This is a genomic window from Pedobacter sp. AK017 (assembly GCF_014200825.1).
GTDB classification, from domain to species: domain Bacteria; phylum Bacteroidota; class Bacteroidia; order Sphingobacteriales; family Sphingobacteriaceae; genus Pedobacter; species Pedobacter heparinus.
In genome coordinates, this window is record NZ_JACHCW010000007.1 from 230686 (window position 1) to 288356 (window position 57671).

The 57671-nt window shown below is 44.3% G+C and carries 32 protein-coding genes (2 of these 32 only partly in view); 16 read left to right on the top strand and 16 right to left on the bottom strand.

Translation table 11 applies throughout. The annotated features are described in order from the left end of the window. From HDC92_RS12185 to HDC92_RS12230, 10 genes are all read left to right on the top strand, one after another. Positions 1 to 342, top strand: partial view of a hypothetical protein gene (locus tag HDC92_RS12185; RefSeq protein ID WP_183874785.1) — the final stretch only. The gene continues 705 nt to the left of window position 1, outside the view; the window shows 342 of its 1047 coding nt (coding positions 706–1047); its start codon lies off the left edge, out of view; the stop codon is at positions 340 to 342. Between the two features lie 12 nt (positions 343 to 354). Further along, on the top strand, positions 355 to 603 hold the full coding sequence (locus HDC92_RS12190; protein ID WP_183874786.1) for a hypothetical protein: 249 nt from the start codon (positions 355 to 357) through the stop codon (positions 601 to 603). Positions 604 to 793: 190 nt separating this feature from the next. After that, on the top strand, positions 794 to 1435 hold the full coding sequence (locus HDC92_RS12195) for a DUF6266 family protein (RefSeq protein WP_183874788.1): 642 nt from the start codon (positions 794 to 796) through the stop codon (positions 1433 to 1435). A gap of 47 nt (positions 1436 to 1482) precedes the next feature. Continuing rightward, complete coding sequence (locus HDC92_RS12200) at positions 1483 to 1857, top strand: hypothetical protein (protein WP_183874790.1); 375 nt, start codon at positions 1483 to 1485, stop codon at positions 1855 to 1857. After that, a complete protein-coding gene (locus HDC92_RS12205) occupies positions 1776 to 2303 on the top strand; it encodes a peptidoglycan-binding protein (RefSeq protein WP_183874792.1) in 528 nt (175 codons plus the stop codon). Before HDC92_RS12200 ends, HDC92_RS12205 begins: the two co-directional genes overlap by 82 nt. A 164-nt stretch (positions 2304 to 2467) precedes the next feature. Further along, positions 2468 to 3874, top strand: a complete 1407-nt coding sequence (locus tag HDC92_RS12210) for an arylsulfatase (RefSeq protein ID WP_183874794.1) — start codon at positions 2468 to 2470, stop codon at positions 3872 to 3874. A gap of 85 nt (positions 3875 to 3959) precedes the next feature. Then, a complete protein-coding gene (locus HDC92_RS12215) occupies positions 3960 to 4457 on the top strand; it encodes a DinB family protein (RefSeq protein WP_183874796.1) in 498 nt (165 codons plus the stop codon). A gap of 70 nt (positions 4458 to 4527) precedes the next feature. Next, positions 4528 to 5574: a 23S rRNA pseudouridine(2604) synthase RluF gene (gene rluF / locus HDC92_RS12220; protein WP_015809654.1), complete on the top strand. Its 1047-nt coding sequence runs from the start codon at positions 4528 to 4530 to the stop codon at positions 5572 to 5574. A gap of 32 nt (positions 5575 to 5606) precedes the next feature. Beyond that, complete coding sequence (rlmN, locus tag HDC92_RS12225) at positions 5607 to 6653, top strand: 23S rRNA (adenine(2503)-C(2))-methyltransferase RlmN (protein WP_183874798.1); 1047 nt, start codon at positions 5607 to 5609, stop codon at positions 6651 to 6653. A gap of 74 nt (positions 6654 to 6727) precedes the next feature. After that, the gene (locus tag HDC92_RS12230; protein ID WP_183874800.1) at positions 6728 to 7426 is read left to right on the top strand and encodes a ComF family protein; all 699 of its coding nucleotides are present in this window, start codon (positions 6728 to 6730) and stop codon (positions 7424 to 7426) included. Between the two features lie 324 nt (positions 7427 to 7750). Here the strand turns inward: HDC92_RS12230 and HDC92_RS12235 are convergent, their stop codons facing one another. Beyond that, positions 7751 to 10144 carry an ATP-binding protein gene (locus tag HDC92_RS12235; RefSeq protein WP_183874802.1) on the bottom strand — a complete coding sequence of 798 codons (2394 nt, stop codon included), beginning with the start codon at positions 10142 to 10144 and terminating at the stop codon, positions 7751 to 7753. Between the two features lie 18 nt (positions 10145 to 10162). Next, positions 10163 to 11434: a serine hydroxymethyltransferase gene (glyA, locus tag HDC92_RS12240; RefSeq protein WP_015809659.1), complete on the bottom strand. Its 1272-nt coding sequence runs from the start codon at positions 11432 to 11434 to the stop codon at positions 10163 to 10165. Positions 11435 to 11528: 94 nt separating this feature from the next. On the opposite strand from glyA, the gene dxs reads away from it, so the two are divergent. Next, complete coding sequence (gene dxs, locus HDC92_RS12245; RefSeq protein WP_183874804.1) at positions 11529 to 13457, top strand: 1-deoxy-D-xylulose-5-phosphate synthase; 1929 nt, start codon at positions 11529 to 11531, stop codon at positions 13455 to 13457. A gap of 14 nt (positions 13458 to 13471) precedes the next feature. Here the strand turns inward: dxs and HDC92_RS12250 are convergent, their stop codons facing one another. Further along, the gene (locus HDC92_RS12250; RefSeq protein WP_015809661.1) at positions 13472 to 14221 is read right to left on the bottom strand and encodes a DeoR/GlpR family DNA-binding transcription regulator; all 750 of its coding nucleotides are present in this window, start codon (positions 14219 to 14221) and stop codon (positions 13472 to 13474) included. An 89-nt stretch (positions 14222 to 14310) separates the two neighbouring features. Here HDC92_RS12250 and HDC92_RS12255 point away from each other — a divergent pair, with 89 nt between their 5' ends. After that, positions 14311 to 14865, top strand: coding sequence for a 5' nucleotidase, NT5C type (locus HDC92_RS12255; protein ID WP_183874806.1), 555 nt, complete (start codon positions 14311 to 14313; stop codon positions 14863 to 14865). On the opposite strand, the gene HDC92_RS12260 is transcribed toward HDC92_RS12255, so the two are convergent. The 6 genes from HDC92_RS12260 to HDC92_RS12285 all read right to left on the bottom strand — a co-directional run bounded on the left by HDC92_RS12260 (position 14824) and on the right by HDC92_RS12285 (position 26839). Further along, the gene (locus tag HDC92_RS12260; protein WP_183874808.1) at positions 14824 to 16794 is read right to left on the bottom strand and encodes a polysaccharide lyase family 8 super-sandwich domain-containing protein; all 1971 of its coding nucleotides are present in this window, start codon (positions 16792 to 16794) and stop codon (positions 14824 to 14826) included. The genes HDC92_RS12255 and HDC92_RS12260 overlap by 42 nt on opposite strands. 2 nt (positions 16795 to 16796) lie before the next feature. Then, entirely contained in the window at positions 16797 to 17999 is a 1203-nt protein-coding gene (locus HDC92_RS12265; RefSeq protein ID WP_183874810.1) for a glycoside hydrolase family 88 protein, read from the bottom strand. Positions 18000 to 18001: 2 nt separating this feature from the next. Then, a complete protein-coding gene (locus HDC92_RS12270; protein ID WP_183874812.1) occupies positions 18002 to 20758 on the bottom strand; it encodes a sugar-binding domain-containing protein in 2757 nt (918 codons plus the stop codon). Positions 20759 to 20824: 66 nt separating this feature from the next. Further along, on the bottom strand, positions 20825 to 22087 hold the full coding sequence (locus HDC92_RS12275; protein ID WP_015809666.1) for a glycoside hydrolase family 88 protein: 1263 nt from the start codon (positions 22085 to 22087) through the stop codon (positions 20825 to 20827). 6 nt (positions 22088 to 22093) lie between these two features. Further along, positions 22094 to 25444, bottom strand: a complete 3351-nt coding sequence (locus HDC92_RS12280; protein WP_183874814.1) for a DUF5107 domain-containing protein — start codon at positions 25442 to 25444, stop codon at positions 22094 to 22096. 42 nt (positions 25445 to 25486) lie between these two features. Beyond that, positions 25487 to 26839: a sugar porter family MFS transporter gene (locus HDC92_RS12285; protein WP_015809668.1), complete on the bottom strand. Its 1353-nt coding sequence runs from the start codon at positions 26837 to 26839 to the stop codon at positions 25487 to 25489. A 189-nt stretch (positions 26840 to 27028) separates the two neighbouring features. Between HDC92_RS12285 and HDC92_RS12290 the strand changes: the two genes are divergently transcribed. Next, positions 27029 to 27913 carry an AraC family transcriptional regulator gene (locus HDC92_RS12290; protein WP_238326513.1) on the top strand — a complete coding sequence of 295 codons (885 nt, stop codon included), beginning with the start codon at positions 27029 to 27031 and terminating at the stop codon, positions 27911 to 27913. A 9-nt stretch (positions 27914 to 27922) separates the two neighbouring features. Here HDC92_RS12290 and HDC92_RS12295 read toward each other — a convergent pair whose 3' ends face one another. From HDC92_RS12295 to HDC92_RS12325, 7 genes are read right to left on the bottom strand one after another with little or no spacing between them, the layout of a single operon-like run. Further along, positions 27923 to 28642 carry an SGNH/GDSL hydrolase family protein gene (locus HDC92_RS12295; RefSeq protein ID WP_183874817.1) on the bottom strand — a complete coding sequence of 240 codons (720 nt, stop codon included), beginning with the start codon at positions 28640 to 28642 and terminating at the stop codon, positions 27923 to 27925. Between the two features lie 52 nt (positions 28643 to 28694). Next, a complete protein-coding gene (locus tag HDC92_RS12300; protein WP_183874819.1) occupies positions 28695 to 30311 on the bottom strand; it encodes a glycoside hydrolase in 1617 nt (538 codons plus the stop codon). Further along, positions 30311 to 31903 (bottom strand): DUF4625 domain-containing protein, encoded by a 1593-nt coding sequence (locus tag HDC92_RS12305; RefSeq protein ID WP_255484518.1) that lies wholly within the window; start codon positions 31901 to 31903, stop codon positions 30311 to 30313. Before HDC92_RS12305 ends, HDC92_RS12300 begins: the two co-directional genes overlap by 1 nt. 30 nt (positions 31904 to 31933) lie before the next feature. Next, a complete protein-coding gene (locus HDC92_RS12310; RefSeq protein ID WP_015809674.1) occupies positions 31934 to 33640 on the bottom strand; it encodes a RagB/SusD family nutrient uptake outer membrane protein in 1707 nt (568 codons plus the stop codon). A 21-nt stretch (positions 33641 to 33661) separates the two neighbouring features. Continuing rightward, positions 33662 to 36475, bottom strand: a complete 2814-nt coding sequence (locus tag HDC92_RS12315) for a SusC/RagA family TonB-linked outer membrane protein (RefSeq protein WP_183874823.1) — start codon at positions 36473 to 36475, stop codon at positions 33662 to 33664. A gap of 37 nt (positions 36476 to 36512) precedes the next feature. Further along, the gene (locus tag HDC92_RS12320; protein ID WP_015809676.1) at positions 36513 to 38276 is read right to left on the bottom strand and encodes a RagB/SusD family nutrient uptake outer membrane protein; all 1764 of its coding nucleotides are present in this window, start codon (positions 38274 to 38276) and stop codon (positions 36513 to 36515) included. An 18-nt stretch (positions 38277 to 38294) separates the two neighbouring features. Beyond that, entirely contained in the window at positions 38295 to 41405 is a 3111-nt protein-coding gene (locus tag HDC92_RS12325) for a SusC/RagA family TonB-linked outer membrane protein (RefSeq protein ID WP_183874825.1), read from the bottom strand. Between the two features lie 501 nt (positions 41406 to 41906). Here HDC92_RS12325 and HDC92_RS12330 point away from each other — a divergent pair. The 3 genes from HDC92_RS12330 to HDC92_RS12340 all read left to right on the top strand — a co-directional run. Continuing rightward, on the top strand, positions 41907 to 42620 hold the full coding sequence (locus tag HDC92_RS12330; RefSeq protein WP_015809678.1) for a hypothetical protein: 714 nt from the start codon (positions 41907 to 41909) through the stop codon (positions 42618 to 42620). Between the two features lie 556 nt (positions 42621 to 43176). Further along, positions 43177 to 44190, top strand: a complete 1014-nt coding sequence (locus tag HDC92_RS12335; RefSeq protein WP_183874827.1) for a helix-turn-helix domain-containing protein — start codon at positions 43177 to 43179, stop codon at positions 44188 to 44190. A gap of 136 nt (positions 44191 to 44326) precedes the next feature. Continuing rightward, a protein-coding gene (locus HDC92_RS12340; protein WP_183874829.1) for a gliding motility-associated C-terminal domain-containing protein crosses the window boundary here: on the top strand, positions 44327 to 57671 show its 5' portion. It continues 1328 nt past the right edge of the window; the window shows 13345 of its 14673 coding nt (coding positions 1–13345); its start codon is at positions 44327 to 44329; its stop codon lies off the right edge, out of view.

The following is a 57671-nucleotide window of genomic DNA, read 5'->3' on the forward strand; positions in this document are numbered from 1 at the left end:
ATAGACCCGATTGATTCGGCCCGCTTTAAGGTAGACCAGGTACGTGCTGAAAAGTCTTTCACTTTTGCTTCGCCCAGCCTGATGGTAAATGCGAACTGTTCAAATTGGGGTAAATATTTGTTTGTGCAATCGAAACTGATGGGTACAGGTGAAGACCTGACCTTGTTCAGGAAAAGTGCGGCAATAGATGTGTACGATCTGGAGAAACAGGTATACTGTTATTCGTTTTACCTGCCCAAATATAAGGATGTACCCATAAGTAGTTTTAAGGTATTGGGGAACAGCTTGTATGCGGTAGCAGGGCAATACCTGACCAGGTATGCGCTGGAATTGCCGGAGTAAATGACAGCTGGTATGGAATGCTGTTGCGGTTGCATGGAGATGCTGCTACGACAGCAGCAGGAATTATTAGACCTGATGAAGGCCATAGATACTAAACTTGATTTGCCGGATCCGTTACCGGAAGAAGAGGTATGGCTAACCAAGGCTGCGGTTATGGATATGTTGTGTATTACCGTTAGTACTTTTTACAGAAGACAACAAAACTGGAAACGCAGGAAGAGTGGCGGCACCTGGTATTATTTAAAATCATCGCTCTTATAACCTCTAATTTTTACCAAAAAATCTCAATCTGTTCCAATTTTGTCTCAATCCGTTTCATAATGAGCTGGCAGCTAGGATGATGACTAAAGCCTTTTTATGTTTGTTTGAGCATCGGGCTAAATGTCTTGCCGGCCGGGAGATGATGAAGCTTTTAGGGATGCTTTTTTATTAACCTTTAAATTTTAAGAAAATGGGATTTTTAACAGGAGGTATCGATTACGATATGATCGGACGCGTGGGGAACCACGTGGGCCGCAAAAGAAAGGGAAGGAACGTGCTGGCTATGCGGCCTTCAAAATCAAACAAACCACCTACACAGGCACAGCTGGACCAAAGGCTTAAGTTTGGTCTGATGACCAGCTTTATAAGCAGGATAGCATCTGTAGTAGATGTGGGCTTTGCCGCCTACGATGCAAAGATGACAGCCAGAAATGCGGCAGTTGGCTATAACATGGAACATGCCATTACGGGTGTATCGCCAAACTACAGCATCAATTATGAAAAGTTGCTGTACAGTAAAGGAAAGCTGGAAATGCCGGAGTATCCTGAAATAGCTACTGTTGCTGCAGCAAGGCTAGACTATTCATGGCCTGCCCTTACAGGCATTACCTACGCCAAAGGAACAGACAAGGCTACCTTTTTGGTGTACAATGAGGTGAAAGACAAGTTTGTAGTTTTGCGGGGCGGAGCGCTTAGATCGGCCCTGTCTTATAACCTGCTGCTGCCCGGCAATTTTTCGGGCGACAGTGTGCAGTGTTACATCAGCTTTGTTTCTGCTGATGGTAAGCTGGTAAGTAAAAATTACTACGTAGGTGAGCACATAGTTGTATAAGTATATGGGGCCTTAACGGGCCCCATTTTTACATTAAACAGAAAAACATGAAAACAATAAATTTAAAAATGCCGGCCTGGCAGCCGGTTGTGAAAAATACGGAGCCTTATCTTGTAGCCTTGATCATGTTGCTGCTGTGGTTTACCGCACCAAAACTGATGGTGCTGGGTGATGGAGAAATGGGGCATATTGATCCAAGTATCTGGCTACTGGTATTACTGGCCATCATTAGCTTTTTGCTGATACTTGGCTTGTGCTGGTGGTTGCTAAAGCGCTTTTGGATGGTGATGGGTTTGCCCGGATTGGGCAGTATGGTTTTACAGTTTAATTCGCTACAGTTATGGCAGCAATTAGGTTTTTGGCTGGCTTCTTTTGCTTTGCTGTTATTGGCAGCAATTGGGGCTTTAGTAGCCATATTATAAAAAAAGAGGAATCAGGATATGAAAAAGTTATCGAAATTGCCCGCTCCCAAATCGGGATTAGGGAAACAAATTGTGAAAATTGTGGTATCGCTGTTAAAGGATATCTTGATCACTGTGGTATCAAATCGCCTGCGCCGTATTGTGCCGCGTTTGTGAGTTGGTGTTTTGGTAAAGCCGGGTATCCACAACCAAGAACGGCATGGTCGCCTGGCCTTTTTCCGGCTTCGCGGCTGGTTACTACAGCTAAACCGGGTATCGTGTATGGGCTTTACTTCCCTACCCTAAAACGAATTGCCCATTGTGGCCTGGTTGAATCCGTTAGAAACGACCTGATTTACGGCCTGGAAGGCAATACCAGTCTGGCCGGATCAAGGGAGGGCGATGGGGTGTACAGAAAAATCAGGCACAAGCGCAGTATATATCGCTATGCGGATTGGTTTAAATAGCGGAGTCTGATCTTCATCAGGATGATGATATAACCGGCCCTGGCAAAGAATTGTCAGGGCCTTTATTTATTACCAATAATTATTGCTTACACAGGCTTTGGATAATAAGTTTAAGGCAAACAAAACGGAAGCATTTAATATGGTTATTTTGCTATTTTTATAACATGAGAATATACCTTTTTACCGTTTTATTGGTTTTAGCGACAATCCATTTAAGTGCCCGCCAAAAGCCCAATGTGATCTTTATTTTAGCAGATGACATGGGCTATGGCGATTTAGGCTGTTACGGCCAACAACTCATAGAAACGCCTAACATTGACAAGCTGGCTGCAAATGGAATCCGATTTACTCAATTTTATGCTGGCACTTCGGTATGTGCTCCATCAAGGGCATCTTTAATGACCGGCTTACATACCGGCCATACGCCAATAAGGGGTAATCATGAAATTAAACCAGAAGGACAGCTACCCTTACCCAGGGACACCTATACCCTGGCCAGACTATTTAAAGCTGCTGGTTATAAGACCGGGGCATTTGGCAAATGGGGAATGGGCTATCCAGGTTCTGAAGGCGACCCGGTAAAACAGGGTATAGATCAGTTTTATGGCTACAATTGCCAGCGCCAGTCGCATAACTTCTTTCCTGACCATTTATGGGACAACGAAAAACGTGTTGAACTGGGCAATACTTTAAGCCAGCAAACACAATATGCCCCCGAACTGATCCAGAAACAGGCTATGTCTTTTATGAAAGCAAATCAATCCAACCCTTTCTTTCTGTACCTGGCCTATACCCTGCCCCATGCAGCACTGCAGTTACCCCAAAACGACCAGATATTTGAATACTATAAAAAGAAATTTAGGGAACAGCCCAAGCCTGTAAAAGAAAACTGGGACGGCATTGCTTATCAACCGCAGCCTTACCCACACGCAGCTTACGCAGCTATGGTAAGCAAACTGGACAATTATGTAGGTGAAGTAGTAAAACAGCTCAAGGCACTTGACCTGGAAAAACAAACGCTGATCGTTTTTACCAGTGACAATGGTCCGCACAATGAAGGTGGAAATGAACCTGCTTTTTTTAACAGCAGTGCTGGCTTTAGAGGAATAAAAAGACAGCTTACGGAAGGCGGGATTAGAGAACCAATGATTGTTAGCTGGCCAGGCAAGATCAAAGCCGGGCAGAGCTCGGCACATATTGGTGCATTCTGGGATTTTATGCCAACTTTTGCAGAACTGACGGCTCAACCCCTGCCTGTTAAAACAGATGGATTATCCATACTACCTGTATTGCTAAATAAAGGCACACAAAAACAACATGATTTTTTATACTGGGAGTTTCATGAACAGGGCGGAAGACAAGCCCTGAGAATGGGTAAATGGAAGGCCATCCGGGAAAAGGTTAAACAGGATGCAAATGGCCCAATCTTGTTATATGATCTGGATATTGATCCAAAAGAGCGTAATGACCTGGCTGCTGAACATCCGGAAGTGGTAAAAAAAATGGCAGGGCTTATGCAGCATGAACATGTAGAAAACAAGGACTTCCCACTAATTTCAAATAAATTTTAAACCGGAAAAACAGACTGCCATAGGGTTGTCAGTGTCTACTCTTTTCTTTGTATTGTTAATGTTAAACTATTTAAAAAACAATACGATGAACAGGATTAAAATGTTTTTGAAAGAACTGGACGAAGCCTCAGTAACTACCCGAAAAATGTTGGAAAGGGTGCCTGCAGATAAATTTGACTGGCAGCCACACCCAAAAAGTATGACCGTTAAAAGACTGGCCACACATATTGCTGAACTGCCTTCATGGATATCAATGGCCCTGACCACCGACGAACTGGATTTTGCCGACAATCCTTACGAACCGGTAGATGTAAAAAATACAGACGAGCTACTGGATTATTTTGAAAAGTCGTTACAGGACGGACGCAGCCACCTGGTTGATCGTTACGAAGATGTACTGGATAAAGACTGGACATTAAGAAACGGAGAACAGGTTTACAGTGTAGAGCCTAAGGCAGATGTGATCCGCATGAGCCTGAACCAGGTTGTGCATCACCGTGCACAACTGGGCGTATTTTTAAGGCTGCTGGACATCCCGATACCTGGAAGTTTTGGTCCGAGTGCAGATGAAACAGATTTTTAAAATGCATATTTTGATTTTTTATGGGTATAAATTGATTTCTTTGTAAATAATTTCAATTTATATCCATAACATGTCTGATTCTACCACCCGATTAAATAAATACATTAGTGAAAGCGGCCTATGCTCCAGAAGGGCAGCCGACAGGTACATAGAGCAGGGAAATGTATACATCAACGGCAAAAAAGCCAAGGTAGGTGATAAAGTGTTTTTTGGGGATATTGTAACGGTTAACGGACAAACTATAGACCCTAAGGAAGTTGAAAATTCTGTTTTAATTGCATATAACAAGCCTGTTGGCATTACCAGTACCACCGAAGCCGGGGTAAAAGGAAATATTGTAGATCATGTGAACCATAGCGAACGCGTGTTCCCCATTGGCCGTTTGGATAAAGATTCACAGGGACTGATATTTCTGACCAACAATGGCGACCTGGTAAATAAAATACTCCGGGCAGGTAACAACCACGAAAAGGAATACGTAGTAACCGTAAACAAACCCCTTACAGATCAGTTTATAACCGGAATGGCTAAAGGTGTTCCTGTTTTGGGTGTAATGACCAAAAAATGTAAGGTAGTTAAAGAAAGTCCGCTCATATTCAAAATCACATTGATCCAGGGCCTGAACAGGCAGATCAGGAGAATGTGTGAGTATTTTGGCTACGAAGTAACCAAGCTGGAGCGTGTAAGGATCATGAACATTCCATTAAAAGGCATTCCTTTAGGAGAATGGCGTGAGCTCACACCAGAAGAACTGACTGGAATATTTAATATGGTTGCCAAATCAAGTGCGGAAGCAGATGCAACACCCAAAAGAGTAAGCAAAAAACCTAAGACACCAAAAGAGGAGGATTTTTTAGAAAATGTGACCCCTGGGAGATCTTCAGGAAGAAATGCTAAACCCAAAAGTAAAGGAAAAGCTGCCCCAGCTTCAGTAAGACGGGAAGATCGACCAGCTGGAGGCAAGGGCAAATCCGGCCCTAAAACTTCCGCTGCTTTTAAAACAACAGGGGCGGCAGGCGACTGGAACAAAAGTGGCGGTCCGTCCAAAAGACCCGTCAAACCAACAAAGGGCCGCTCCGGGGCCCCTGCTGCCAAAACGAGAAGCCCTAAACGATAGAATTGTAAAAATTTAGGTAACTTTGCAGCGAAATGCCTGCTACAAATAAAATAGACATCCGTTCATTAGATCTTTCTCAACTGCAACAGCACTTTATTGCCATGCAGGAACCTGCCTACAGGGCCAAACAGGTTTACCAATGGCTTTGGGAAAAATCGGCCCGCAGCTTTGCGGAAATGAGCAATCTTTCAAAAGACCTTAGGGCTAAACTGGATGCGCAATATGCCATTAATGTGGTGGAGGTAAATAAATCGCAGATCAGTAATGATCATACCATCAAAAATGCCTTTCGTTTGTACGATGGCAATATTGTAGAAGGTGTACTGATCCCTATGGATGACCGAATGACTGCGTGTGTAAGTTCGCAGGTGGGCTGCAGTTTAACCTGCAAATTTTGTGCAACGGGTTATATGGACCGTAAGCGGAACCTGAATGCCGATGAAATTTATGATCAGGTGGTACTGATAGACCAGCAGGCCAAAAAAAATTACAATGCTCCATTAACAAACATTGTATATATGGGCATGGGCGAACCCCTTCTGAATTATGCCAATGTATTGAAATCTATTGAACGTATCACTGCTCCTGACGGATTGAACATGTCGTACAAACGCATTACGGTCTCTACTGCCGGCATTTCCAAAATGATAAAAAAACTTGGTGACGACGGGGTGAAATTTAACCTGGCTTTATCATTACATGCCGCTAATGATAAAAAGCGCAACGAGATCATGCCAATCAACGAGCACAATTCACTGAAGGCACTGGCCGAATCCTTAAAATACTATTTTGCTAAAACCAAAAACCCGGTAACCTACGAATACATCGTATTTAATCATTTTAACGACGAAATTGAGGATGCCATGGAACTGGCCAAATTCTGCAAACACGTACCCTGCAAGGTTAACCTGATTGAATACAACCCAATACAGTTTGCTGATTTCATCAATGCAGAAGGGGATAAAATCGATGCTTTCTCCAATTACCTGAAAAGCCAGGGCATTACCACCAATATCAGGCGCAGTCGTGGTAAAGACATTGATGCGGCATGCGGACAGCTTGCTGTTAAAGAAAGCTAAAGCAAGACAGGCTCCGAAAAATAAATCAGCCCATTTCTTACCATCGTATTGCTAAAACTCTGGAGATTGGCAACATGATGTTATTGAAACGGATTTTGGGCGACCTGTTCAGTCTTTTATTTCCCAGCCTTTGTTGCGGATGTGGTACGGATCTGTACACCGGCGAACAGTTACTCTGTACCGAATGTTTATATAACCTTCCTTATACCGATTACCACCTGCATACCGAAAATAGGGCGGCAAAACAATTATGGGGCAGGCTCCCCTGTAATGCAGTAATGTCTTTATTCTATTTTAAAAAAGGGGCAAGGACGCAAAACCTGATACATAACCTGAAATATAAGGGCAGGAAGGACTTGGGGCTAAAACTGGGGAATATGATTGCAGAAAAACTACTGACAGCACCTGCTTATACAGGGATTGATATTATTGTACCGGTACCACTGCACAAAAGCAGGGAAAGAGTAAGGGGTTACAACCAAAGTTGCAGCATCGCCGAAGGCATTGCTGCAGGATTAAATATTCCGCTAAGTACAGATGACCTGGTACGAATAAAAAAAACCAGCAGCCAGACGAAAAAAGGGCGCTATCAACGCTTTGAAAATATGCAAAGCGTATTTTCTGTTAAGGATGCATGGGCTTTTAAAGACAAACACGTATTGCTGGTGGATGATGTGTTGACCACCGGTGCCACCCTGGAAGCTTGTGGAATGGTACTGCTGGAAGCTAAAATTGCAAAACTGAGCATAGCAACCGTTGCCTATGCAGAATAAAAACGTGCTGATAAAACATTTTTCAAATAAATGCGTTATTATAGTTGAGAGCGTTAATTTAGATGGTAAGAGTCGATATTTTCTATTTAGAAATATCGGCTCTTTACTTTTTATAGTCGGTTTAAAATGCTTAAAAGCCCTGTTGATAAAAAAAACGATAATCTGACAGAAATAATTACTGATATTTTTGCCAATTCAAAAATAATTATCATCTTTGTGGTGAGAGCGTTAATTTAAGGGTCGATATTTTCATTCACATGAATTATCGGCCCTTTATCTTTGGAGCAGATTTTTACAAAAACCTACTTATTTTGAAAGTACAAATCAGGGCTGTAAATAGGCTGATAGCAAATCTCTGATCTCTTCAAGTTTAAATGGTTTTAAAATATGGCCATTCATTCCCGACTGCTTAAACCTCACAATTTCATTGTTTAATGTGGATGCTGTTAAAGCGATGATAGGCACCGTGCTAAAATAATTGCCACCAAGATTTCTGATACGCACCGTAGTTTCAAAACCATCTATGCCTGGCATTTTAATATCCATAAATACCAGGTCGTAAATATTCTTTTGTACCATTTCAAGGGCTTCTTCACCGCTAAGTGCAAAGTCTATCTCCAAACTATATTTTGTCAGGATTCTTTTAGCGATCAGCAGGTTAATCTCATTGTCATCTACGATCAGTATTTTTTTACCTGACAGTGCAAGTGGCTGCAGCGCAGGCTTAACTTCGCTCACAGCGGCAGATGCCTTTGCAAATCTGAGCGCAAACGAAAAAGTAGTACCCGCTCCTTCCCTGCTTTTTACTTGAATTTCCGAATTGTATAGTTCCAGCAGTTTTTTAGTAATGGCCAGGCCCAGACCTGTTCCACCATATTTCCTTGAAATATCCGTTTTAGCCTGCGTAAAGGTCTCAAAAATATAAGAAAGTTTATCCTCAGGTATGCCAATTCCTGTATCACTGATCTCAAAATACAGGTTTGCATTTACAGCATCCTGCTCAAGCAGTTTAACGCTCAGTATGATCTTTCCCTGATCAGTGAATTTAATCGCATTACCGAGTAAATTCATCAGTATCTGGTATAACCTTGTTTTATCTCCCGAAAGATGCGGGATCTGGTCATCGTACAAGAGCTCCAGAATATTCCCCTTTTTAGTTGCACCAACATATAAAGAGGTGATGATATCAGTGGTGAGCGCCTTCATGCTAAATGGAAGTGCCTCAAGTTGAAGGTTACCGGTTTCCATTTTAGTGAAATCCAGGATATCATTAATGATGTTCAGCAGGTTTTCACCCGAAAACTTAAGGATATTGAGGTCTTCGATCTGAGAGGCCCTCGGATCATTTTCTATCAGCAGATGAGTCATGCCAATCACAGCATTGAGTGGCGTTCTGATCTCATGGCTCATTACAGAGAGGAACATTTCTTTGGCTTCGCTCAATTGCAGGGCCTGTTCTTTGGCCTCCAGCATTTCACGTTCCACTCTCTTTTTGTCGGTAATGTCAATAATGATTTCTACTTCTATCTCCACATTTCCCAGATCATTAAATACTACCGTATTGTATATGGAAAGCCAGATGGGTTGACCATCTTTACGGTAAGCCAGGAGGTCGACCGTGAAGGACTGGTTCAGTTTGGTCTGTGCCCTTGCCCTTTCCATAAGTGCCATATCTGTTTCCGGACCAGCAATAAGATCGCCCAATCGCCTGCCCTTAAGATCATCCAGGTTAAAACCCGTAATCTTTTCAAAAGCTTCATTTACCCAGGTTACATGGTTGTTGGCATCATTAATGACGATGGCATTGTTCACCTTACTGGCCACAAAAGACAGCTTCATCAATTCGTGCTCTACCTTCTTATTTTCTGTAATGTCTCTTCCGTAAGCATACCAGCGTCCGTTTTTGGCCACCATGCTCCAGCCCAGCCAGCGGATTACCCCTGTTTTACTGACAATCCTGAAATCAATTACAAACTCCTTGATCTTATTCCTCAGCCCCTCTTCTATGATTTTTACAATACGGTTTATATCTTCCCTATGGCAAAAATTCCAGATATTTAAGCCAATAGCTTCCTCAACTGTATATTCAAGAATATTCGTTATAGCATTGTTAATAAACAACACTTTACCGGTATAATCCAGGATACAATGTATTTCGGGTGAAACTGCAGTGATGTTGAGCAGTTCCTCATAGCGGTGGTTATTCGCAATCAGTACTTCACTTTTCTTTTTTAAGGAAATATGGGCAACAACTGTTCTGGCCAGAATTTCCAGGCCTTCTTTTTGTGCATCGCTTAGTTTTCGGGGTGCTGTATCAAATACACAGAGCGCACCCAACTTAGAGCCATCCTCATCTATAAGAGCCGTACCTGCATAAAACCTTATATGAGGTTTGCCGACAACTGATGGATGCGCTTTAAATCTTTCATCAGACCTGGCATCATATACTTCAAAAGTCTGCTCGCCCGTAAGAGTATGTTCACAAAATGAAATGCCCTGGGGCATTTCATTATAGGTGATACCTATGGTAGATTTGAACCAAAGCAGGTCTTCATCAACCAACGCAATGAGTGCTATGGGTGTGCCACATAAAAACGAGGCCAGTTTAGCCATATGGCCAAACTGGTCCTCTTGTGGTTTATTTAATATACTATAGCCATGCAACGCATTGATGCGTTTACTTTCATGAGTTGATGAATCCTGCTGTGCTGTTGACATTGGCTTTTGATCAAGCCGTTATTTATACAATGGGAAACGGCTTACTAAACTTATCACTTTTTCTTTTACTTCTTTCAAATTATTTTCATCTTCTGCATTGGTCAGAACCTGATCAATCAGTTCAACGATCTGCTCCATTTCGGATTCTTTGAAACCTCTGGTAGTAATAGCGGCTGTACCTACCCTGATTCCAGAAGTTACAAATGGTGATTTGTCATCAAACGGAACCATATTTTTATTTACGGTAATATCTGCTTTTTCCAATGCACTTTCAGCGAGTTTACCGGTGATATTTTTATTACGCAGGTCGATCAGCATCAAATGGTTATCCGTACCACCTGAAATGATGCCATAGCCTTTAGCTACAAAAGCTTTGGCCATAGCCTGTGCATTTGCCTGTACCTGTTTTACATAAGCTAAATATTCATCGCTTAACGCTTCACCAAAGGCGATGGCCTTAGCAGCAATGATGTGTTCAAGCGGGCCACCCTGTGTTCCCGGGAAAACCGCCATATCCAAAACTGAAGACATCATACGGGTCTCACCTTTAGGGGTTTTTAATCCGAAAGGGTTTTCAAAATCTTTACCCATCATGATCATACCACCACGCGGACCACGTAAAGTTTTATGTGTGGTTGTGGTTACGATATGACAATGTGGAAGTGGATTTTGTAACAATCCACGGGCAATTAAGCCTGCAGGATGAGAGATATCTGCCATTACCAATGCGCCGATTTTATCTGCTACACTACGTACAAAAGCATAATCCCATTCCCTTGAATAAGCTGAAGCACCAACAATGATCAGTTTAGGACGCTCAGCCAAAGCAACCTCTTCCAGTTTGGCATAGTCTATTCTTCCATCTTCTTTCTTTACACCATAAAATAACGGATGATACAATTTTCCTGAAAAGTTAACCGGTGAACCATGTGTAAGGTGTCCGCCATGAGAGAGGTCAAAACCAAGGATCTTATCGCCTGGCTGGATCACTGCCAGCATTACTGCAGCATTTGCCTGCGCACCTGAATGCGGTTGTACGTTAACCCACTCTGCACCAAAAAGTTTTTTAGCACGCTCAATTGCAATGCTCTCTACCTGATCAACCACCTGGCATCCACCATAATACCTTTTACCCGGAAGGCCTTCGGCATATTTATTAGTTAAACAAGAACCTGCGGCTTCCATTACCTGTTTGCTTACAAAGTTTTCAGATGCAATCAGTTCAAGACCATTTTCCTGACGGTCCAATTCCCTGTCAATCAAATCAAAAATTAAAGTATCTCTAGTCATTTATCGAATTATTATTTTGTAAAATTAACGATTTTCCTTCTTAGTTTGATAACAAAATAGCTTACTTTGTACTTTCTATTCTATAAAAGCCTGCATGGAAGATATTAACGGCCTGTTTTTACCCAACATAAATTATCCTGCTGATTTAAAGCAGTATAAAGAACAAGATCTGGAACAAATTGCTCAGGAATTACGTCAGTACATCATTGACGTGGTGAGCGTAAACGGCGGACATTTTGCCGCCAGTTTAGGTGTTGTGGAATTAACGGTCGCTTTACACTATGTATTGAACACACCTTACGACAAGCTGGTCTGGGATGTTGGGCACCAGGCATATGGGCACAAAATACTAACCGGAAGAAAAGCCGTATTTCATACCAACCGTATTTTGAATGGCATCAGCGGCTTTCCAAAGATCAGCGAAAGTGAATACGATACTTTCGGCGTAGGCCACTCCTCCACTTCCATTTCTGCTGCTTTAGGTATGGCCGTAGCTTCACACTATAAGGGAGAAACAGACCGCCAGCACGTAGCTGTAATTGGCGATGGGGCAATGACCGCAGGTCTTGCTTTCGAAGGCTTAAACCATGCGGGCATCGAAAATTCGAACCTGCTGGTAATTTTGAATGACAACTGCATGTCGATAGACCCTAATGTTGGCGCTTTAAAAGAATATTTAACAAACATTACAACGTCCAAATCATATAACCGCTTTCGCGAGGACATCTCGCAGGTATTGTTCAAACTTTCTGAACTGGGGCCAAATGCACATAAGTTCGTAAAGAAAATAGAGAAGAGTATTAAAGGTACATTGCTGAAACAGAGCAATATGTTTGAGGCACTGAACTTCAGGTATTTTGGTCCGGTTGACGGACATGATGTACAACGGCTGGTACAGGTGATCAGAGATTTAAAAGACATTCCCGGCCCTAAGCTTCTACACTGTGTTACTTTGAAAGGCAAAGGTTTTGCCCTGGCCGAAAAAGACCAGACCAAATGGCATGCACCAGGTTTATTTGACAAGATCACCGGCGAGATCAAAAAATCTGTATCTGATAAACCCCAGCCTCCAAAGTATCAGGATGTTTTCGGACATACCCTTGTTGAACTAGCGGAAGCCAATAAAAAAATAGTAGGGATTACCCCTGCCATGCCCTCCGGCTCATCAATGAACATCATGATGAAGGCAATGCCGAACCGTGCTTTTGATGTGGGTATTGCGGAACAGCATGCGGTTACGTTTTCGGCAGGATTGGCAACACAAGGGCTTGTACCTTTTTGTAACATCTATTCGAGCTTTATGCAGCGGGCTTACGACCAGGTGATCCATGATGTAGCCATACAGAATTTAAATGTAATATTTTGCCTCGACCGTGCGGGCCTGGCCGGAGCAGACGGTGCCACACACCATGGGGCTTATGACTTGGCCTATATGCGCTGTATCCCTAACATGACTGTTGCAGCCCCCATGAACGAAGAAGAATTGCGCAACCTGATGTTTACAGCACAGCAGGAAAATGCTGGCCCTTTTTCTATCCGTTACCCCAGGGGAAATGGTGTAATGCCCGACTGGAAAAGGCCATTCAAAGCCCTTGAAATTGGTAAAGGCAGGAAAATATGTGATGGCGAGCAAGTTGCGATACTGACCATTGGGCATGTAGGAAATTTTGCTGTGGCAGCTTGCAAAGAACTGAACAGTGAAGGCATACATCCTGCCCATTATGATATGCGCTTTGTGAAGCCCATTGATGAGGCTCTGCTGCACGATGTATTTAAACGTTACAAAAACATTGTTACAGTTGAAGATGGTTGTTTACAAGGTGGAATGGGTACTGCGGTACTTGAATTCATGGCCGACCATCAATACAGCGCACAGGTAATCAGACTGGGCATACCTGACGAGTTTATTGAACATGGAGAGCAGGCTGAGCTATGGGCACTTTGTGGTTATGACACCCATTCGATCATCAGCACAATAAAAAAAATTGCAGTAGGCAGAACAACTGAAACAATGGCCTCTTAGTAGCCTGCAGGCTTTTAAACAATTTCGACTCCCGCAGCTGCATACCTAAGCAGTTCCGGATGCCCGGGATCTGTATCAGTGATGATCGTATCAATTGCCCTTATCGGGCAAATACCGTAATTTTCTGCACGGCCAATCTTTTCTAAGGTCGACAAGGCAATGACATGCTTGGCATTTTCAACCATCGTCTTCTTCACCTGCGCATCTTCATAATCTTTTCCCGTTACCCCCTCATCAATATCAATACTGCAGATCCCCAGGAAACATACGTCCGGACGGATATCATTAAGGACACGGATCACTTCATGCCCTGAAGTTGAAAAGGCTGTTTTGTTTAAACGTCCGCCAATAAAAATCACCTCAGCATTCGGATGGTCTTCCAGCACTGAAGCCACCGGGAAACTATTTGTAATCACAGTAATCCGACGTGCTCTAGGTAAATGGCTGGCTACAGCCAATGCAGATGTGCCCGAATCAAATAGCACCACCTGGTCGTCTTTAATGAACTGCAAGGCCTTTTCGGCAATAATCTCTTTATGGCTAACATCATAATGCTCCCTGTCCCGGAAATGCAGTGGAATCGGAGAATTAGAGATCGCCCCTCCACGCACTGCTTTAAGCAGCCCCTGGTCAGACAGTTCTTTGATATCCCTTCTGATGGTATCTTCAGATACGTTTAATAAAGTGCTCAGGTTACCCAGCAATACCTTTTGGTCTTTACTGACCTGTGAAATGATGAGCTGTAATCTTTCTGCTTTAATCATGGCTTAATTGCAATATTATGCAAATATAACAGAAATATTTGCAATATGATGCAATAATTATCTATATTTGTTGCAAAATAATTCGATATATGAAAAGAAAAACGATTGGTATAGATATGGACGGGGTTTTAGCGGATATTGAAGCCCACTGGTTAAACTGGTATGAAAGGGATTATGGTGTAAGGTTTGGACCAGAGATCTTTCTGGGTGTAAAGGAGTCAGAAGCATTTCCAGACAAAGAAGCGGTACTTAAATTTGTTCATTCACCGGGTTTCTTCAGGACTTTACCGGTGATGGAAGGAGCAGTGGCAGCCGTAAAAAAACTTTCAGAAGATTTTGAAATCTACATCGTTTCTGCTGCAATGGAATTCCCTTTGTCCTTATTTGAAAAAAGGGAGTGGCTTGCAGAGCATTTCCCTTTCATCAGCTGGAAAAACATCATTTTTTGTGGCAACAAAAGTATAATTGACACAGATTACCTCATTGATGACCATTGCAAAAATCTGGATCATTGTAAAGGCAGCCCTATTATGTTTACTGCCGGCCACAATACAAACCATACACACCATACCAGGGCGAACAACTGGCAGGAAGTGCTGACATTAATGGAAGCGGACAGGTGTGGAACTGCCATCTGCAGGTAGTTCAACCACTTTATATTGATCATTTATACCCAGCCTTACCTTAAGCGGCTTACATGCAGGATTGCTTAACCAGATCTTTTTGTTACTGATTAAAACCAGACAGGGCTGATCTACGCTAAGCTGCTGGTGACCTTGTCCGGTTTTAAGTACCCCAGGCTGATAAAAAGCAGCCATTATTGTACCGTCATTAAATGAAACCGCCTGTATCTCCTTATTATTGCAGAGCACTTTCCATTGCGGACCCGACACTAGCCTTGCTGCTTCTTTAGCGTTTTTACAAGCCGAAATGACATATCCGGAATTGCCATTTTCAAGCGTTTTGTGTTCCAGCACCGGCATAAATATTTTTTCTGTGAGCGGGGTATTACTTTCTGCGGCATTGATTTCCTTCCATGAGCCGGTGGCATCTGTTACATGCAGGCTTATCTTTGCAGCTCCCAGGGGGATGTAAGCAAATCCCGCATGGTAGATCCAGGAATCATTGACACTTTCGCCGCCACGCCACCTGCATTGGTCCAATGTAGTGTATGCTGCTGTTATTCCCGAACCTTCAAGACCCGCAATTAAACAGAGCACCTTCGAACCAGCCACAGCCCAAAACTTCTTTGCACGAAGTAATTTACTTTTATCTTTATTCTCTAACTGATAATCCATTACTGTGAGTCCGGCTTGCCCATTGCTTACACTCCCTGTAAAGGCTTGCCTGTTCACCTTATCTGCCCCAACAAAAGTAGTAACACCAGGCAGACAGGCCCAGTTCCATACCGGCATCAGGTTAAAATACTCCTTCCCATCCCTGATCAGATAGGCGTCACCGCTGTTAAGCAGGTTTCCTTTTAAGTTTTCGCTGTTGATGGATTCTGTTGCCAGGGTACGTGAGGAAATCGTTTTGAGGAAAAAGCTGAAGTCTTTTTGATGAAATGCAGCAAAATCGGAATAAGGGTAATAACGGTAGCCTGTAAGCGCGCCTTTCCCCTGCTGTATTTCATCCAGCTGACAGAAAGCGTTCTTATTCTCGGGACTAAGCGCAATGAAGTAGGGAATAAACTCACGAAGATCGGCATTGTTCAGCGCATTTACCCTGCTTGCAGACCTGTCCATAGTACCTGGCACAGTATGTATTCCCCTGGCCATCCACTGCCAGCCTTTCAAAGCAAAATCAGTAAGTATACGGATTTTCTCTTTAGGGAAAGCCATTGCCGTGCCCCTAAGCTCCCAGGCCAGCCTGATGTTCTCCTTTAAAAAAGCGGCTCCATACTGGTACATCTGTAAACGGGCGCCATGCTGATGGAAACTGAAATCAGGCTGTACACCCTCCTCTGTAGAAATCCTGATCTCTTTGATAATCAGGTTCCGGCAAAGCTCCATCATCCGGACATTACTGGTTAAGGTGCCGTAATGAAAGCCCAGATCGGCACTCCAGGTAAGGTTTGCGCCTACCCAGTTTTCCTGCACCCGGTGCTGGGCCATCACTTCCAATGCTGCTTTGAGCTGTTCAGGCCTCAATTCTTTTTTCATAAGAATAATGATATCGCGCATGTATTGAGGAACACCAATTTCGTTGTGCCACCAGTTGGAGTTCCTATAGCGCTTATCCAGCCAATGGTTTAACCCTAAGTTAATGGCCTTCTCTAATTGTATGTTATGATACAGGGCTGAACCCGGCTTTTCCCAAACAAGGGCCAGGTCGCGTACTCTTTTTAAATGGATCAGATTTTTCCAGTTCGCTTTTTCTGTATCTGTATAATTGATATCCGGCCATTGCCCTTCAGCATTCAATGAACCCAGCATAAGGTTTATATCACCTTCCGGTTTCACCGTGCCAAGCAGGTATTGCTTATAGCGGCTCAAAATGGTATCGGCCTGTGCCTTCACCTGATGACAAATGAATAGTAAGCTGATAAAAAAAAAGCAGGCCTTTTTCTTCATGGTTATAGTTTCTGATATCTTGACAGGGCCTCGATGTAATAATAATCTGCGTAAATCAGGGGCACATCTATATCTGCGTTACGGGGGTAATTACCAACGCCATGTTTTAGAATAAACCCGCCATTTTCCCCTGTTGCAGCACGATAGGCAGGAGAAGACAGCGCCCCAAGCATGGTCTCTGCCGCACTAAAATAAGTTTTCGCCATTTTTGGGTCGGCGTAGCCCGCCAGTTCGATCAGAGCTGAACAGATCACTGCACCTGCAGATGCATCTCTGGGTGCATTGGGAATACCTGCTGCATTAAAATCCCAGTAAGGGATCTTGTCTTTCGGCAGATTGGGGTGGTCAAGGAGAAACTGCGCAATGTGATTGGCAATATCCAGATATTTTTTATCCTTTGTTTCCCGGTACATTACAGTATAACCATATAATCCCCAGGCCTGCCCCCTCGCCCATGCTGAAGTATCAGCTGCCCCCTGAACTGTTTGTTTTTTGGAAACAGCACCGGTTTCAGGATTATAGATAACCAAATGGTAGGAACTGTAATCCGCACGGTAATGGTGCTTCATGGTGGTATTCGCATGTTTCACTGCGATGTGGTAATAGCTGGAATCTCCGGTTAATTTTGTTGCAGCAAACAGCAGTTCCAGATTGACCATATTGTCTATAATGACCATGAAACGTGCAGCATCAGAGTCCCATGAACGGATACAGCCCACTTTATCATTATAACGGCTGGAAAGTGATTTTGCACTGTTAATGATGATCTGATCGTATGCGCTTGTGTGCATCAGCCTCCGGGCATTTCCAAAAGAACAATACATCATAAAGCCAAGGTCGTGCGTAGTTTTGTTAAACTGCTCTTTTTCCAGCAATTTTAGTTTGCGTAAAGCTTCATTATATAGCGCTGTATCTCTAGTGGTTTCATACAGATAAAGTAACCCACCCGGATAAAAACCGCCTACCCAGGGCTCGGAGCCGCTGGTAATCATTTTTTGTTCTTTACTGTAATAGGTAACGGGGAAACGTCCGGCAGGTAGCTGTTCCATCAAAAAATGATATTGCAGAGCTGATTCGTTCAGACCCCTTTTTACCGCTTTTAATAAATTTCCATTCGGCTTAAAGCGTTTCTGGGCATTTACCGACACCGCGGCAAAAGCCATGAACAGCAATACAAAACAGCTTGTTTTTAATTTATAATGCATAATTACTCCTTTACCAGTTGCTCCAGATCGCCAGTACTCAGCGTTACTGCCGGGTTAAATTTATTACTGCCCATATATTGCTCCAGACTGTACCTTAATTGCCTGGCCGCCGGTCTTTTTTCCAGGTTGGTAGTAATATCCATAGAACAGATGATGAGCTGCCCCTTTCCAACTCTGGCCTCTACAATATTGGCCATTTTTCTGTTCTTGTAAAAATTATCGATGATCCTGACAATCGGATCTACTGCCGGAACGGAATCCAGAATCATAGTTTTGGATGCCGTAATGAGGTCCCACCATTGCCAGTTGCTGTAAAAGTCTGTTGGAAAATCTGCCAGTGCCGGATGGGCCGGATCGCACAGCAGCCCCATGGTTCCTGGCTGGTTAGGGAAATGGACAGGGCTCCAGAATACAGGAGCGAAACGACCCTGCACGCCATTTATATGAGTAGTATCCGGATTGAGCAATACTTTCCTGCCTTCATTCAGGTGTTTAAGTGCCTGAGATAAAGAAGTGGCGAACACCATATCTTTCGGTGCAGTTCCAGGTTGTTCTGGGTATACCCAAATACTCCACTTATTTTTGCTTACTGTACCCTTGAGCTGCAGCTCTACTATGAGGTGCGTGGCTTTTTTTATGTCTTTTAAACTAAAGTTAATTTTACCAAGGCCAATTCCATTGCCCAGCGGGATATCTTTAGCGGCTAGTGCTCCACTGAACAGTGTCTCTTCTTTGTCGTTTTTAACAGTCCATAGCGGTGTAACTTGCTGTAATGCCTTATTACTGAAATTGGCAACCTCGGCATCTGCTTCAAAAATTTCGGCATTGGTATAAGCTGCCTTCGAAAACCGGATTAACGGCACTATAGCTGCAGTATACATACGGTGCTCTGCCGGAGAAACTAAACCTTTACTGTCCCAGAAAGCATCAAGGATGCCTACCAAGGCAGTACCCTGACCAGGGAAATCATGAAGATCCAGCAGTTGAAAGCCGCTTAAGCCTTTAGTTTTAAGGGCTCTTTCAATTTCCTCTTTGTAAAGGCTGGCCGAGAACTTACCACTGGCCAGGGTAAACTGACCAGCTAGCGACAGCATGTTTTTTCTTTGCAGGTCTTTGCTGATGGCCTTGAAATTTACAGGCTCCAGCACACCGGTATACTTTGGTACTTCTTTTAAGTTTGGATAAACGGAGTACTGCCCGATTTCATGCGTAATGGAGGGTACGGGTAAGCTATCTATGGCTTTTGTATAATCTGTAGAGAAATTTGGCGCATAGGTATTGAATATACCCTGTCCGCGCACCCAGCCTTTTTTAGTGTATTGCGTAATGAAATAATCATCTCCTGGTTCTGGCCAGCGGCCATGGTCTTTCTGAAATGTAAAAGTAGTAGTGGTATAAAGGTGACGTTTATCTTTCATTTTTAATTTTTGCAGCAGTTGTGCCAGCCAGCTAAAATCTCCCTGAAGTTCATTACCCAAAGACCACAGACAGAAAGAAGGATGATTTCCGTATTCCGAACTGATCCTTTGGGCCTCTTCTTCAATAAAGCGATTGGTGTTTTTGTCTTCCCCGGTTTTAAGGCTCCATAACGGCAATTCTACCTGTAAGTAAAAACCCAGTGAATCAGCTACTTCAAAAGCTGCTTTTGGCGGACACCAGGAATGAAAACGAAGATGGTTTAAGCCATACGCCTTGGCGGTACCAAACACTTTGACCCAGCCTTTTTTATCCATAGGCGGATGTCCGGTTAAAGGAAAAATGTTGCATTCAAGCGTGCCCCTTAAAAATACCCTGCGGCCGTTAACCTGCAGGGCACTGCCCTGGTTTGTAATCTCCCGCAGGCCAAACGTTGTTGAACTTGCATCTTTAAAAGAAGTTCCGCTAATGGTCAACTGTGCTTTTAGCACATAAAGATTGCTGTTGAATTCGTCCCAAAGCAGGGCGTCTTTGCCTAAAGGGATATTGATTTCCTGCCGGGTATCACCGGCGGCAAGATTGACGGGTATGCTACGGTTTGCGACAATCCGTTTGTCTTTTCCGATAACCTGGAGCTGCAATATCCCCTTTTTACTTTGTTTAAGGCCATTTTGCAATGTAGCAATTACATTTACAGATTTATCTTTGAGACGGGGATAGGTTTGCAATGTGGCAATGTTTATTTTGTCCTTTGCCATGAGTTCCATTTTGCCTATTACACCATTCCAGATAATCTGTGTACCATCAGTATAGGCATGGGCCATATTGAGATGGGTCATGTCGTATTGTTTGCTGTTATCTATGCGGATAACAAGCCGGTGCCGGCCTGGCTTTGCCAAAGCACTCAGGTCAAAGCGATGGGGAACACTCAGACTTTCCTGCACCCCAGCCTCCTGTCCGTCAATCCAGACCCTCGTGTTCCAGATCACCCGTTCCAGGTACAGGCTGATGTCTTTATCTTTCCAGTCTTTGGGAATGAGGATCTCCCTCGCATACCATGCCACACCAATATATGTATGTTTTCTGATCAGGTTGATCAAAACATCTTTAACCAGTTTATCTGCAGAGAGGTTATTTGACCTGCCCAGCCCTGCGTCATCCAAAGTTCCGGGTAGTTGGATACGCTGGCTGAATTGCTGATGATACCATTTTTCCTGTACACCTACATTTGCCGAATCCAGTTTAACCTGCCAGGTTCCTTCAAGAGGGATATGTTGCCGGGCCGTGGCACTGCCTGCTGAAAAACACAGGCAGCTGATGCATAACATCCCTAAAAATTTCATCGATATTCGTTTTGTTATCATTGTTTGTTCTTTATACTTGGTTCAAATGTTGTCCGACAATCCCTATCAGGCGCCCATTGCACGATATCGCATTAAGGCTTCCAGATAATAATAATCCGCATAGGAAACCGGGACATCCACTTCTATATTTCCTGGTACACCTCCTGAAGAATGCATCAGAATAAAACCGCCATTGGCTCCGGCAGCAGAACGGTATTGTGCAGAAGACAGGGACTTCAGCATGGTTTCGGCAATCGTCAAATATTTTTGTGCTGTTGCAGCATCCACATAAGCGGCCAGTTCTATCAGCGCCGAAGAAACGATAGCTGCAGCAGAAGCATCCCTGGGTATTTCCCGATATTTAGCCGGATCATATTTCCATGGCGGGATAAACCCAGGCTGGTTGACATTAAAATCCCAGTAAGGAATCTTGTCTTTGGGCAGGTTGGGATGGTTGATGAAATGCGCAGCCATCTTTTGTGCTGCTTCAAGGTATTTTTTCACCCTCGTTTCCCGGTATACCATGGTAAATCCATATATGGCCCAGGCCTGTCCTCTTGCCCAGGTTGAATTGTCAGAAAATCCCTGCATAGTCTCTTTACTTTTAACCGCACCTGTTTCCTCATCATAGTCTACTACATGATAACTGCTGTAATCAGGTCTGAAATGGTTTTTAAGCGTCGTTTCTGTATGTTTAATGGCAATATCTTTATAAGAGGGGTCGCCGGTAACTTTTGAAGCAAAGAACAAAAGCTCAAGGTTCATCATGTTATCAATGATCACCGGGAAATTCAGCATTCTTTTCCCATCCAGGGACTTGATCTTGTTCCATGATTTGATACAGCCCGTTTTTGGATAAAACCTGGAGACGAGGGATTTGGCAGATTGGACGAGTATATCTTTGTAACGGGTGCTGTCGAGCAATCTGTAAGCGTTTCCAAAACTACAGTACATCATAAAGCCAAGATCATGGTTGGCTGTTACATATTGTATCTTTTCCAGGTCCTTTAGCCTTATTTCTGCATCTTTTAACAAAACGCTGTCGCGCGAATATTCGTAGAGGTACATCAGTGAACCCGGATAAAAGCCACTGATCCAGGAATAAGGGCTTGCCGTAGCCAGCTTCCCGTTTTCGAAAGTGCGTGGCAACTGCCCCTGCGGTAATTGCCGCATCATGGTTTTATATTGGGCCACAGATTGCGCCAGAACCTGGTCTGCCAGCTTTAACATCTCTTTTTCAGGCTTAAGGCGCTTCATCTGCCCATGACTGTAATTTACCCCTATCAGGAGAAAGAAAAATAAGAGTGGAAGGTTTTTAAATCGTCCCATTTCCTTTTAAATTGCCGCGGGTTCATCTTTATAGCCTGCAGCCCGCAGGTGTACGCTTGCACCAAAGTGCATAGCATCATTTTTTAAAGCAAGTTCAAATTCCTTTTTGGCATTGCTCAGCTCTTTCAGGCCCAATAAACCTAAACCGATCAGGTAATGACAGTGCGTCTTGTTCCGTATATCCAGGTTATCTTCGAAAATAAGGAGATCAGGCAGTGATACCGCAAAATAATCTATTTTAACAACATCATTTAAGTGTGCCCTTCCATAGCTGATCAGGTTTTCAAAGATCATTTTTGCCTTTTCGGGTGCATTGAGCCTCATCCAGGCCAACCCCTGGTAAAAAATTTTGTCGGGTTGCTGATCATTATAAAACATAGCCGCTGATGGTTCTGACAGGCCCTTTACGGCAATATGATAGTGTTCGCGGGCAATATCTTTTTGTCCTAACCCATCGTATGCACAACCCAGCCAGTAAAAAATATCGTTTTCCTGTATACCGTAAAGCTTACCTTCGCCCAGGTTATGCGGATATTCCCGTGCCATCTGTAATTTGTCAACAGCCAGCTGATATTCCTGATCCTGTATGTGTTGCTTGGCCATCTCTGTCAGGCTGTAGAGGTACTGGCCCGAAACCTTACCCTCTCCGCCTTCCCAAGGGTGAAACTGCCGGGACATGATCATTGCATAGGCTTTTTCGTACCGACCTGTAAAATTATATAAAGCAATCTGTTCAAGGTAAACGTCGTCTCTTAATGCTACCAGAGCAGGATGTGCTTCAAGTAAATTCAGACGTTCACTTGCCGGGGTATTCAATCTTTTATACAGCTGATCAAGCTCCATAAAAATACGGGCATCTGTTTGATCAAGTGTAAAAGCCTTTTGAAAACATTCCAGGGCTTTACCGGCATCATTTCTTTTGTTAAAATAGGCAATCCCCAAATTGCGCCAGGTTGCCGGAAAAGTATCCTCCCTCTCTATGGAAGATTCCCACATCTTAATGGCCTCATCGTATTGTCGTTTATCATACCATAAATTACCAAGGTAATAAGGTGCTTTGCCATCATTTTCATTCCTGCTCATTGCCGAACGCAACACGGCTACATCTTCTATCCGGTTGGGGAAACAATAATCAGAATTGGCCAGAGCCGCTTTCTTAAAAAGTGATAAAGCCTTTTGCTCCTGGCCCATTTGTACATTAAACCAGCCCAGGTAATAAAATACCATCGGATAGGTATCGGTATCACTTTGGTCCAATGCAAAACTCATCATTTCTATGGCTTCACTGTATTGGTTTGCCGCAGCGTAGTCAAGCGCGTAGGTAATATAGCTGTGCACATTTTGTCTGGACAATTTAAACAGTACATTTAGTGCCTTTAAAGCCTTTTCTTCCTGCCCTTTACCCTTATATATTTTAGACTGTTCAAAATAGATGTTCAGGTTAAAAAGATCACGTTCTATAGCAGTCTCAGCAGCTCTGGCAGCTTCATCCAGCCGGCCCATTTTTCTGAGCACCATCACTTTTAAGGCCCGGGCCTTATTGTTCCTTGCATTACGGTCTATCGACCATTCAATGTGCTGCAGGGCCTGTTCAAAATCACCACGGGCGGCATCGATCAATGCCAGTGAAAAATAGGCACTATCCTGCCATGCATTGTTCCATGCCGATTTATAAAAGTGATCGTAAGCTTCATCGTATTTGCCCTGAAGCTTTAAACAAAGCCCCAGATTGTAGTAAGGTTCTCCGTCATAAGGATTGGGGTTACGTGAAACCAGGGTCTCAACAGCTTTGCGCAGATAAGGTTCACTTTTATTTAACTGTCCCCTTCTCAAATACCATTTTCCCATCGCATTGTTCACCCGCACATCCTTATCATCGCGGCGTAAGGCCTCTTCATAATAATCAACAGGATTATAAGTGGCATGCCGGTATTGTTCCAGGTGCAATCCTGTAAGAAAAAGCTGTTCGTTATTTTCTACTTCCTGTGGTGGCAGCGCTGCTTTTGCAGGCTCAGGAATTTCATTTTTCTGATCGGCAGCCGGTTCGTACTTCAGCAGGATTTTTCCTGAGGCATTTGTGATCACCAGCAAAATATCGGTTTCCTGCAGTTGGGTTGGGAGGGCAATTTCTTTTTCAAATGTACTTTCCGGGCTGACATCAAATACCACTGAATAAACCACTTCACCTTTAACAGACAAGCTAACCTTATTTTCACGCTGTATAGATGTTGCAAAAATTTGCAGCCTGGCTTTTTCCCCGGTCCGGGTTAAATTGAGTAAAATATCCTTATTGGCATTCTTTACCACCCCAAGTTCGCGGTAAGGCATAAAATATTGTACAAAAGATTTTTCTTCATAAGGCATCAGCCAGGAGAAATCGGGCTGGTTATCGGTATAAACACCGGTCATCAGCTCTATGTAGGGCCCGTCCTCATCAGTAAGGTTCCTGTCCCAGGCTTTCCCAAAGTCACTATTGCCCCAGGTCCACTGTTTTTTACCCGGCGAGATGTGGTGGCTGGCCACATGTAACAGCCCTGCTTCGGTATCATTTTCATAACCACCCATAAAATCATAATCGGAACGGATGGCCATATAAGAAGTAGGTACCGGAATATTCCTGTATCTGGAGATATCTGTTCCTGGCGCGTAATCAACTTTATAATAAGTACCCGTTGCTATTGGAAAGGTAGAAACATCACGTTTACCATGGTCAAAAACAGCGTTTACATCAGGCGGAAAAACCGACTGATAATCGTCGTTTACCTTTACCGCAGGGTTTGCCCACCATAAAAATGTTTGCGGCAGACTGGTCCGGTTATACAGTTTCCCTTTAATTTCGAGGTAGGCTTTATCAGGATGTAGGGTAAAACCTGCCATCCCCTTGGTAAGGAACATTTTCTCTACCTCATTAACCCATACCGTTTTACTTCCATCCGCATTTTCTTCAATGGCATAATCAACAGGCTCAAATGTACTCGGACGATGATGTTGAGGCCAGTTAAACTCTATTCCGCCCGATATCCAGGGCCCGCAAAGACCAACAAGTGCAGGTTTGATCACCTGGTTATAATAAATAAAATGACGCTGCTTTATCTTATCATAGGCCATATGTACCCTTCCACCTAATTCAGGAAGGATCATGATTTTCAGGTATTTATTTTCCAGGTAGAGGGCAGTATAACTTTTATCTTCTTTGTCATCATAGATTTTTTCGATCACCGGGTTCGGATAAACAACACCACTGCTGCCCTGATAAATCCGCTTTTCAAAAAACATTGGATTTTTTTCCGGCTTACCCGTTGGATATGTAGGGATACTGACCTGTTCTTCCCAAACATTTACAAATAATTCGTTCATATACAATTCTTATACTAAATAGATGATTTTTTGATGTTCCTGTTAATGTCTGACCAAATCCTGCTCCAGTTCTTCAAGTGTCCTTCCTTTGGTTTCACGCACCTTGGATTTCACAAACAGGAAGCCAAGCAGGCAAATTCCGGCATACAGGTAAAAAGGGCCATAGGTACCCAGTTTTTCTGCAAGGATGGGGAATGTAAATACCAGGATAAAATAGGCCCCCCAAAGGGATACAATCGCAATTGAAGAGGCTACACCCCTGATTTTATTTGGAAAGATCTCTGAAATGAGCACCCAGGTAACCGGTGCAAGTGAGGTGGCATACATGGCTATTGCCAACAATACAAATACAGAAACGATACCCGCTGCAGCATGGCTTTGGAGTAAAAATGCCAGGATAATATATACTACAGACAGGCCCAGGGAACCGATCAGCATCAATGGCCTGCGGCCCAGCTTGTCAACCTGCCACATGGCAACAAGGGTAAAAACAAGATTTACAATGCCAATGGCAACCGTTTCAAACAATTGGCGGTCCAGACTGGCACCCACCGACTCAAATATGGTTGAGGTATAATTAAATACGACATTGATGCCACACAATTGCTGGAATACAGCCAGCGTGATGCCCACAATTACTGCCGGACGCACACCCTTTGCCAATACAGCTCTATAAGATTGTTTTTCTCCCCCTCTAAGGGAAAGCTCAATGTCGTTATAGATGTTCTGTGCATAGGCAGAACTACCGATCTTGTTCAATACTGCCTTCGCTTTTTCCAAACGGCCTTCTTTAATTAACCACCTCGGACTTTCAGGAAGCCACACCACGCCCAGTAAAAAAAGGAGAGAAGGCACTGCCCCAAGGCCAAACATCCATCGCCAGGCTTCCGGGCCATTGTCTGAAAGTGTATAATTGACCAGGTTAGTGATCAATATGCCAATAACAATGGTAAGCTGGTTAATGGCCACATTCCGACCGCGGATACTGGCGGGAGAAACTTCCGCAATATACATAGGGCTTAACATTGAGGCCATACCTACCCCAACTCCTGCCGCAAAGCGCATCATTACAAAAATACTGAGCCCGGAAGAAAAGGCCATTCCCAGGGAAGAAAGGGCAAAAATGAGTGCCGCCAGCATCAGGCCCGGTTTACGGCCATAACGGTCGCTTAAATTGCCTGCCATCAGACAGCCAACAATACAACCCAAGGCAAGTGAACCGGTAAGAAAACCTTCCCACCAGGCATTAAGCGCAAACTCTACACGTAAAAAAGGAAGTGCACCCGATATAACGGCAAAGTCGAAACCGAACAGGTATCCGCCAAGTGCCGAGATAAATGATATGCAAAGAATATAACTGTTTTTGAAGGTCACCGGTTGCTGGCTCGTACTCATGTTGATATTTGGTTGTTGGTTGTAGCTGGTTAATATATAATTCAAAACTAAGATACCTATATAGCAATTGAAATGGGCAATTCACCGAAAAAGATAGATTTTGTTACACTCCATGAAATTTAAAATTCCCCCTCTATAAGCGTTTAAATCAAAAATTAATTATAATTTTAACAAGTAATGGACAATCTTATGAATGTAAGAAAAATCAAGGAGGGCTTCCTCGGGCAGCAGATGATCGTGCTTCCGCCTGATACCAAGAAAGTGGTTACAAAAAATCCACTTATCCGTGGATTGTACCTTACCGCTATCGGGTATTATCCAAAGGCAATCCATCACGACCGCGAGCGGAAGACAGGTAGTCAGCAGTATATATTTTTATATTGTACAGAAGGCAGGGGTTATGTCGAGATTTTGAAACAACGGTTTGAGCTGGTGCCAAATACTTACATTATCATTCCCAAAAATATTGCCCATCATTATTGCACCAGTGAATCCGACCCCTGGACAATTTATTGGATCCATTTTACGGGGGAACATGCAGATCAGCTTTATTCCAGGTACGCAAAAGATACAGCACCAGAAGTACAGACCATAGCTTATGATGAACAAAGAACTGAACAGTTTAACCTGATGCTTTCCCTGCTTGAAAATAATTACAGCACAAGAAACATAGAATTAACGAATATAAAGTTGCTCCAGTTCTTATCTTCTTTTATTTACCACGAAGAAATGTATCCTTCTCATTATTCTGTAGATCAGGTTAGCATTTCTATAAAATTCATGAAAGAAAACCTGACAAAATGTTATGCGATACAGGAACTCGCTGCACATTCCAATTATTCGGTTTCCCATTATTCCGATCTGTTCAAGAAAAAGACAGGCTGTTCTCCTATGCAGTATTTTAACCAGCTGAAGATCCAGAAATCCTGTCAGTACCTGTATTTCACCGATATGAACATCAAAGAGATCTGTGTAAAGATCGGTTTTGACGATCCCTATTATTTTTCCAGGATGTTCAAAAAACTGATGGGCTCTTCTCCGGCCAATTACAGGAATATTTATAAAAAGAAATAGCTTAAAGAATTATTTGAAATAACAGAACAACTCATCAGCGATGATCTGATGTCCTTTTTTATTAGGATGGTTACTTTGAGCCATATAATCTTTTAAGTTCCGCCCATTTTTTGCCAGTGCTTTAAATTCCCCAAAACTATCGGACAGGCCGATATGGTATTTTTTTGCCAGTGTAATGAGCTGCTCTGTGTGCTGCTGCAAAGGGTTATCTTCCTGAAGTATATTGGTGCTGATATCTGGAGAGGGTGTAAGCAATATGACCTTAATATGCCTGCTCAAAGCCACCTTGATCATTCTTTCCATGGCAATTTTCGACCTTTCCAGACCGACCCCCCTGTCGTTTAATGCGTAATCAATAAACAATACATCCGGTCTGTGAACAAGCACCTCATTTTTCAACCGTTTTTGCCCCTGTTCGGAGTTTTCGCCACCAATGGAAGTCGTGATCACATTGATGACCGCAAAAGGATACTTTTGTTTTAATTTAGCCAGTAAGGCATGCGGATAGGCATCCAGGGTGTTGACATCAGGGGTTGCAAAATAACCGGTAGGTACGGAATGTCCGTGAAATACCAGGTTGATGGTATGGTTTTCAGGCCATTTTTTTTCCAGTTCAGCTTTCAGTGCCGAAAGGTAGGTATCAGGAGCTGCGATTTGCTGTGCAGCTGCATGCTGAACGAAAAAACCAGTTAAGAAAAATAAAAAGACAAATAAATGGGGTCTGTTCATAAAAAACTATGGGGATTTAAATTTCATCATAATGGTTATCGGATATTCAGGCTCAATGGTAAGTGCCAACAAGTGTAACTACCGACCGGGGTACGATCTTTACTTTCTCTGCCGAAGCAGTTGTTTTTTTAAGGTTATTTTGTGCATCAGTAGTGTATACGTTCAGCAGGTTCCCTGCCAGTTTAAAGACAGTACCTGCGGCCCTAAGCTGAAATTCTTTTTCCTTCTGCTCCGGATTAACAATTACAACTACTATTTTTTTTGCGGTTTCATCTTTATAAGCAGAAACCATGAGAGAAGCTGCCCCTTCAACCGGACCGGCAATACCATCTGTCTTTACCCCGATACGCTTCATTCCCGGACGGATAAAACGGGAATAATTTCCCATCGCCCATAGTTGTTTGGACTCTAATACCTCACCATCATTTTTACATCCTGCGGCATTGATCATCCCCGAAGGGTCATTGATATACACGAGGGCATCACTGTAATTATAAGGACTGATGGACAGCCACCATTGCCAGGAAGTAACATTGGCAATGGTAAGGTCGTGATGGATCACCTTGGCTACATACAGCCCATAATCGATCCCGGTATTTCGCGGGCCGCCATTGTATTGGTTGCAGATGTTGCCCAATATACCGAATTCAGTTTGCCATACTTCCAGCAAGGGGTCTGTTTGTTTGGCCTTTGCAGCAACCTGCTCACGCACATGGATCAGGTTGTTATCCGGACATGTTGTAAAATAACTGTGTCCGGAAATAATACGCTTAACATTTGGACGATCAGCAATATAATGAGCAGAAGCGGGCGAAAAGAACTCGCTGATCTGATCACCCCGGCCATCTGTATTCTTTCCATAAAGAAAATCCCATTGCCCGGCTTCGCCTATCACCATCTGCGTTTTCGGACTTTCTAAGGGAAGCTTTGCAGAAACAGCTTTCACCAGATCTGCTATTTCTGCATTCGTTGCCTGTGAACCTTCCTGGCTGATCCTGTCCCTTCCCCAGAACCACTGCGGTTCATTTACGGGGCTTAAAAAGTCAAATTTAAAATGAGCAGAAACCGCAGACATGAATGCTGCATAAGCATTTGTCATACCGGCCTTTATATTCAGGTTCGGTGTATTGCTGTTGTTATAGGCCTTCCCATTCCCGCTCATAAAAGCAGGAGGAGTAAGCGAGAAACCCAGAGTATAAGCTACCCCCCGTTGTTTAGCCGCTTTCAGAAACCATTGCTGCCCTTTCTGTTTTTCCCAGTTATAAGTACCGTTTTCATTTAAAAAGCATTCTTCCCTGCGCCATTCATCAGGAATATTACTTTCCGCACCTTGTTCGTAACTACCCGATCCAATGTTAAACCGCCATAAAGACAGGCCTATACCTTTCGGCTTGCCATCTGAAGTCGTATCTGTACTGAATAAAAGATCAGCAATACGGTTCTTTTTCTGCAGATCGGACCAGTTGCCCACATATTTTGCCGACCAGCAATCGGAGGCCCCAAAACTGTGAATGGTCTGCTTTTCTTCAGTTAAACTGATCCTGATGCTTTGAGGAGCACCAGGACCAGGATTTTTTATTATTTTCTTCTGGGCAAAGACTAAAGGGTTAAATACGGACATCAAAATGATGAGCACAAAGGAAGGCAAAGAAGCACGCATATATTCCATTAATTACCTGTTCTGATTAACCTTAACCGCTCTAATGCCATATCGTAAGTTGCTTTAAAAGTACCTGCAGTATTGTGCGAAAACCCGTAATTGGTACCTGCACTGATCAGTCCCACAGCACTCACGATATCTATCGGATCGCCATAATCGTCTTTCATATTTGCCCTGGCACTCAACAACCTGAACCAGCCATTGGTACTGTTAACGAATTCTTTAGGTGCCGTAAAATTCAGGTTAACGGAATTTCCGGTAGTTTTGAAAGTCCCGGTATACAGGAAGTTATGGTTGGCTTCTTTCATTAGTTTTGGGGAAGTGGCTACTTCGGCCCAGCCTGCTGTTCCATCTACAACACTACTAATTACAGCCAGGTAAGCATAAGGTTTATTGGCGGCCCAACCCGGATATTTAGTGGCATCCACAAAGGGCTTGGAGGGCGTAAAAGGAACAGCCGTTATTGAACGGGCAGTCATGTCTACGGTAATACGGTAATATCCTTTCTGTGTTACCGGTAATTTAAAGTTGGCTTCGGCCAAAACCGGGGTCACTTTACCTGTAGCAGTCGCACTGTTGCCCAATACATTGGTCCCATCCAGCGTATACAAAGCCGCCGCCTGGGTAGTAGCCGTAAAGGGTCTGTCATTTCCTAAAAAGGCAATAAAACGAATATTGTCACTGGCTTCATTGCGGTAGTAATAATCGACCACAAAACTATTGGCTCCTTGTTTTTTCATAGAAAGTAAGGTACCAATACCCCTTGCATTGCCGCCATTGTCATAACCCTGATTGGTTACCTCGGCCATATTTTCTGCATCCGACAAATACAATCTATCCATATAACCAACGGTTATTACACCGCTTTTGATAGATTTATTTCCACTGGCATCAGTTGCTTTGATCAGGTATTGGTATTCTCCTACCTTACCTGCCGGTAAGGCAAATGTTTTGCTGTAAGCATAACTGTTTTGCTGGCCAGCAACAGGGCTGATCAGCTCTTCCTTGTTGACGAGTTCTCCGGAAGCGGTTTCTCCCCATACTTTTACTTCAATAGCAGCAATTCCAATTGCATCAGTTATGCCGGCCGCCACATCAATATTAATGGGATCGTTTGCCAAACCGTAAAATCTGGTTATAGTGGGTTTGGTAACAGTAATTACAGGGGGTAAAAGATCTGGTGTATAGCCAGGAATCTGGTTTTGTGCAGAAAGGTCCTCTACTTTTACCTTTGCTTTTGCAATTCCGCCTTTACTGTTGGTTATGGTCAGTTCAACGTTATGCTCAGTAACATTTACATCTTTTGAAACCACAAAGGTCTGGTTTACGGTATAGCTGGTTTTATTGTCGGCCGTCACTTCAGCGTCCAGCCCCCACTCGCCGTTTTTTAACTTCACCTTACTGATCCCATCGGCATCTTGCAGTGTGGCCTGAACCACCAGTTTATATTCAGGGCCTATCCATAGCAGCTGGGCTACAGCTTGTTTTACCTGCGGAACAGCTGTGGGTTCGGCTTCAGGAAACATTAAAGGTTTGCTGCAGGCAGCTATGCCAATCATTACCATGATCAGCGCTGTTAAATTATTAAATACTTTTTTCATGATCATTATATGATTAATCAATGATAAAACTTACCAGCCCGGATTTTGGACCAGACTTCCGTTACTTTTAAGCACCTCAACTTCGGGAATAGGGTATAAATACATGCGTTCGCTAAATGTCCTGTCTTCCGCCTTAACCACCAGATAACTAAAACTTCCATTTGTATTTTTCGTGATCTTCATGGCCATTACCGGTCTATTCTCTGTTTGTGCAGCAATTTTCCATCTCCTGACATCGAAGAAACGGTGTTCTTCAAATGCAAGCTCAACCCGTCGTTCGTTTCTGATGCGTAAACGCATTTCATCAACTGAAAGACCGGGAGGAAGAGGTGGCATAGCAATACCCGTCCGGGCCCTGACCATATCTACGGCTTTTTTTGCCGACATGCTATAACCGGCCGTAACGTCGGGGCCATAAGCTTCATTCATCGCTTCGGCATAGTTTAACAGCACCTCTGCATACCGGAAGATCATCCAGGTATGCAAACTGGTCGCCCCCTGGGCCAGGTTCAGGTTTTCGTCCACGTATTTGCGGATATAGTAACCGGTCGTAGTTGCCTTAAATTTACCAAGCCCATCCAAACCACCTACCCAGGCTTCCACCGGGCGTCCTTTAAAGGAAGTATTGCTGACCAGTATGCTAAGCCCTAAGCGTGGATCTCTGTTCGCATATGGATTGGCCGGATCATAACCTGACCCATTTTCAGTTATAGCAAGGCCCGTAGTTTTCATTTCATAAGCATCTACCAGATTCTGTGATGGAGAGGTGCTCCCCAAACCTCCCTGGTCATAGCCAATAGGGTAATTGTATTTTTCATAATCGTTTCTGTTATAACCCTGCTGTGCGAAAATGATCTCCGGGTTTCCATCAGCCCCATTCCCCAACCTAAACAATCCTCTATAGTCAGTATGCAAGCCATACTTATTCAGGGCAATTACATCGTGCGCTGCTTTTGCGGCCTTTTGCCATTTGGTAATATCATTGGATGCATTATTAAGCGGACTGGCAGCATATAGCAATACCCTTGCTTTCAGTGCCATTGCCGCTCCTTTGGTTACCCTGCCACGCCACTTGTCGCCATCAAAACCTACCCAGCTCTCGTTCAGCAGGGGCACTACCGCATCACACTCATCGGAAATAAATTGAACACATTCCTCATAAGTTTTTCGCTTATAAGTATTCAGTTCATCAATATCCGTTACAGATTTTAGCAGAATAGGTACTCCCCCATAACGTTTAATAAGCTCAGCATAGTAATATGCCCGTAAAAAGCGGTTTTCGGCCCTTAACCATTCTAAATCCCGTACTCTGTATTTATAAAGGTCTTTATTGGTTACATTAATGGTATCTCTGTAGATCAGGTTTTTAAAATCTGCCGATTCTTCCAGAAAAAGATTTGCCCGCCTGATGCCCTGGTAAAACAGTCCCCATACATCTTCAGGATTAAATGTAGCATTCCAGGTGCCCGTATTAAACCGCTGAATACTTGAAATATTGTCTGCATGATCGGCTTCATCACAACCTGAGGCCAGCATGGCACCATTGATCCGGTTATAGCCAATGGTATTAAAAAGGAAGGCATAAGCCCCATATCCTGCCTGTGAAATGCGGTCATAGTTCACAAATACCTGATCGTCCTTAACATTAGTTGGAATTTCCCTGTCCAGGTAATCCTTACAGCCCATAAAGGTGGTTAGAATTGCCATCAACCCTAACATAAATCTTTTAAGTTTCATACGCTATCTTTATTTATCGGGTTAAAATTTGACACTTAAACCCGCAGTATATGTTTTAATATTAGGATAACCGGCACTCAGCGTTTCCGGATCAACATTCACGTCCAGATCATCCCAGGTTAGCAGGTTTAAACCGCTAACAAATACCTTCACACTTTGCAAACGAAGTTTAGCGGTTACACTTTTGGGCAGGGTATAACCCAGTTCCACATTTCTTAACCTGAGGAAATTGGCACTCCGCACCCAAAAATCGGAAGTCCTGTAATTGTTTGCACTCACCTCGGTAGTCAACCGTGGAAAGGTAGCTGAATTCGGATTTTCCGGAGTCCAGTAACCTTCCGATGCCCATTTGATGATGTTGTTGTTATTTACAAAAGGCTGGAACATCGCTCCGCTTAACAACACGCTTCTGTGTGCTACCCCCTGAAAAAAGAAATCAAGATTGAAGCCCTTATAACCAATACCTGTATTAAAAGCATAAGTTATTTCAGGATAAATATGGCGCCCGACAGCGACCTCATCGTTCACATCGATGATCCCGTCGTTATTCTGGTCTTTATACTTAAGGTCTCCTGGCCTTACTACCGAGAAGGTTTGCTGCGGGCTGCTGATGATATCACTTTCATTTTTAAAAAAACCAATCGCCTCAAGCCCAAAGAACTGACCTACCGGTCTGTTTAACCTGGAGCTATAGGCTTCTTTTCTGGGTATATCGTAATTGGCCTTAACCCTATTTCGCGCGAATGAAAATTGTCCGCCTATATAATAGTCAACCGCGCCAACCCGATCATTAAATCTGGTAAAGAGCTCTGTACCATAACTCAACACCTTACCTTTGTTTTGGCGCATCCCATCGGCAATACCCGACATTGCAGGTGTGGCATTACCCATATCCACCAGGATATCCGATCGCATTTCCCGATAAATATCAGCTCCGAAGCTCAGTTTGCTGTTAAAGGCTTTTGCCTCTATACCCAGGTTATAGATCATCCCTTTCTCCCAGGTAATATCCGGATTGGCAGTACCCAGCTGTACCAGCGCATTGTAAAAACTGGTTCCTGTTCCAAAATAATATCCCTGCCCAGTCTGCGTGCCCCAATATTGATTATAATTAAACCTTGGTGAGCCTTTATCATTGCCTACCAGTCCTGCAGAGGCCCTCAATTTCAGGTAATTGATTGCTGAGTTTTCTTTCCAGAAACCTTCTTTATGGATTAGCCATCCCCCAGACAGGGCAGGGAAAAACCCGAAGCGCTTGCCCGGAGCGTAGTTTTCAATGCCACTATACGAAAAAGAGAATTCCGCAAAGTATTTATCTTTAAAGCCATAATTAAACCTGCCGGCAAGGTTTTGCATGGCAAAAGCCGACTGATTGCCCAGCACAGTATACTTATCCTGCTGGTACATCAGCATACCGCTAAGCTCACTGTTGTTAAATTTACGGTTGTAATCAAAGCCCGCCTGCAATATGACCCGGTTATTTTCGTAGTTAGGGTCTGTCCTTACAGTAAGGTCTGTATTAAGTCCGCGCTGTAAGTAATAAACGTAGGGTTCACCATCCGTATTGGTACCCACAATCGGTTCCGCATAAGCATAATCCCTTGTTTTATCGTACCTGTTATTAAACTCATTGTCGAACAACAAGGAACCGAACACACTTAGGCCCCTTGTAAGCACATCCAATTTCTGGTTTACCCTTACAGACGATTGGATATTGCGGTCATGCCGGGAAAAATAACCTTTCTCTAAAAGGTAGCCAACCGGGTTTATAGGGTAATTGGCACTACCTGTAATCTGTCCGTCCGGACTTCTTACTGTATATAAATTGGGTGCATAACTCGCCATACTCTTCCATAGGTCCTCTGTAGATATGGTCGGGAACATCCTGTCCTGTATATTCCCCCCTAAACCAATCGCGGCAGATAAATTTTTAGTGATGTTCAAATCAATATTTCCCCTGAAATTGATGCGCTTAAAATTGATGTTGGAATTCGTTTCCTGATTGGTATTGGCATATAACCCCTCATTGGCCATATAACCTACCATCAAAAAATACTTTACCTTATCGTTACCGCCGTTAAATGTAAGTGCGTAATCCTGAAGGACTGCATTTTTCCGAAGGATCTCGTCATACCAGTTTACACTAGGGTATAAATAAGGATCTGTTCCTTCTTTATAACCGTTCAGCTGTTTTTCTGTATAGATGGGAGGGAGCCCGTCATTTGTCCTTGCTACGTTATGCAATCTGGCATAATCATAAGAGTTTGCAAATTCGGGCAGCAATACGGGCGACTGCAAGCCATAGCGCGCGTTAAAAGAAATATTGATCTTATCACTTACTTTTCCCCGCTTTGTAGTCACCAAAAGCGCTCCGTTACCACCCCTTACACCATACATAGCCAATGCTGCAGCATCTTTTAGAACGGTAACACTTTCAATTTCGTCTACAGCTATATAACTTAAGCTATTGATCTGAATGCCATCAACCAGTACCAGATAACCATTGTTGGCAGTTGTATGCATGCCCCGGATAGCAAAGCTTGGATCATCAAATCCGGGTGCGCCACCATTGTTTAATATCGAGACCCCGGTGAGCCTGCCAATAAGTGAATTGGATAGTGATGCCGTATGTGTGGTACGCAATTCGTTACCACTTACACTGGCCATAGCCGAGGTAACCTGGTCTTTGTTTTGCCGGCCGTAGGCTACACTCACTTTTTCATTTATATTTTTTAATGAGTCAGAAAGCTTTGTACTGTCATTTACTTGCGCAATCACAGATAAAGGCAATGCTAACCCCATTAAAAGAAAAATCCTATTTAATTGAAAATTCATAATAATTGCGTTTTGTTTGAAAAATTAGGCAAAGAGACTACCATCCCGGGTTTTGAATTAAATAGCCCAAATCTATTTCTGTGCTGTTAAAAGGATATAAATACATCTTATCTTCCCATACCCGGTCTTCAAACTTTTCCAGTTTATAGGTTGGGGAAGTCCCTCCATACAATTTAAGGCTCCACATTCCACCCTTCATTACCCCTTCCTGTCCTGCAATTTTCCAGCGGCGGACATCAAAATACCGGTGCTCTTCAAAAGCAAGCTCTACTCCTCTTTCCCGGCGGATTTTCTGACGCATGTCATCCTGGCTGGTATAACTGATCCCAGGCATATTTACCCTGGCCCTGATTTCATTTAAAGCATTTGTGATTTCTGTTGAAGAACCATTCACTTCGTTAAGCGCTTCAGCATAGTTCAGATAAAACTCCGCCAGCCGGAAAGTAATCCATCTTGGAGCGGCAGAACCATTCGAAACCCCCTTTACGAATTTTCTTAAGAACCCAACGCCATTATACCTGTCCAGCTGCTTGGAACCCTGTTCATAAAAATGATATCTGGTACCTGAGCCCCTGGACCATTCTGTGCCTGACTGGAATACAGAAGCCTGAAAACGCGGATCAAGTTCACCCAGTTTTTGCTGATACTGTGCATAAGGATAAGCTGTTCCCGGAACCTCATTCCAGGTTTGATCTGTTCCATCAGCCTTTTGATAGAATTTGGCAAAATTAAAGGTGATGCCTACATTAACCGGATCAGAGCCCGTATAAACGATTGTACCAGGTGTCAAAAAACGTACAAAATAATTGTTGGTCTGCAAGCCCTGGATCCCTGCATCCAGAATGATCTCGCTCACATTCGGGTTGATAAAGATCTCTTCATAGCGGTCTATAGGATTTGTTTTTCCTTTATAAAGTTCAAGGCCCCACTTTTGGGCAGAATCCAGTACCATTTTACTGGCATTGGCCGCCAGCTGCCAGCGCTCAGCCTTATAGCCATCTGCATAGCCAATCATCGCCCTCAGTTTCGGATCGCTTACAGGTACATAAGTTTCGTTGGAATTGAAAAGCGGACTGGCCGCATACAACAGTACCCTTGCTTTTAAAGCATAGGCAGCGGCCCTGATGATCCGGCCCCTGTAATTGCTGGAATAGCTCACAGGCAAATCATTGGCAATATCATTACAGCTTTTAACAATAAAGTTGACCGTTTCTTCATAAGTGCTTCTTGGAATTCTTACGCCGGGAACATCTTCGGCTGAAGAAACCTTGAGTACTTTGTCAACAATCGGGATTCCGCCCAAACGCTGCATCAGGTCAAAATGCATCAGTGCACGTAAAAATATGGCCTCTGCTTTCATTGCCCGTTTTTCCTGATCCGAAAAAGGTGCTTTATCCACATTTTCTATAAAGATGTTTGCATTCCTGATACCCTTCCAGGGGTACTCGCTCCTGAATTCATAAAATTTTATATCATTTGGGCCCCAGTTCCCCTTATTCATGGCTTCTGCCCCGGTCAGATTGGCAAAAGCATCTGCCTCATCGGTAGCTGCAGCCACAATGGTATATGTAGCACCATAATGGTAGTAATTATTTTCACCGGAAGTCCAGTAATAAGGGAATTCATAAATAGAGGCAGTTCTGTAAACTGTCCATAGAAACTGCTCAGTTTTGTCGCGTGAAGCAAAAACATCATTCAGTGTGACATCGCTGCTCACAGGTTTTTCCAGATACTTTTTACAGGAAGAAAGTATAGAGGAAAATAAGATCAGACCGCTTATAAAGCATAAATATCTTTTCATATCAATTGTTTTTTATGATTAAAATTGAAAATTGACACCACAGTTAAATACCCTGTTAGGCGGCGTTACACGTCCCCATAACTCCCGGGCATCAGGGTCTTTGCTATATTTTAAATCAGTCCAGGTAATCAGGTTATTCCCGCTCACAAATACCCTCATAGAGCTTAGTCCTACCCTTTGCAAAGCTTTGGTAGCAAACCTGTAACCCAGCTCAATGTTTTTAAACCGGAAATAAGAGGCGTCCTGCACCCAAAAACTTGAAGGCTGATAATTGTGCTGTTTATCTGGTGAAAGTTCTACCCTTGGAAAGTCTATCTTGTCTCCATTGGCATAACGTTCAGGTGTCCAACGCTCCAGATGCCATTCCTGTGCGGCACTCCAGTCGGACACAAAAGGATAGGCTGCCGTATTGCTGAAACTTACCGAAACATGGTCTGTTCCCTGGAAAAGAACGGCCAGGTCAAAACCCTTCCAGGATACTCCTCCTGAAATACTATAGTTAATTTCAGGAGAACTGGAATAACCAATATTTCCCATATCGTCTGTTGTGATCTTTCCATCCCCATTCAGGTCCTTATATTTCATATCACCCGGCTTCAGCCCCGTTCCCTCCCATTGGGATTTGGGCCTGTTCGGGTCATCAATTTCCGCCTGGGTATTGTAAAACCCTTCAAAAGTTAACCCGAAATACTGATCAATGGGTCTGCCTGTACGCTGTAACCACTCGTACACCCGGGTTGGTTCATCCTGGTAAATGATCTTGTTCCTGGCAAAAGAATATGCGCCCTTAAGCCAGTAATTTAACGACCCTACCTGATCCTTATAGCCCAGCTCCAGTTCATACCCATGGTTTTTTACTTTACCGATATTGGCGGCAGGCAATTCTGCAGATACCAGTTCCGGAACGGTAGATAGCGTCCAGAGAATATTGTCCCTTTTTTCTTCAAAATAATCACCAGTCAGAGACAAGCGGTCTGAAAAGAACCGCAGTTCAGCACCGATATTGTATTTTACCGCAGTTTCCCAGGTTACATCAGGATTGCCCAATGCACCTTCGGTATAGACATTGTAAACTGCCATATTTGTACCCTGCTGACCAAAAACCACCTTTTGAAAACCACCGTTTCCGAGTGCATAAGGACCATCCAGATATAAATACCGCTTTCCGCCAATTTTGTCATTCCCTACTTCACCGTAAGACCCTCTGATCTTTAAAAAGGAAAGCCATTTATTTTTCCCGATGAAAGGTTCTTCAGTAGCCACCCAACCGAGCGAATAGGATGGAAAGAGCCCGAAACGCTTACCTTCGGGGAAATTCTCGGAACCATTATAGCCCATATTAAATTCTGCAAGGTAGCGGTTCTTGTAATCGTAGGTTACCCTCGATACAAAGCCCAGATAACCGGTTGGTAATTTATAGGCCAGATCAGGAAAATAGGCCTTCTGCAAATTTGCCAGCAATAAACCCGACACATTATGACCTCCTTCGAATGACCTTTTATAATCTACAGCCAGTTCACCGTACATTTTCCTGAATTTATCTCTTCTGCTGTCATTTATCCCTTCAGACAAGCCATAATAAGGGCCTTCTTCTTTACTCTGATATAAAATATAGCCTCCGGGACTGGCGGCATTTTTCATAACCGTGTAGGCAGGAAAGTACTTACTCCGTACAGCCGTTTTCAGGTAGTAAGTATCATAGGCACCCATAGCCCGTACCGACAAGCCCCGGGTTATTCTGTCCAGCTTATAATTAATGGAAAGATTGGTATTTAAGGTATTGGCAAACATTTCTGTAATAAAACCACCACCCGAACTTGTCAGGCCAGGTTGTCCCCATGGGTTAAAATGAGGTACGCCCGAAGGCAGACCGATAACCCCTTCAATGTACTTTCCATCTACAAAAGCGGGGCTGGACATGGGTGAGGCATTTGCAGCCCTGTCAATAGCAGAATAGGCACCGCCATTTGGTGCTACGTTATCGGTAATCTGCTCCCCGAGCTTTACCGACATGGACAGATCTTTCGTCAGGTCGAAATCAAAATTCATCCTGATGGTATAATTGTCGTATTTATGCTTGTATGGCAGTCCAAAATCCTGTTCGGGCTGGTTATAGGCCCCGCCCTGATTAAAGTAACCGAAGGAGGTAAAATACCTTAACTTTTCTGTTCCGCCAGAGATATTGGCATTATACCGCTGCTGAAACGATACAGGACTGATCAATTCTTTAATCCAGTCTTTACTTGGGTGAAATATCGGGTCTTCACCACTTTTATATAACCTAAGGTCTTCCTCACTAAAAGTTGGTGTTTTACCCATATTTGTCTCCGCCTCATTTCTCAACACAGCATAATCATAAGAATTGAGGTATTTTGGAAGTATAATGGGCTGTACAGCAGCCACATTTCCGGTAAAATTTACAACAGGTGTTCCTATCTTTCCCTGTTTGGTAGTAATGATGATTACCCCGTTTGCACCACGAACACCATAAACTGCTGTAGAAGAGGCATCTTTCAGTATGTTGATGGATTCTATCTCATTTGGGTCTATGTTGTTATAGGTTTCCCTTTCCACCCCATCCACCATAATCAAGGGGTCCCTACCCCCGGCATTCAGTGTGGCCATACCCCTGATCCTGATCTGGGCTTTATCGCTTCCAAATTCGCCGGAACTTTGAATGGCCTGTATGCCGCTGGATAAACCAATTAAGGCATTGCTAATTCCGGCAACAGGTGCCCTGACCAGGTCGGCACCGGATACAGAGGTGATTGCCCCAGTAGAGGTGATCTTTTTCTGTACCCCATAGCCCACAACAAGCACTTCATCCAGTTGCTGCTTGTCGGCCTCCATAGATTCAGTAATAAAAGTCCGCCCCTTTATGGAAACTTCCTTTGTGCTGAAACCAATAAATGAAAGGATCAGGACGTCTGTGCCTGATGCCTTGATTAAGAATTCCCCATTCGAATCGGTTACTGTAGCTACTTTGGAGTTTTTTACTTTTACACCTACTCCAGGTAAGGGTATACCCGCTTCAGTGATCTTTCCCCGGATATTTACAGTCTGCGCCAAGGCTTTTTGGAAAAGCAGAAGGGAGAATACCCATGTAAAAATGAGTATAGCTTTTTTCATATCTGTTTAATTGAGATTTGGTTTAAATATTTGGTTGTATTATTGGTTATACAATATTGTAGATATAAAGGCTCTGAAAAAATAGACCTTTTTAGGGAAATAATGGACAATTTTCTGCTAATACTTTTAAGTGATACCGTGCAGGGACACAACGCTATTGTCCTTCAGCAAAATTTCTTAGGGGCCGGTAACGTAATCTATGCAGCAAAATTATTGACAAGCCTCCAAAAACCGTTTTTAAAACTATCATTTTAATACCAAGCTTAGTTTAACCTTTTCATTTAAAAATGGACAATATTACAATTATCAGCATTCAATATCACAATAAAATAAGCCCTAAAGAAACCCCTGTTTAAACATCAAATTTCATCCAGCAGTAAATCAACAACTTAGACAATAAGTATCCTGTAATGACATTTTACTGACACTATTAATTCTATTAAACCTACTTTTGCAGCCTTAAATATTATAATTAACAATTATTTAACATTTAACACATTTATGAAAAAATTATTATTATCATTAAGCATTGCTATTTTAGGTTTAACAGCTCAGGCACAAGACTTTAAACCAGTTAAGGGCGATGTAACCACAGAATTTGGTTTAACAGGTGGCATTAACACGACAAATTTCAATTTAAACGAAGGAGCAGGTTTATTGCGTTTCCGTTATTTTCAAAAAGATAATTTAGCCTACCGTTTAGGTTTTAATGTTGGCAGCCAGAACGTAACCAAAAATGCTTATGGTGTTGTTGGTACACCAAACGAAGGTAAAGAAGGATCTGCGACTACAAAAGCTACCCAATTCTTAATCAACTTAGGCGTTGAGAAACACTTTGCCGGTACAGAGCGCTTATCTCCTTATGTAGGTGGCGATATCCTTTTCGGAACCGGTACAACTAAAACTTCTTTTGAAAATGCTACAGGTTCTGCAAATGCACCTGTTTATGCAGATAATACCAGCAGTGAATCTAAAGGACCAGGTTATACTTCTATCGGTTTGCGTGGGGTAATCGGCGCTGATTATTATATCGCAAAACGTTTATACCTAGGTGTTGAAGCTGGATTCGGGTTCAATTATGAGTCAGCTGGTAAAGCTACCTCTACTACAACTGTAGGTGGCAACACTACTACAGTTAAAACCAAATCTGCTGGCAACAGCTTTGAGATCAACCCTAGCATCATCACTGGTGTTCGTGTAGGTTTTGCATTCTAAATAATGCACCGGCATTCCGGGGAATAAAAAAACCTGTTCATGATCTGAACAGGTTTTTTTTATAGTCTACCAGTAGTTATAATAAATACACAATTTTAACGATTTAAATACAATTAAAAATCAGTATTAAGATACCTTTGAAATAGGGTTGAAATACCCTTCAATTACCTAATTGGTATTTCAACCCTATTCCAACCCTATTCCAACCCTATTTTAAGCATAGTTAAAGCCTATGTTAATTCTGTCTTTATTATATATTTTAATTGTAGTTATACTGTATTTATATTGAATCCTTGAGATCGTATCTGCCTGCTGGATTATTATATTTCAATTTGGTTTCCATGTTTATCTATTAAATTTTAACTTCGCAGGACATTATTTTAACGACTTGCATCTGATATTTATTATAATTATTGGTTCGGTTTTTATACTTTGCCTGGTTCCAATTAAGCTTCTTTTTTTTGGCAGCGACCGACATTATTTGAGCCTTCTGCTCTGTGTTGCCATAGTTGGGATAATTTGGTACGGCCTTATTTATTTGCTAACCAATTCCGGATTGATAAAGGAGTACCCAATACTTTTCAACAAAGGCTTACCGCTTTATTACCTCATTGCACCCTGCCTTTTTCTTTACATCAGGGGCTCACTGCAGCCGGCCCACGCTACCTTCAGGTTAAACCACGTACTGTACCTTACCATTTCTATTCCGGCGCTGGTATCCATAATGCCTTATAGTCTTGCCGATGCTGCCACCCAGCAATGGGTAGTGGACAAGATAGAAAGCAATGTAGCTTTTGCCTTTAGTGACAACAGGTATATCGTACCTAACTGGCATTGGTTCACTTTTCCGCTATCTGGGCTTGTGTTTACTTTACTGCAATTTCGGCTGGCTGTATTGGCTGCAAAAACAAAGCAGTTTGATAAAAGAACGCTCAACTGGATTTTTGCTTTTACTGCAATTTGTGGTGTCATTTTCTTTGGAATGCTGGCTATAAACTTAAACGTGCTGGCAAACTTTAATGATACCTGGCGTATCCTGAAATCCGGAAAACTGGTATTGTTCATCGGACTGGCCTTATTGATGTTCAGCGGTTCTTTTTTTCTGAGCCCGGGCCTGATCTTTGGTTTTTCCAGGATAATGCCTAAAGGATATACCAGGGCTAAAGCACGTTTAAGCGTACCGCAAAACGAATTCAGTGAAACCCGGGTTAAACTGTATGACAGTGCCCTTGTTACCAGGGTTGAAACATACATCAGCCAAACCCAGGTTTTCAGAAAGACGGGGCTTACCGTAAGTGACCTTGCTTCCTTGCTGGAAGTCCCCAATCATAAGCTGTCCGACCTGTTCAATAACCACTACAAGCTTAACTTCAATACCTATATCAACAACCTGCGTGTCCGTTATGTAAAAGACCGGCTGGAGGCCGGCGAATGGAAACAATTTACACTGGAGGCAATTGCCCAGGATGCTGGCTTTTCCTCACGCAATAGTTTTTCGCTTGCTTTTAAAAGGATAACGGGTATAACTCCATCCAATTACTTGACCGCGCTGAAAGACAAAGCAGCATAAGCACTTGTCCTGATTTTCAAAATAAGGACATCAAAAGCCATTTATAGCGCAATAAAAGCAAATTTATTCATGAATTTTTGCAGCGCGGAAGCCTCATCCCCGTTCCGCGTGTAAGCCAAACATTTTAACTGTTTTCATGAACAAACGTAGTCTTCTTTTTTTTATTGCGCAGTTTTTTATCTGCACTGCAGCTTTTTCACAATTTACTTTAACCGAGAATTTTAAGAGAAGTACCGCCCCCGGTATTGTGATGGGTGGCGATGCCATTTTGACCTCGGGCAGTGTCGACAATGTAAATCAGGGCTGGTTGAGGCTTACCCCTAATATTGGTAACAAAAGGGGATTTGCTTATATAGATAAGGCATTTCCATCGACGCTGGGGGTATTGCTCGATTTTGAATATAAAACCTGGCATGACGACAATAACAACGGCGCGGATGGCATCGTGGTTTTCCTGTTTGATGGTTCTGTTACATCCGGCCAATTTGTATTGGGAGGTACAGGCGCAGCTTTGGGTTATACACCGAGAACGGATGTGACACCAAGCCAGGCCGGCTTAAAAGGGGCTTACCTTGGTATTGCCCTGGATGAGTTCGGAAACTTTTCTGCCGCAGCCGGGACGCCCGGAGGTACTGCGCCGGGAGTTACTGCAGTCAGGGTACCCAATAGCATCACCGTGAGAGGCCGGGAATCAGATAATTACAGAATTCTGGCAACTGCAAACCCTCCGGGTGGGACACAGATACAGTATACTACAAACACTGCAACCAGACCTGCTGATGCTTCGTTTTACCGCAGGGTGCAGGTAGAAATAAAACCAAACACTACCGGTAAATATGATATTATCGTAAGATGGGCAACGACACCTACCGGAGCCTTAACACAAGCATTCACCTATACACTGGTCGATCAGCAGGGAGTGAGCTATACGCCTCCTTCTACTTTGAAAGTCGGTTTCACTTCTGCTACGGGCGGTTCGCAAAACAACCACGAGATCCGCAACCTCTCTGTAACTACTCCTGGAAACGTGAGGGCTGGCAAGAGAGCAGATAAAGACGTACTGCGCACAATTTCCAGCGGCAATGCCAATCAGGTGACCTATACCGTTGAAGTAGTAAACGACAACAGTGTTGCACTTAATAATATAGAGTTTAAAGACAGATTAACAGATGCCAATGGTGTTCTGATCCCATTGAGCGCATTTAATATTAGCAGCGTAAGTCATACTGGTTTTTTAGCGGGGACTACGGTAAATAAAACAGGTACAACGAACGAGATCCTGGGCAGCCTGAACATGGCCGCGGGGGCAACAGGAAAAATTACCGTTACGGGAACATTAAGTGCTGTACCTGCCGGGAACACGCTTAGAAATACGGCAACCATCAATCCTACAGATATCACCGACCTGGACCCGGAGAACAACGTTGCTGTGGTAAATACGCCGGTATTGGCTGAAGATGTCGATCTTACGATTTCAAAAACGGCTGCTGTTCCATGTCTTAATGCGGCCAGCGGAAATGATTTTAATGTGGTGGTTTCCAATGTTGGTGCGGTGGCCACCTCTGGAAATAAGATCGTAGTAACCAAAACCTATCCGACCAGTTATACTTTTACCGCACTTTCCAACCCGAACTGGACATTAAGTGCCAGGACTACCTCTGGTTCTAACTATGTTTACACTTATACATATACAGGGGGTAATCTGGCTTCAGGGGCAAGTGCTTCGCCGATAAGTTACCGCATTAAGGTTCCGTCAGGTGTAAGTTCGTACCTGGACGATATACAGGTAAATTATTTAAATAACTCCAATGCGAATATAGAAGTTGCGGCCAACCAGGGTAACAATACCGCAAGCAATACCATTGCAACAGTTTCGGCTAAACCAACGGCGGTTACAACAGCTACCTATTGCCTGAATTCTACAGCAGCAGCACTTTCTGCTACGCCTACAAATGGGAATACCTTATTGTGGTACAGGAACAAAGGCGGGGTATCCTCTTTAAATGCACCGGTACCAAGCACAACAACTGCCGGAAATACCAGTTATTTTGTTACCCAGACCAATGGAAGCTGCGAAAGTGATTATACTGAAATTGTAGTTACTGTACAGGTCGCAGTTAATGCTGGCGGCATTGCCGGCAATCAAACCATTTGTAATGGTTCGGCACCTGCAGCATTAACTTCTTCAACAGCGGGAAGCGGCGGAACTTCCGGGGCGACCGCTGCTTACAGATGGGAACAGTCTGCTGATGGCGGAACTTCCTGGACGGCCATACCCGGTGCAGCCAGCACCACTTATGCCCCTGCAGCGCTTACAGCCAGTACACAGTTCAGGAGGGTTTACAGTACAACACTAAATGGTGTATCTTGTGAGGCTGCTACCAATCCTGTTACCATTACAGTTCAGAATATAACAGGGGCCGGAACCATCGGGGCAGACCAAAGCATCTGTACCGGAACAATTCCGGCTGCCTTTACTTCGGTTACCAACGGAAGCGGCTCTGCAGGTGCCACACTCAGCTACAAGTGGGAAAGTTCTACGAACGGGACCGTATGGACAAGCATTAACAATGCAACATCGGCCACCTATACCCCAACTGCGGCCTTAACAGCAACAACTCAGTTCAGAAGGACAACAATTTCCACACTCAATTCGGTTGCCTGTTCTTCAGTGTCCTCCAATGTGCTTACCGTTACGGTTAACCAGTCGCCTACTACAGCAAATGCAGGTCAGGATGCAGAACAGTTCAATTCCGGTGTATTTACTTTACAGGGTAATGCACCAGCTGTTGGAACAGGTTTATGGACCGTAGCAAGCGGAACAGCAACGATAGACGATCCAGCTAACCGCAATACTACCGTAACCATTGCAGAAAATACCAGCGCAACGTTAAGGTGGACCATCAGTAATGGTCCTTGTGCGGTTTCTGCCGATGATGTGAAAATTACGTATACCAAAAGGACCGATTTGCAGCTGAGCAAAACGGTTGATAAAACAGCTCCAAAAGTTGGAGAGAATGTAACCTTCACCATAACGGCTAAAAACAATGGACCAAGTGATGCAAGCGGGGTTCAGGTTACGGATGTTTTAAAAGCTGGGTATACTTTTGTAAGCAGTTCTTCCGCAAATTATACGGCTGCAAATGGGATATGGCTGCTGGGTAATCTCGGAAATGGCGCTATCCAAAGCCTTACCATCATTGCCCGCGTGAATGCCAATGCCATCGCGGCCGATTATACCAATGTGGCCACGATCTCCGGCACAGAAACAGATCCGGATGGAGCAAACAATACCTCAACTTTGAATACCGTTGTTCCTGTACCTTCGGCAGACATAGAGATCAATAAAACAGCAACGCCAAAGCCTGCAATTGCCGGGCAGGCACTTAATTATACGATTACTTTAAAAAACAACGGGCCGAGTACACTTAAAACTTCCGATGTTTTCGTCCTGACAGAAAATTTCCCGGCAGGCTATACGGCCTCAACTTTTACGGCTTCTGCCGGAACGTTTAACCCGGCTAATGGAAACTGGAACGGCCTTACCCTGGCAGCAGGGCAGCAGGCAATTTTAACCATTGCAGGTACAGTGGCCGCAACAGCAAGCGGAACGCTGACCAATACGGTTTCTGTAGCTGTTCCGACCACAATCTCTGATCCGAACATCAGTAACAACAGTAAAACCGACAATACGGTAATCAACCGGCAGCTTGATCTGGGCATTAGCAAAACATCGTCGCCAAAACCTGTAATTGCGGGTAACAACCTAACCTATACCCTTACTTTAAGCAACAATGGCCCTTCGGCTTTACTGGCATCAGATGTTATAAAACTGAACGAAAACTTTCCCGCAAATTATACCGCCTCAACCTTTAGCCCATCAACCGGCACTTTTGACAAGAATACCGGCAACTGGACCGGTTTAACATTAACCCAGGGACAAACTGCAACTTTAACTATTACGGGTACTGTGGCAGCAAATGCTGTAGCAACGCTGAGCAATACCGTGAGCATTACTGCTCCAGCTGGCACTAACGATAACAATACGGCAAACAACACCGCTACCGAACAAACTGCAGTTAGCCGTTCTATCGATTTTGAAATTACCAAAACGGCAGTGCCAAAACCCGCGATAGCTGGCGAAACCTTAACCTACACCATAACGGTGAGCAACAAAGGTACAAGTACTATGACCGCTGCTGATGTTTTAAAAATTACCGATGTTCTGCCTTCAGGCTTTACCGGGGCCAGCTATAATGCTTCGGCAGGCACTTATAATGCTGCCACAGGAGAGTGGTCCGGTTTAACCCTGGCCAGCAGACAAAATGCCGGTTTAACCATTACCGGAAAAGTGGCTGCGGCTGCCACCGGTACGTTAACAAATAAGGCGGTTTTAACCGTACCTGCCGGAATAACCGACCCGACAGGAAGCAATAATGAATCGACAGACAATACCACAATTGTGAGCAAGCCTGTCCTGGCCATCACCAAATCGGGGGCTTCGGGCTTAACAGCAGGCGCTGTGGTAAATTATACCCTTAAAATTGTAAATACCGGAAGCAGTGATGCCATCAATGCTGCGATCAATGATGCCGTACCTGCATCGGTAGAAAATGTAAGCTGGACAGCTACGCCTAATGGGGCAGCCACGCTGGTTTCGGGAAGTTCCGGAAATGGCAATGCTGTGGCAGTTAGGGCCAATATTCCGGCAGGAAACGCAAATAACTATATCAGCGTCAGTATCAGCGGAACATTAAACCCTGGGACTACTGGCAATGTTATCAATACCGCTTCCGTGCTGCCTGCAGAGCCTCAGGGTTCGGGAAGCAACTCTTCGGTAAATGCGAATGTAACCAGTTCATCCGGAATTGTGGTGTCAAAAGCAGGGCTATCTTCGGCAGCAGCCGGAGACGCAGTTACCTACAGGATTGAAGTAGGAAACAACGGGCCAAGTAATGCAACCGGAGTTCAGATTACTGATCTTGTTCCGGCGGCTCTGACCAATGTAAGCTGGACGAGCCAGGCTCAGGGCGGCGCAGCTGTAACAAGCGAAGCTACCGGCTCAGGAAATAACATTAACCTGATTGCGAACGTCCCGGCGGGCGCACAGCATAAAGTAATTTTAAATGTAACGGGAACGGTAAAGCCCGATTATGCTGGCTCCATTACAAATACTGCTGTTGCTACACCACAGGAAGCGGGCAGTACACCTGTACAGGCGCAAGCAGTAACCGGCATTAACAGGAAACCTGTGTTTACAATTGTAAAGAACGGCCCTGCTACAGTAATTGCCGGTAATACCATTGCCTATACTCTAACTATAAGAAACACTGGCCCTTCCAATAGTTTAAACACGGTAATTACCGATAATATCCCTTCGGGTATTACCAACGTGGCCTGGACAAGCAGCGTTACAGATGGTACCGCCAGCATTACCGCCGGTGCAAGCGGAACAGGAAATGCCCTGAGCCTGACCGGAAATTTTAATGCGAACAGTACCGTACAGATCAATGTTACCGGAAAAGTAAGTTCGGAACTGCTGGGCAATATCATCAATTCGGCAACGGTTGCCCCGGCCGAAGCTGGTGTTGTACCGGTGACTTCAAATGAAGTGAAGACTGCAGTAAATACAAAATCAGGATTAACGATAGCCAAGAACGGGCCATCCTCGGTAATTTCCGGTACCAATATCACCTATACCATAGAAGTTGGAAATACCGGGCCAAGCGATGCTCTGAATGCAGCAATTACCGATTTAATTCCTGCTGAAATACAAAACCCTTCCTGGACCGCCGCTACAACGGGTGGTGTAATAATAGTTAGCGGTGGGACCGGGAATGGGAACAACCTTCAGACTGTGGCCAATGTTCCGGCCGGAGCAGGCAATAAAGTAGTTGTAACCATTACCGGTAAAGCAAGTGCAGGCTATAATGGAAGCGTAACCAATACCGCAAGCGTAACGGCAAGCGAGCAAAACAGTGCTTCACCGCAATCCTCTGTTACTACAACGATAAACAGGCTGCCTGCGGTATCAATTACCAAAAATGGTCCCTCCTCAGTTATTTCGGGTGCCGACATCAGCTATAGTATAGATGTCATTAATACCAGCACCGCCGATGCACAAAACCTGGAGATGAAAGATCTCATTCCTTCAGAAATCAGTGCAATAAGCTGGACGGCTGTTACGGCAGGAGCTGCTACTGTAAATGGGGCTGCTTCAGGAACTGGGAATAATATCATTTTGACAGGAAATATCCCTGCAGGTGCAGTAAACAAAATCACACTGCACATCAGCGGAAAGGTTAGCCCCGCCTACAAGGGTTCATTGAGCAATACAGCAACAGCAACACCTGCAGAAACAGGTACCTCAGCAAAAACTTCAACAGTTAACACTGTGGTGCAGAAAATACCGGTGCTTTCTATAGAGAAGACGGGTCCGGAAAACATCAGTGCAGGTCAAAACATCAGCTACACTTTAAAAGTTAAAAACAACGCTACTGCTAATGCCGATTTGGCAGCAATTACAGATAATGTTCCTGCAGCCATCCAGAACGTAACCTGGACTGCAACGGCAAGCGGTACAGCCAGCATTAACGGCCCGGCAAGTGGCACAGGAAACAACATCAATGTACTGGGCAATATTCCGGCGGGAACGGGAAATGAAATTTCGGTTACCATAAACGGAAAAGTAAATCCATCGGCAAATGCCAGCCTGGTAAACACTGCAACGGTAACACCTGCAGAAAGCGGGGCTTCGGCTAAAACATCAAATATCATAACCACCCAGGTAAACAAAACACCTTCGGTTAGTTTAATTAAAACCGGACCGGCTACAGCCAAAGCCGGGGAAACGGTTACCTATATTATAGATGCGGTTAATGCAGGTCCGTCTAATGCCGATAACCTGGCGATAGCAGATGTGTTGCCTGCGGTTCTGACCAACGTTACCTGGACTGCCCTTGCCAGCGGAACCTCAACTGTTACCATGGCATCAGGCACAGGAAACCTGGCCCTGGCCGGAAACCTGAATGTTGGCGATGCCAATAAGATCCGGATAACCATTAGCGGAACCATCCCGGCAAACCAGTTAAATACAACCATTTCAAATACAGCGACAGCAACTCCGGCAGAGACGGGCATTACGGTCAATTCCAATTCGGTAAATACGGTTATTGCTAACAGGAGCAATATTTCCATCGTAAAATCAGCTCCTGTGTCTGCTAATGCAGGCGAGCTGATAAACTATACATTGCTGATTAAAAATACCGGTCCGAGTAATGCTTTAAATGCAAGCATTGCCGATGCTGTTCCTGCCGATATACAGAATGTAAGCTGGACGGCTTTGGCAAGTGGAGCCGCAAACATAACTTTTGGGGCTGCAGGAACCGGGAATGCAGTGAATGTTAAAGCCAACCTTCCTGCTGGAGAGGCCAACACGGTTTTGGTACAGATCACAGGGAAACTAAACCCGGCATTTACCGGTACATCGATAAGCAATACCGCTTCGGTTACACCTGCAGAATCAGGAAACCCGGTGGTTAACTCCAATACTGCGGGTACTTCAATAAGCAAGCAGGCGGACCTTAGGATTTCCAAGACCGGACCGACCAGTCTTTTTGCCGGTGAAAAGGCTACTTATACCATTACTGTGGAGAACCAGGGGCCGGGAGACGTAACCGGGGCCACGATCGGCGATCTGCTTCCGGCGGCCATCATCAACGCCAGCTGGACTGTTGTTACCCAGGGTACTGCTACGACCAATGTAAGCAGCGGTACCGGAAACCTGAACCTCAGCGCCTCGCTGAAAGCCGGAGGGACAGATAAGGTTATTGTTACTTTGGTTGGCACGGTAGATCCTGCCTACGAGGATGCAAATGTGATCAATACTGCCACTACAACACCACCATCGGGGGTTACAGATCCAAGTCCGGCCAGCGCTGTGGTAACTACGGCAATTGCACGTAAAGCCAATGTAAGGATGGTGAAATCCGGCCCTGCGAATGCCAAGGCCGGTGAAGAAATAGCCTATACCTTAAAAATTACCAACCAGGGCCCAAGTACGGCTACAGGCACAACGATTGCTGATAACCTGCCTGCCGGTATTGTCCCGGGATCTGCAACATGGACCGCCACGGCCACTGCGGGCTCCAGTGTAAGCGTAGCTTCGGGAACGGGGAATGTTAACCTGACAGCAGATATTGCCCCGGTTTCAGGGATCATAGAAGTAAAGATCAAGGCATTGGTAAGCCCTTCGCTGGCCGATGCGGCTTCGATCTCGAATATGGCAACTGCAACTGTTGCTGCCGGTATTACAGATCCGGAGCCCGGAAACAATACTTCAACTTTTAATACCGTTATAGACAACGATCCGAACTTTACAGTAGCCAAATCCGGACCTGCAAATGCAAATGTAGGTGATCAGATCACCTATACGATCCTGGTTAAAAATACCGGTTCGGGCGACATTACCGAGGCCTTTATTGTAGACAACGTGCCAGATGATGTTGAGGTACTCAACTGGACGGCAACGGTTAATGGTAACGCTTTAATTAAAGCGGGCTCAGCATCATCGGGTACAACGAACAATGTATATACTGTTGCAGATATTCCGACAGGCAGCAACAGTGTACTCATCACCATTAACGGAGTGATCAAACAAAGTGCAGGTTCTACCTTCACAAATAAAGCGGAAGCAACTTCAGGCGTAGTTAAAGGCAGTTCGGTATCGACAAGTGTTAACCGCTCCACAGACATTGCTGTGATCAAGGCTGGTCCGCAAACGGCTTCGGCCGGAGAGAACATTACCTATACGGTAAATGTGTACAACAATGGTTCGGTTGATGTTAACAACCTTGTAATTACAGACAATGTGAATGCCTTGCTTACAGATGTAAGCTGGACGGCAACCGCAACAGGTTCGGCACGAATCAGTTCGGTACCAAACGGTACAGGTAACAATGTACAGTTAACCGCAGATATTTCTGGTGGCCAGGACAATTATATCACGGTTACCATTAATGGAAGAATTCCTTCGAATGCTGTTTTAGGCCCATTGTCCAATACCGCAACGGTAACCTTGCCTTCTGGAGTATCGGATTATAACACAGCAAACAACAATTCCCAGGTAAGTACAAATATAATTAGTACCCCAACATTAGTGATACAAAAAACCGGGCCTGCTACGGCTTCTGCAGGAAACCAGATCACTTACAAAATTAAAGTAGACAATACGGGTCCAAGTGATGCCGCTACAGTAGACATTGCAGACCTTTTACCGGCCAAGCTTAATGCCGTACAATGGCAGGCCTCAGCCGATGGCACAGCGGCAATCATTTCCGGAGCAAACAGCGGCACGGGGAATGTGGCGGTAAATGCAGGTATACCTGCAGGTGCTCGTGTGGTGCTTGATGTGACAGGAACCATTAACCCGGATTTTGCAGGTACCATCAAAAATACTGCAACGGCTAAAACAGGCAGCAACCCTGTAATATCATCACCGGAAATCAATACTGTTGTAGATAAATTAACGAACCTTACCATTATTAAATCTGCTGCAAGTACAATGAGTGCCGGACAGCCTATCGTATACACCATAGAACTGGGCAACAATGGGCCTAGTAATGCTACAGGAGCAATATTAACAGATAATATTCCTGCCGGGATCCTTAACCCGACCTGGTCTTCCAGTGTTTCGGGTGGTGCTGCGGTTACAGCCAACGGAACAGGCAGCGGAAATGTGCTGTCGCTGACCGGAAATATTCCAAAGGGCGGAAAAATCTATGTTACCATTAATGGCATATTGGCTGCCAATGCAACCGGAAGCGTGTCAAATACAGCAACTATTACACCTTCTGAACCAGGAAACCCTCCGGTTGTTTCTGTTCCGGCCATTACCACAGTGAAGCAGACACCTACGCTGCTGCTCACGAAATCTGCCCCGACGCTTTCTTCAGGTGGCGAGGGCATTACCTATGTCCTTAAACTGAGCAATTCAGGACCTTCTGATGCATTGAATACTATTTTATCAGATGCTGTTCCCGGCAGTGTTGAAAATGTGAGCTGGACCAGTACAACTGCAGACGGTGCGAATATGCTGTCTGGCGCTACGGGAACCGGAAACAACGTGTCGTTAACCGCTAACATCCCTGCAAATGGAAGCATAGATGTATTGATCAGCGGTACAATTAATCCCTTGTTCAAAAATACATTGGGAAATACCGCTACTGCTACCCCATCAGAGCCGGGTATTCCACAAGTTCAGAGTTCAGCGTCCACATCCGTTACGCCAGCAGTAGATTTCGTGATCTCGAAAAGTGGTCCGGCAAATGTATCGGCCGGTGAAACGATTAACTACCAGGTTATAGTTAAAAACAATGGTCCGAGTACGGCATTGAATGCGCTTATCGCAGATGTTGTTCCGCCAGAGATCAGCAATGTAAGCTGGACTGTAACCGCAGAAGGCACAACTGCAATTTTATCAGCAGATCAGGGTACGGGCAATAACATTTCAGTAAATGCCGACCTGCCATCAGCCGCGGCCGATCGTATTGTGATCAATATTACCGGTACGGTTTCTTCGTCATTTAATGGAACAATCAGCAATACGGCCAGCGTTACCCCGGTAGAAACCGGCACGCCGGTAACTTCCGCACCGGTTACAACAGCGGTTAGCAGACAGCCGGCAATTAAGGTCATCAAAGGCGGACCGGCAATATTAAGATCGGGCAACAGGATCAGCTACCTGATCAAAGTGGTAAACGAAGGGACAGGCGATGCGATAAACCTGTCCATAAATGATGCCGCACCAGCTGCGCTAAGCAATTTGAACTGGACAGTAGAGAATATTGGTGCAGCAACAGCTTCTGCTGCAAGCGGATCTGGAGATATCAATATCACAGCCGATCTTCCGGCAGGAGCAGCAAATGGAATCAACATTTATGTAAACGGAGAGATCCCTGCTGCTTTTGATGGGGCCATTCTGAATTCAGTTACGGCACAGCCCTCAGAAAGCGGGATTTCTGCTGTTACATCTTCCGTATCTACGACAGTTTACCGCTCATCTTTAACCCTGGTTAAAACGGCTTTAAATTCGGTGAGCAAAGCAGGTGATGCGATCAGTTACGAGCTGACCATAAACAATACCGGTACTTCTGCTTTAACAGACCTGGTAATTGAAGATGCAGGCGCAGATGCAGGAAGCATTACACCTGCAGGCATAGCCTCACTGGCGGCCGGGGCAACAGTTAAAGTAACGGCCAAACACACCCTTAGCCAGGCAGAGGTAGACCTGGGCAGTTTCAGCAACAGCGCGCTGGTACTGGCAAAAGCACCGGATGCTTCCGAGGTTACCGATGTTTCCGGAAATACCGTGGGCGATGATTTACCCACAGTAGTACAGATAAGCCCTGCTCCGGCAGTCGCCCTGGTCAAAGAAATCGCAGGCAGCATTCCGAACCAGGCAGGACAAAGCATAAACTATAATTTGACGGTTAAGAATACAGGTAATGTTACCTTAAACAATTTGCTGGTTACGGATGCAAATGCTGTCGTAGCCAATAGCCCGATCCCTCAGCTGGCCCCTGGTGCAACGGCTGTTGTTACGGCAAGCCATGTGCTTACGCAAGCTGATGTAGATGCAGGAACGTATATCAATACTGCAGAAGTTACGGCTAGTCCGGCAATCGGGGCCAATGTTTCTGATAAATCGGGCACAACGGAGGCGAACGATGAGCCTACCGTGGCTACTATTGTTCCAAACGGCGCCATGAGTTTGACAAAAGCAGCAAATAATACCGGTACAAAGGCCGGCGATGTGATCAGTTACACCATTGCAGTAAAAAATACCGGTAATGTGACCTTAAGCAATGTGGTGGTAAGCGATGCCGGCGCGGATGCAGGATCTGTTTTACCTGCAAGTGTAGCTGTTTTAGCACCGGGAGCAAGCACCACCTTAAGTGCAAAACATACACTGACCCAAGGTGATGTCGACAACGGAAGTTACAGCAACCAGGCTGCCGTTGCTGCCCTGGACACTAAAGGGACGCTTGTTTCAACACCAAAATCTGACGATCCGAACACAGCGGCTACAGACGATGCAACAGTAGTGAACATTTCCGAAAGCGGTTCACTGGTTTTGACCAAGGCGGCAGCCAATACCGGCAGCAAGGCTGGTGACGTCATTAACTACACCATAGTAGTTAAAAACACAGGTAACGTGACTTTAAACAATATTACAGTGACTGATACCGGTGCAGATGCGGGCTCAATTACACCGGCAAGCGTTGTAAGCCTGGCACCAAATTTAACGGCAACTGTTACCGCTAAACACACCTTAACACAAACAGAGGTAGATAACGGAACATATAGCAACCAGGCTTCGGTTTCAGGTAGTACGCCAAAAGGAAGCGTGATCAGCAATCCTAAATCAGATGACCCCAATACGCCTGCGGTGGATGATGCCACAATAGTTGCTATTGTACCTGCCGGGGCAATGGCTTTAACGAAAGTTGCAGATAATACCGGCAGCAAGGCAGCAGATGTGATCAATTACACCATTGTAGTGAAAAACACAGGTAATGTGAGCCTGAACAATATAGTGGTGAGTGACGCAGGTGCTGATGCTGGTTCAGTAAGTCCTGCAAACATTACAAGCCTGGCACCTGGTGCAACAGCTACAGTTAAGGCTAAACACACTTTAAGCCAGACAGAGGTAGACAATGGAAGCTATAGCAACCAGGCCTCTGTTGTTGCCAAAGACCCTGCAAATGCAGTGGTTTCAACATCAAAATCAGATGACCCGAATACGCCTGCTCCAGAAGATGCAACGGTTAGCACAATTGTGCCGAATAGCGCCATGCATTTAACCAAAGCAGCCAACAATACCGGGACAAAAGCTGGCGATGTGATCAACTATACCCTCGTGGTAACCAATACGGGCAATGTAAGCCTGAGCAATATTGTGGTAAGCGATGTGGGTGCAGATGCGGGGTCAGTAAGCCCTGCAGTTATTGCAGCACTTGCACCGTATGCAAGTGCCACTGTAACCGCTAAACATACATTGACGCAGGCCGAGGTAGATAACGGAAGCTATAGTAACCAGGCGGCTGTTGCAGCCAAAGACCCTAAAGGTTTAGTGGTTTCAACGCCAAAATCAGATGATCCGAATACGCTTGCTGCAGATGATGCGACGGTAAGCACCATTGTATCAAACGGTTCCATGCGCTTAACCAAGGTTGCAGGCAACACAGGAACAAAAGCAGGTGATGTGATCAGTTATACCATTGTGGTTACCAATACAGGGAATGTTACTTTGAACAATGTTGCGGTAACTGATGCGGGCGCAGACGCAGGTTCTATATTACCTGCAAACATTGCGAGCCTGGCACCAAACGCAAGTGCCATGGTAACCGCTAAACATACCCTGACCCAGACAGAGGTCGACAATGGAAGTTACAGCAACCAGGCTTCCGTTTCCGGTAAGG

What these genes read in the sequence shown, in the direction of transcription:
- HDC92_RS12190 (WP_183874786.1), top strand. Translation starts at nt 355, where the DNA reads ATGGAATGCTGTTGCGGTTGCATGGAGATGCTGCTACGACAGCAGCAG.
- HDC92_RS12195 (WP_183874788.1), top strand. Translation starts at nt 794, where the DNA reads ATGGGATTTTTAACAGGAGGTATCGATTACGATATGATCGGACGCGTG.
- HDC92_RS12200 (WP_183874790.1), top strand. Translation starts at nt 1,483, where the DNA reads ATGAAAACAATAAATTTAAAAATGCCGGCCTGGCAGCCGGTTGTGAAA.
- HDC92_RS12205 (WP_183874792.1), top strand. Translation starts at nt 1,776, where the DNA reads ATGGCAGCAATTAGGTTTTTGGCTGGCTTCTTTTGCTTTGCTGTTATT.
- HDC92_RS12210 (WP_183874794.1), top strand. Translation starts at nt 2,468, where the DNA reads ATGAGAATATACCTTTTTACCGTTTTATTGGTTTTAGCGACAATCCAT.
- HDC92_RS12215 (WP_183874796.1), top strand. Translation starts at nt 3,960, where the DNA reads ATGAACAGGATTAAAATGTTTTTGAAAGAACTGGACGAAGCCTCAGTA.
- rluF (WP_015809654.1), top strand. Translation starts at nt 4,528, where the DNA reads ATGTCTGATTCTACCACCCGATTAAATAAATACATTAGTGAAAGCGGC.
- rlmN (WP_183874798.1), top strand. Translation starts at nt 5,607, where the DNA reads ATGCCTGCTACAAATAAAATAGACATCCGTTCATTAGATCTTTCTCAA.
- HDC92_RS12230 (WP_183874800.1), top strand. Translation starts at nt 6,728, where the DNA reads ATGATGTTATTGAAACGGATTTTGGGCGACCTGTTCAGTCTTTTATTT.
- HDC92_RS12235 (WP_183874802.1), bottom strand. Translation starts at nt 10,144, where the DNA reads ATGTCAACAGCACAGCAGGATTCATCAACTCATGAAAGTAAACGCATC.
- glyA (WP_015809659.1), bottom strand. Translation starts at nt 11,434, where the DNA reads ATGACTAGAGATACTTTAATTTTTGATTTGATTGACAGGGAATTGGAC.
- dxs (WP_183874804.1), top strand. Translation starts at nt 11,529, where the DNA reads ATGGAAGATATTAACGGCCTGTTTTTACCCAACATAAATTATCCTGCT.
- HDC92_RS12250 (WP_015809661.1), bottom strand. Translation starts at nt 14,221, where the DNA reads ATGATTAAAGCAGAAAGATTACAGCTCATCATTTCACAGGTCAGTAAA.
- HDC92_RS12255 (WP_183874806.1), top strand. Translation starts at nt 14,311, where the DNA reads ATGAAAAGAAAAACGATTGGTATAGATATGGACGGGGTTTTAGCGGAT.
- HDC92_RS12260 (WP_183874808.1), bottom strand. Translation starts at nt 16,794, where the DNA reads ATGAAGAAAAAGGCCTGCTTTTTTTTTATCAGCTTACTATTCATTTGT.
- HDC92_RS12265 (WP_183874810.1), bottom strand. Translation starts at nt 17,999, where the DNA reads ATGCATTATAAATTAAAAACAAGCTGTTTTGTATTGCTGTTCATGGCT.
- HDC92_RS12270 (WP_183874812.1), bottom strand. Translation starts at nt 20,758, where the DNA reads ATGAAATTTTTAGGGATGTTATGCATCAGCTGCCTGTGTTTTTCAGCA.
- HDC92_RS12275 (WP_015809666.1), bottom strand. Translation starts at nt 22,087, where the DNA reads ATGGGACGATTTAAAAACCTTCCACTCTTATTTTTCTTTCTCCTGATA.
- HDC92_RS12280 (WP_183874814.1), bottom strand. Translation starts at nt 25,444, where the DNA reads ATGAACGAATTATTTGTAAATGTTTGGGAAGAACAGGTCAGTATCCCT.
- HDC92_RS12285 (WP_015809668.1), bottom strand. Translation starts at nt 26,839, where the DNA reads ATGAGTACGAGCCAGCAACCGGTGACCTTCAAAAACAGTTATATTCTT.
- HDC92_RS12290 (WP_238326513.1), top strand. Translation starts at nt 27,029, where the DNA reads ATGAATGTAAGAAAAATCAAGGAGGGCTTCCTCGGGCAGCAGATGATC.
- HDC92_RS12295 (WP_183874817.1), bottom strand. Translation starts at nt 28,642, where the DNA reads ATGAACAGACCCCATTTATTTGTCTTTTTATTTTTCTTAACTGGTTTT.
- HDC92_RS12300 (WP_183874819.1), bottom strand. Translation starts at nt 30,311, where the DNA reads ATGGAATATATGCGTGCTTCTTTGCCTTCCTTTGTGCTCATCATTTTG.
- HDC92_RS12305 (WP_255484518.1), bottom strand. Translation starts at nt 31,903, where the DNA reads ATGAAAAAAGTATTTAATAATTTAACAGCGCTGATCATGGTAATGATT.
- HDC92_RS12310 (WP_015809674.1), bottom strand. Translation starts at nt 33,640, where the DNA reads ATGAAACTTAAAAGATTTATGTTAGGGTTGATGGCAATTCTAACCACC.
- HDC92_RS12315 (WP_183874823.1), bottom strand. Translation starts at nt 36,475, where the DNA reads ATGAATTTTCAATTAAATAGGATTTTTCTTTTAATGGGGTTAGCATTG.
- HDC92_RS12320 (WP_015809676.1), bottom strand. Translation starts at nt 38,276, where the DNA reads ATGAAAAGATATTTATGCTTTATAAGCGGTCTGATCTTATTTTCCTCT.
- HDC92_RS12325 (WP_183874825.1), bottom strand. Translation starts at nt 41,405, where the DNA reads ATGAAAAAAGCTATACTCATTTTTACATGGGTATTCTCCCTTCTGCTT.
- HDC92_RS12330 (WP_015809678.1), top strand. Translation starts at nt 41,907, where the DNA reads ATGAAAAAATTATTATTATCATTAAGCATTGCTATTTTAGGTTTAACA.